Source organism: Synechococcus sp. Tobar12-5m-g, assembly GCF_024345415.1.
GTDB lineage: Bacteria > Cyanobacteriota > Cyanobacteriia > PCC-6307 > Cyanobiaceae > Regnicoccus.
Genome location: NZ_JAGQBB010000005.1, coordinates 1 through 54,788, shown reverse-complemented (window position 1 = coordinate 54,788; position 54,788 = coordinate 1). Strand labels below are relative to the sequence as shown.

Genomic DNA, 54,788 nt, shown 5'->3' with positions numbered 1-54,788 from the left:
CTGCCCCTGGCCTGGGAGCCGGGGCCCCTGGTGGCCGAGCAGGGTCCGCTCTGCTGCCGACTGGTCTGGCGCGGCCACTGCGGGGCCAGCGGGCTGCGGCTCGACCTGCAGCTCTTGGCCGGCAGCCCCTGGCTGGAGCTGACCCTGGGCGTCGACTGGCGCCAACGCCACGAACTGCTGCGGCTGGAGCTGCCCCTGGCCCAGCCGGCCCAGCGCTGGGCCGCCGACACCGCCGGAGGCGTGCTGGAGCGGCCGGCCCGGACCCACACCGCGCGGGAGGCGAGCCGGTGGGAGGTGCCGGCGATCAGCTGGGTGGCCAGCCAGGCCGCCACCGGGGGGTTGGCAGTGCTCCTTGATGGGCCCCAGGGCGTCTCGGCCAGCCCCGAGCGGCTGGGGGTGTCCCTGCTGCGGGGGCCCACCTGGCCCGATCCCGGCGCTGACAACGGCTTTCAGCGCCTGCGTCTTGCCCTCTGCCCCTGCGTGGGGGGCTGGCGGCAGGCGGCAGTGCCCGCCGGGGCGGTGCGGTTCCGGGAGCGCCACTGGCTGCGGCCCGCGGCAGGGCCGATCCCGCAGGAGACGGCCACCGGGCCCATCCAATGGCTGGAGATTCTCGATCTTGGCGACACCGATCTCCAGCTGGTCGGCCTGCGTCCTGATCCGGAGGCGGCGGTGCTCCAGCTCACCGTGCAGAACCTCACGCCTTGCCGCCGCCAGCTGGCGCTCAGCCCGCCCTGGCAGGTGATCGAACGCCTCGAGGAGGGCGCAGTTGCCAGGACAGGCGTCGAACTCACCCGTCTGGCTCCCTGGCAGCTGGCGGCCTGGCGGATCAGGCTTCAGTCGTCGTGGTCGTCGAACGGATCGGTGAGCCCCTTCGACGGTGGCCCGAAGGCGAGGTAGACACCGAAACCGGTCAGGGCCAGCAGCACGAGCAGAACGGTGATCGCGATCGACAGGGCGGGGGAGGTTTCAGTCACGGTCGATGGCGTCTGGGGAGGAAGGCGTGGTGGGGCGGGTCGTAGGTGGAATCAACCTGGATGGATGAGCTGATTGGGGTCGCGACCCGTTCCGTCACAACTCTCGGCGCGGCCAGCACGGTGGTGCAACGGGAGCTTTACAGTAACGATTCCGACAACCGCGCCAGAGAGGTTCAGCCGTCATGGCCCAACGCACCCGCCTGGGAAATCTGCTTCGCCCACTCAATTCCGAGTACGGCAAGGTCGTGCCCGGCTGGGGCACCACGCCCGTGATGGGGGTGATCATGCTGCTGTTCCTGGTCTTTCTGCTCGTGATCCTGCAGCTCTACAACAAGTCGTTGCTGCTCGATGGGATCACGGTGAACTGGAACGGCCTCGGCTGATTCACCATCGATCCGGCCAAGGCCACTGCCCATGAACGTCTTCGGGATCGGTCTGCCGGAACTGGCCGTGATTGCAGCCATCGGTCTGCTTGTCTTCGGGCCCAAGCGCCTGCCGGAGCTCGGCCGCACCCTGGGCCGCACCCTCAAGGGCTTTCAGTCCGCCTCCAGGGAGTTCGAGCAGGAGTTCCGCCAGGCCATTGACACGGAAACGGTCAACGTCACCAAAGTGGACCGCGCAATCCCTGTTGCCAGCATGCTTCCCACCCCTGGGGCTTCTGTCAACGACCCCCCAGCGGCTGGGGAGCCGGAGCTGTTGAGCGGCGATCCGGAGCAGGGGTCAGCGGCCGGCCCTCCCAACCTTCCATCCAGCTGATCGCCACAGCTCCTCCCGGGGCCCGCCATCCTCCCGGGGTCTGCCATCTTCCCAGGGCTCGCCAACCCGCTTCCACCGACCCGAATGGCCACCACGCTGCCCCCGGATGGGGATCTCCAGGTGCTGGTCGGACTTGGCAATCCCGGGACCACCTACGTCCACACCCGCCACAACGTGGGCTTCATGGCCCTGGAGCGCCTGGCGAGCCGCAAGGGTGTGGCGTTTCGCCAGAACACCAAGCTCAGGGGTTTACTGGCCGACCTTCGCCAGGGTGATCGCCGGCTGCGGCTGCTGATGCCGACCACCTTCATGAACGAAAGCGGCAGCTCGATTCGTGCCACCCTCGATTGGTTCGGCCTGCGACCCGACCAGTTGCTCGTACTCGTCGACGACATGGATCTGCCCCTGGGACGGCTGCGGCTGCGACGCGACGGCGGTGCCGGAGGCCACAACGGCCTGCGCAGCACCATCGAGCATCTCGGCACCAATCAGTTTGCGCGGCTGCGGATCGGCATCGGTGCCCCGGCCGTTGATCCCGCCCTGCGCAAGGAGCGCACCATTTCCCATGTGCTCGGCCGCTTCGCCGCTGCGGAGCAGCCCATTCTCGAGGCGGTGCTCGATGAGGTGCTCTCCGGCGTGGAGCTGATCCAGACGGTTGGCTACGGGCGTGCCGGCAACCGGATCAACGGGTTTCAGCCCATCCTTTCCTGAGCGGAGCCCCGCCCTTTGCTGTCGTGAGCCGACTCCCCGCCACCACCGCCCAGCTGCGGGTCCTGCACCAGAGCTTCAGTCAGAAGCTGCTGGCAGGCGAGGTGGCCGCGGGCGGTTTTCAGTGGACGTTCCGCTGGGCTTTCGACCGCGGCGAATTGAGCGTGGAGCCCTCCCTCGGCCGCGCCCTGATCCAGGACGCCCTGCTGCGCTTCCTGCTCAAGGCCGACTACCAGCTCGAGCCCGGCAGCGACTATGCCTTCACCGTGCGGGCCAAGTTCTAGGCGTTGGGGGCCAATCCTCCGGGCTGACAGGGGTGATCGAGGCGATAGCCGAGTGCCCGCTCCAGCAACAGCTGGGCCACCACATCGTCCCAGGGGCGGGGCGGTTGCCGCAGGCCGAGGGGCAGCAGCCGCCTCCAGCCCCGGGCAGGATGGAGCTGCCAGTAGCGCGGCCGGGCCGCCAGGGTGCTGCCCCGTTCCTCCACCAGCAGCACTGGACACAGCGGCTGAAGCCGCTCCAGCCAGGCCGTGCTGCCGGTGCCGTTGCCGAGCACCAGGGCCGAGATCCCAAAGCCCGGGATCCAGGCGTTGAGCCGCTGCCACGCCTCGTCGGGGCTGACGACCAGGGACGCTTCGATCCGGCGCCGGCTGGAATCGGTGCGGACCAGACCGCACTTGCCAAGACCCGGATCAAGGCCGGCCAGGGCACCAAGGGCTGGCAGCTGGATCATGGCCGCCGCGGTTGGAACTGGGCGGCGGCGCTGGGACCTCCCACCCGGCGCAGTTCCAGGAAAATCGGGTCGGGGGTGTCCGAATTCCGCAGGGCCACGGCTTCAAGCTTGACGCTCTGGCCGCTGGGACGCTCGCTGAGCTCCCGGCCCAGCCGGTTGAACAGATTGACGTCGAACTGAACGCCATCGGCCACCGACCCCTGGCGCTGCGCCTTGGCGAAGGAGGCGGTGAGCAGAAGATTGAGGCGGTTGCGCACCTGGGTGGCCGAGAGCTCATCCCCCTCCAGCGCCGTGGTGGCCATCACATCCCCCTGGCGAATCACGGCGCGGTTGGGCCGCAGGTCGGGAAAGCCCAGCACCTGACGCTCCCCCCGCAGCACGTTGGCCGCCGAGAGAATGCTCACCACCCAGGAACCTCCCTTGCCGAGCAGGCCCTCCAGCTTGGCGATGTCGGCGCGGGGAACCAGCAGGATCTGGCTGTCGGCGGGTTGTCCGGGCAGCACCCGCTCGAAGGCCGTCTGGTTGGCCTGGCGCAGCAGGGCTTCGATCACCGGCCTGGCCTCCCCCGGCCGCTTCAGCGCCACCTTGGCGGTGGCGAGGGCCTGGCCGCTGCTGATCACCACATCCCCCCGGCGCAAGGCGATCAGCTTGGTTTCCAGCCCCTTGAGCTCGGCCTCCCCCGCTCGGATCCGCTGCTTGACCCGAGCCAGTTCCGCCTCGGTGCTGCGGATGTCCTGATCGCGGCCCTTGATCTCGCGGCTGAGGCGATCCCGTTCCCTGGTCAGGTCCTGCCGCTGGGTCTGCAGCGGTTGCAATTCGCGGCGCAGCCGCTGGGCCTTCACCTCCACCGACGCCAGCTGCTGACGGGCCTGCTCGCGTCCCCGCTCGGCCCGCACCACCCCCTGTTCGGCCAGGTGCTGGGCGGAGGCACTGCGTTGGAGGGCCTCCTGGCTGGCCCCAAGCGCGGCGGTGCTGCGATCCAGGGCGGTGCGGCCGTCGCGCAACTTCTGCTGCAGGCCATCGAGCTCGAACAGCCCCACCCGCAGGCGTTCGCTGACCGCCAGCATCAAGCCGAGTGAAACGGCGCTGATCAGGCTGCCGGTGAGCACCGTGATCAGCACGGCGGTTTTGCGGGGCCTGAGGTTGAACAGGCTGAGCCGGGCCTTGCCGACGCTGCTTCCCAGCCGGTCCCCCAGGGTGGCCAGCACGCCACCCAGCACCAACAGGGCAAGGATCAGCAGCCAGCCGGACACGGCCCACAGCAGGGGGACCCAGTATCGATGCCCGGCCGCCGCCGGAACACAGGTCGGCGCCGGACCATGGGCCGCTCAGCTGAAACGCTTGGCCAGCGCCACCGGATCAAAAACGGTGATCTTCTTGCGATCCACCTGGACCAGGCCGGCCTGGCGCAGGTCCCCGAGCAGTCGGGTGATCGTGACCCGGGTCGAGCCGATCGCCTCGGCGATCGACTGGTGCGAGAGGCGCAGATCGATCGTGATGCCGTCGGCGCCTGGCACGCCGAAATCGCGGCAGAGCACCAGCAGAAAGCTCACCAGCCGCGAGGACATGTCGCGATGGGTGAGGGTTTCGATCATCGTTTCGGTCTGCAGGATCCGGGACGAGAGGCCCTGGAGAAGCAGCAATCCCACGCTGGCGTCCTGCTCGATCGCCCGACGCACCGAGGTGGCTGGCGCAGCCACCATCTCCACGCGGGTAAAGGCCACGGCGTGGTAGAAGCGGTCGGATCGTTGGCCGGTGAGCAGGGAGAGAACCCCGAAGAGGCTGTTCTCTCGCAGCAGGGCCACGGTGATCTCCTCTCCGGATTCGTAGACCCTTGAGAGCCGGACGGCCCCACGGCGCAGCAGGTAGACCCGTTCGGCCGGATCGCCGGGAAAGAAGATCGTTTTGCCCCTCTCCACCGTTTCGAGCGTGGAGCCGCTCAGGCCACGCATCACCTCCAGCAGGGTGGCCGGTCCGTTGGCGGTGGGGGGCAGACCGCTGGAGATCGGCGCTGGGGTGGTGCTGGTGCGGCTGAATCCGCGCATAGCGCCGACCATGACGGCGGGACAAGTGGCTGGAAGCTAGGGATGGCCCCCAGCGCTCCCTGTATCGAAAGACACGAACCACTCGCTTCCACCCTGTCACGGAGCGGAAGGGCGGGCGGGCCAGGCGAAAGCGCTCCTTGAACTAGTACATCCGTTTGCACTAGGGATGGTGGCGACCGGCTTGTTTCGGGGCCTGCAGCCGCTACATTCAGCACCGCGGTTCCGAAGGGTGTTGATGACGGCCAGCCTGATCAAACCCTCCCTGGACGCCCGCCAGCTCCGCGCCGTCCCCGCCCTGGCCCAGGCAGAAGGCCAGTTGCAGGTGCACACGGCGCCGTTCCGCGGCAGCTTCGACGGGGTGTTCAGCCAGGCCCTGCGCACCGCCGGGCTGGGCAGCCGGGTGTTGATCAGCCAGTTCCTCAAGGGCGGTGTGGAGCAGGGACCCGACCACAGCCTCTGGCTCTGTGGGCGCCTGCAGTGGTTGAGGCCGGCGGTTCCCGCCTGCCTTGCCGGGCCGGCCAGCAGCGAGGAGGAGCGCGAGGCGGTCAAGCAGGTCTGGGCCTTCAGCCGTGGCGAGTTGCTGGGCGGCAACCTTGGCCTGCTGGTGCTCGATGAGCTTGGCCTGGCAATCGGCCTCGGTTACCTGGCGGCGGCGGAGGTGGAATCCACTCTCCAGCAGCGCCCAGCCCACCTCGATGTGATCCTCACCGGGCCCTCGATTCCGGATGGGCTGCTGGCCATGGCCGACCAGGTGACCCAGTTGCGCCGTGGTGATTGCCTGCGGGCTTTGCCAGGCTGTTGAATGTGGGCCCCTGGGGGCCCGCCCAGATCCGATGCTCAAGAACGACCGCTGGATCAACGAACAGGCCACCAACGGCATGCTGGAGCCATTCCAGGCCAGCCTGGTGCGGCATCTTGATCCGGAGGCGCGCTCCGGGCCGGTGCTCAGCTTCGGCTGCTCCTCCTATGGCTACGACCTGCGGCTCTCAGCGAAGGAATTCCTGATCTTTCGCCATGTGCCCGGCACGGTGATGAACCCTAAGCGGTTCAATCCTGCCAACCTGGAGCCGGCGCCGATCCACACCGACGCCGATGGCGATTTTTTCATCCTGCCGGCCCATTCCTATGGGCTCGGCGTGGCCCTGGAGCGGCTGCGGGTGCCGCCAAACATCACCGTGATCTGCCTGGGCAAGAGCACCTACGCGCGGCTCGGCATCATCGTGAACACCACGCCCGCCGAAGCCAGCTGGGAAGGTCATCTCACCCTGGAGTTCAGCAACTCATCTGGAGCTGATTGCCGCATCTATGCCCGCGAGGGCATCTGTCAGTTGCTGTTCTTTGAAGGTGACCCCTGCGAAACAACCTACAGCGACCGAAAGGGCAAGTATCAGCACCAGCCGGAGCGGGTGACGCTAGCGAAGGTTTGAGGGGGTGGGCCGAACAGCCGCCTTCGTGTGGAATGATCAGCGTTTTTTGCTGTTCCTTCGCGATGTAACGGCAATGATCACGGGAACAAGTACAGCAGAAACAAGGCCTGCGGCCAGGCCGTTGTTGTATAGGTTGAGCCCGGCATGGATGCCGCTGGTCGCAAGGGCCGCGGACGAGTGGATGAACCCGGCAAAAATGCCCCAAGACCAGCCGAAGCGCCCTGCAATCGGCGCCAAGGTGGTACCGAACAAGGCGGCGAGAATGATGGATGGGTCGCTTGCATGCCAGGGTTTGGCCAACGACCCGAACCAGACGCCCAGCATGATCGGCAGGATGTTGGCTGGGTGCTTTCCGAACGCGCCAAACCCAACGATCGTAAGAATTCCGCCGATCGTTGGCCCGTTCACATCCGCGCCAACCAGCAGAATGTAGCCAAGTCCGAGGAATCCGCACAAACCCATGTTCACCAGCGTCGCTCCGATTCCAGCGATCGCGATGAAGTCAGTGGGTGCCTGACCAGAATGCTTGGTCATCATGGCGAGCTTGCCCATGGACTGCCGGTCAATCCAGAAGCCGCCCAAGAGCATGGTTGCCAACAGGAGCGTGAGGAACAGAGCCAATGTGTGATTGTTCTCTGATGTCCAGATCATGACTGGATCCGGGACGAATCCATAAGACTTGTAGAGCGCAACCACCAAGATGCCGATAACTCCTGCCGAGAAACCGATGTTGTAGAGGCTAAATCCTGCATGGGCCTTGAACAACTGCGCCGAGGCGGGTGGCAAGACAAAACCCATGAGCAGGCTTGTGACAATCGCGAGGGGCAGGCTGAGTCGTAAGGGAATCGCTGTACTAAAAAGGATTTCGGAGAAAACAGGAGCCAACGCACAACCGAAGAATGCACTAGGAAGAGATGCAGAAAGCGAGTCTTTAGTGAATCTGGCATAGAGCATTGCCCCGCCAATTATTGGCCAGACATTAAGCAGATTCTTGCCAAAAAGTCCAAATCCAAGCAGAAGAAAAAGGCTGGCCAGCAAAGCACCTGAAACCTGAGCCCTTAACATGAGACAGATTGCGCAAGCCACAAGCGTCAGCAATCCAGCATTGACGAATGCGGCCCCTAATCCACCTATTCCGATATAGTCAGTAAGCAGCGCATCACGGGTCAAAAGGATTCTGATCAGTCCGGTCCAGATATCCTTAGGAGACGAAGAAAAAGAACCAAAAACAATAAATGCGGTTGCATAGAAAGCAACGATGCCGAGCAGGGAAGCCCTGGATGGCCGCTGGATCTCGGCGTCATGCCTCTTGGTTGCGATGACCATCGCGTTCTCCAACCTGCGGGGCGCGATTCCGCCCAAGGCTCTCAGGGAGCCAACCTTGCCTTATGCAATCGGCTCTTCTCGTACCACTCAGCAAACTGCGGTACCCACTTCTGCAGGTGAGGCCACATCAGATCACAAAGCTCACGAATCTCCTGCTGAGCATCGAGCTTGGCGCGTAGATCCAGAAAGTGCAGGAAGGCCCTGAGGGTGAAGCTCACTACGAAGTGCTGCCGGTAGTCGAACGGCAGGATGCCGCGGGCGTGCTCCTCCGCATAACCCGCATCAAGCAGATCACGGTAACGCGCCGCAGCAGCGTGGCAGAGCTCCAAATCAATGGCCCGCTGGGTTTCGTCGTAGATGTATCTCTTACCTTGCCTATCGTTATAAGCTCCCACAGGCCTCAGATAGAACACTTCTTCCAGTTCTAAATCACCATTAGCAGCCCTGTGAATCCTGTCGCCCGTATAGCGCATCGATTGCACATCGAAGCTCACCCCCACCCGGTGGGTGCGGGCCTGCTGCATCACCGAGTGGGGAAACCATCCCACGTTGAGCACGATCTGGGCGTGCTCCAGGGGGCCGTAGTGGCCGCGCTCGCCGGCCAGCAGCCGCTTGATGCAGATCTCACCGGCCTTGGCTTCGTCGGGCCAGCCGTCCCGTTCATCGGCCACGAACCCTTCGCTGTAGTCCTGGTGCATCCCCGCGTAGACACACTGCTGGGGGTTCGGGGTGGCGGCGATCAGGCTGACCCGGAAGCGGGGATCCATGGACATCGGGGGCTGGGGATGGGTCAACGGGGGCCGTCAGCCGTGGCTGCGGGGGCCGGCCAGGGGTTCCTTGGCAGCGGCGGCTGTCTTGGCGCGATCGCCGCTGACATCGTCCAGCCGGCTGACCGTGCCGACGCCGGCCAGGCGCGGCAGGGGTTGATCGTCGATCAAGGCGGTGGCGATGCTGTCGAGTTCCGTGAAGCTGCGGCTGCCCAGGGAGCGGCCCACCGCCTGGCCACGCCGATCGAAGAACTCAAGCTGGGGGATGCCGTTCACGTCATAGCGCTCGATTTCGGGCGTCCAGCGGGGGTTGTCCACATTGAGCAGCACCACGTCGAGGGCGCCGCGATGCTTGGTTTCGATCGCTTCGAGAGCCGGTGCCATCGAGCGGCAGACCTCGCACCAGTCGGCATAGAACTCCAGGACCGTGGGGCGGCCGTTGGCCAGCGCCACGGGCAGCTCCAGGGAGCGGCGGGCCATCTGCTCCAGCGGTGCCTGGGGATGGAGGCCGCCGCGCAGCTGGAACAGGAGCAGCCCCAGGGCGGCGGCGATCGCCGCCAGCAGGATCCGCTCCCGCCTGCCCAGCAGGGCCGGCGCCGGATCGGGGCTGTTCGGCTTGGTCATGGCGCCTTCCCAGTCATGCGCTGCTGGTCTGCACTCTGGCAGCAGCGGCAGAGCCGATGTCGGGCCAAAATGGCCTCACGCACCGCCAGCCTCCGGTGAAGCACCGCCTCACCATCCACTTCCCCAGCGAGGCGGTGCACCAGCCGATCACCTACAGGCTGGCGGTTGATTTCGATGTGGCCGCCAAGATCCTCCGGGCCCAGATCGCTCCCAACCGCAGTGGAACGATGGTGGTGGAGCTCTCCGGAGACATCGACGAACTGGCCGCAGCTGAACTCTGGCTGGAGGAGCAGGGACTGGAGCTGGACCGGGCCTTAGGCGAAATCCGGATCGATCGCCAGCGCTGCATCGATTGCGGTCTCTGCACCAGCGTCTGCCCCAGTGGCGCCCTCAGCAGCGGCCAGCCCGATTGGCGGCTGAGCTTCGATGCCCAGCGCTGCCTGGTCTGCGAACAGTGCATCCCCAGCTGCCCGCTCGAGGCGATCGACCTGGTGCTGACAGGCCGATGCTGAAACCCCTTTCAGTTGGCCTGTTCAAATCGGTGCTGGGCTTCACCCTGCTGCCGCTGCGGGCTCCGCTGCTCCTGGTGCTGCTCGGGGTCAGTGTCTACCTGGGAATTCACTGGTCGTTGCATGAGGCGCCCTCCCACGCCATGCACGGGATCTTGGGAGGCGCCCGGCAGCTCTATTGGTCGGCCGAATGCTTCCAGGCCGTCACGGTGGTGGTGATCTGCACGATGCCGGATCTGCTGCTGCGCCAGCTTTCGGCGGTGATGGCCGCCAGCCGGGTGATGACTCTGGTGGTCAGCTTGTTGCTGGTGACAGTCGCCGGCCTTTACTTGCTGAAGCTGAGCGCTTTGGCCGATGTGGTGATCCTGGCGGCCGCGGTGCTGCTGGCCCGGCTGGACCTCACCCGGATCCGGGTGGTGCCGCCACCGGTGATGGCTGCCATCGGCCTGAGCACCTACGTGATGGTGGGGGTTTGGCTGGGCCGCCTCTGGCACCAGTCCGGGGGGCTGCTGGGTCTTTAGCTGCCGGGCTTCTTGCAGCCCCGCTTGTCCAGCTGCTGGTAGGTCCAGAGACTGCCCAGCACCTTCTTGGCGTAGATGCGGGTTTCGGGGAAGGGAATGGCCTCCACCCAGAGTTCCGGCTCAGCGCGGAGCGTCGGTGTCAGCCAGGTCTGCACGGCAGCGGGGCCGGCGTTGTAGCTGGCGATGGTCAGGAAGGGGTTCCCCTGCCATTGCCGCAGCAACCCCGCCAGGTAACGCGCGCTCAGCTGGGCATTGAGCTGGGGCTGGCGCAGCTGGGCGTTGGTCACGGAGCGACCGGCCAACTCGGCGGCGGTGGCCGGCATCAACTGCAGCAGCCCCACGGCGCCGGCTGGCGAGGCCACCCCGGCGCTGAAGCGTGACTCCTGCTTGGCCACGGCCAGCAGCAGGGTGGGATCCAGGCCCGCGGCTGCGGCGGCTCCGGCGAAGACCGGGCCATGGCGAACCGGATGGAGCGATCGCTCCAGGGGAAGGGCGGCCGGGCAAGGGACGCCGACCCAAAGCAGGCTGGCCTGCTCCAGCTGGGCCAGGCCCATCCAGTCATCGCCGACGCCCTGGCGCAACCGGCCCTCCAGGATCAGCCGCTCGGGCGCAACGGGGGGGCGGTTGCCCCGCTGGTGCCGCCACTCCTCCCAGGCTTCGAGGGGCTGATTGAGTCGCCAGAGGCGATCCAGACCCAGCTGGCCGCTCTGTAAGGGCTGCCAGGCGGATGGCTGCAGGGCCGTAGGCGCTGCCGGGGCCTTCAGCCGCAGTGGGCTGCCCTCCTCCCCCAGCCGCACCGTGGCGCGCCAGCCGTAGTAGCCCCAGAGTGAGCGCAGCAGTTGCTGCTGCCAGCGGCGCCGGGCCTGCTCCGCCTGACCCAGCTGCTGTTCGGCATAGCCCAACCAGAACAGCTGCCGGACCGCCAGGGGGGTCGGCAACTGCTCGGGGTTCAGCGTGCCGAGCAGCTCAGCGGCCGCGGCCCACTCCCGCTTCAGGAGCTTTTGGCGGGCCAGCTCCCAGGCCAGATCCCAACTGGCCGGATCGGCCGGCCAGCGGGTCAACACTTGCCGCCACCCCTGGCCGCTCTCCAGGGCGAGGCGGGCCTGCACCGGCGCGGACTGCCGCAGGGCTGGCGGCAGTCCGGCCAGCAAGGCCAGGGCGCCCGGGCCCGGGCGCTGGCTGAGCAGGCGGCTGGCTTCGGCAGCCTCCCCACTGGCGGGTTGCCCCTGGATCAGGGCCAGCAGCCGCTGCTCCCCCTGGGCGGACTCCGCCTCCGTTCCCTTCAGCAGCGCCCGGCCCAGGGCCAGCTCGGTGCCAGCCGTGCCCCGCCGGCGGCCGAGGCAGCTGAGGGCCGCCGGCCCATCGCCCAACTGGGCCAAGGCGCCGGCGAGCTGGCTGCGCTCGTCGGGGCTGAGGCTGGCGGAGCTGGGGCCGCAGGCCTGGCGGATCCGCTGCTCGGCCCCGGGCCAGCGAGCGCCCCAGCGGGCCAGGTGCAAGGCTCCAGCGCGTCGTTCGGCCGCGCCTGGCCCCGCCTCCACCGCCGCGGCCAGGGCAGCGGGATGGGCGGGGAAGCGCCGCCACAACGTCTGGTGGTTGCGCGGCTCCTCGCGGCCGAGGGCGTAGAGGGCGTCGGCGGTGGCCGGGGCTGAAGGGAATCGCCGCAGCAGTTGGCGCCAGAGGGCCGTGGCCCGGGAGCCCTGGGCCACGGCCTCGGCGCTCTGGGCATCGCGTTTCAGCACCAGGGCGGCCAGGGGATCCGGCCCCCAGCCCTGGCCGGCCAGCAGGCTTTGGCGACGGGCGGGGTTGGCTTCAGCCCCGGAAACCAGCAGCAGGCTGGCCTCCCGCCGCCGTTGGGGGTCGGGATCCCACTGCCGGGTTCGCTCCAGCTGGGCCATGGGGGAGGCCGGGGTGGGCAGGGGCCGCAGCAGCAGGGCTTGGCGGCCGAGCAGCAGCAGGGCGCCGCTGCCGAAGAGGGTGAGGGCAAGGGTGAGGGGCCCCCGCGCCGAAACGTTGCTCATGGCTTGGCATTCTGGGGGGGTGCCAGTTCTGACCATGGGCCTGCTTCCGTCCCTGCCGCCCCGCTTCAGCAGCCTGCCGGGAGCGTCCCAGCGCCGCCGCGCCCTGGTGGTGGCCGCGCTGGCGGCCCTGGTGTGGGTGTTGCGACCCCTCTGGCCCCTGGTCGCCCTGCCGGGCTGGGTGGTGGGCGGCCTGCTGCTTTGGGCCGTGGTCGAACTGGTGCGCTGGGCCTGGTGGCCTCGCCGCAGCGCGTAACCTGCTGGCCAGCAACGGGTGCCTGGATGACCGAGCCGGCCAGCCTTCTAGTCGGCCCACCACTGGGCCATGGCCTTGCCGGTTTCGGCACCGATGGCATCCGCGGCCGGGTTGGCAGCTTGATCACGCCGGCCCTGGCCTTGCAGGTGGGCTACTGGGCCGGTCAGGTGCTGCCGCCGGAGCGGCCGGTGCTGATCGGGATGGACTCCCGCAGCAGCAGTCCGATGCTGGCGGCGGCCCTGACGGCGGGCCTGACCGCCGCCGGCCGCGAGGTCTGGAATCTGGGCCTCTGCCCCACGCCGGCGGTGCCCGGCACGATCCGCCGGCTCGGGGCGGCCGGCGGCCTGATGGTGTCCGCCAGCCACAACCCGCCGGAGGACAACGGCATCAAGCTGTTCGGGAGCACCGGCGCCAAGCTGAGCCGGCAGGAGCAGGAGGCGATCGAGGCCGGTCTGCGCGGTGATCGGACCGGGCACGGTTCAGGTTCCCATCCTGCCGAGCCCGCAGCCGATCATTGCGGCCCGGCCCATCAACGCGAGGACCTGTTGCAGCTCTACAGCAGGTCGCTGATCGAGAGCGTGGCCGGCCGCCGCCTCGATGGTTGCGCAATCGTGCTCGACCTCTGCTGGGGATCGGCCACCGCCTGTGGTGAGGAGGTGTTTCGGGCCCTGGGCGCCGAGCTCACCGTGCTGCATGGCCAGCCCGACGGCCATCGCATCAACGTGGGCTGCGGCAGCACCCACCTGGAGCCCTTGCGCCAGGCCGTGCTGGCGGCAGGGGCCACAATGGGCTTCGCTTTCGATGGCGACGCCGACCGGATGCTGGCGGTGGACGGCCGTGGGCGGGTGGTAGACGGCGATCAGATCCTCTTCCTGTGGGGCGGCGCCCTGCAGGAGGCCGCCCAGCTGCCGGACAACCGGCTGGTGGCCACGGTGATGTCGAACCTGGGTTTCGAGCGGGCCTGGCAGGGCCGCGGCGGCGTGCTGGATCGCACCGCCGTCGGCGATCAGCATGTTCATGCGGCCATGGAGGCCAGCGGTGCCGCCCTGGGCGGGGAGCAATCCGGCCACATCCTCTCGGCCCAGCACGGCATGAGCGGCGATGGCCTGCTCACTGCCCTGCAGGTGGCCACCTTGATCCACGGCCGCGGCGGCTCTCTGGCCGACTGGCTGGAGGGCAGCTTCCGTCCCTATCCCCAACGGCTGGTCAACGTCACGGTGCCGGACCGCCAGCGGCGGCAGCAGTGGCAGCACAGCGTGCCGCTGCGGGAGGCGGTGGAGCAGGCCGAGGCGGCGATGGCCGGCTGCGGCCGGGTGCTGGTGCGGGCCAGCGGCACCGAACCCCTGCTGCGGGTGATGGTCGAAGCGGCCGAACAGGAGCTCGTGGACCACTGGGCGACGCGCCTGGCGGCTCTGGTTGAGGACCAGCTCAACGCGGCCTGAGCAGGGCATCGGCGGCAAGCCAGAGGGCTCCATCACAGGCATCGCCCCTGGCGGCAACCGGCTCGGCCCCGGGCAGAGTGTGCTGGAGTTCGGCCCCATAGGCCGCGGCGAAGCAGGGCAGATGGGTGAGGGCGCCACCAAGGCCGCAGACCCGCACCTGTTCCATGCCAAGCGCCCGAGCGACCCCCTGCACCAGATCGGCCAGGCCCCGGGCCGAGGCAGTCAGCACCGAGCGGGCCTCCGGATCCCCTGCGGCCGCCAGGGCGTCCACCGTGGGGGCGAGCCGGGCAAAACCGGCCGCGCCGAAACCGGCATCCACCACCAGGGCCTTGATCCGCTGGGCCGTGATCTCCTCGGCTGTGTTGTCTTGAACCGTGGCCGGCAGGTCCAGTTGGCTCCAGAGCGACTCCCGCAGGGGGGTCATCGGCCGGCGGCCATCGGCCATCTCCAGGGAGAGAGCCAGGGCATCGCGGCCGATGTCGCAGGCGGAGCCGGAGCGATCCAGCAGCCAGCCCCAGCCACCACAGCGGTGCTCGCGACCCGCTGGATTCCGGCCCAGGGCGATGCAGCCGGTGCCGCTGATCACCACGATGCCCACACCCGGGCCCTGCCGATCACCGAGGGCGCCGCGCAGGGCCGTGCGCTCATCGCCCGTCACCAACACTCGCTGCGCTGGAAGGCCAAGGGCGGCGGCGGCCAGGGCCGCCCCCCTCTCCTGCACCGCCGTGCCCTGCTCGATCCCGCTCGCCCCCACCGTGGCGGCGGCCAGATCAGGCCGCCAGCCAGCCTCCCCCCCGGCCCGGCGCAGGCTGGCCGAGAGGGCTTCGCTGAAGCGCGCCTTTCCGCCGCTGGCCGCCAGGTGGCTGACGCCCGGACCCTGGCCCTCCCCCAAGATTTGGAGCTGTCCGTCGCCCTGGAGCCGGGCCAGGCGGCAGGTGGTGTGGGTCTGGCCGGCATCGAAGCCCGCCAGCAGGCGCCCCTCCCCTTCCGGGCCCTCAGCCATCTCGGCCCGGCTGAACGGCCAGGGTGGCCAGGCAGAACCAGCCGATCAGCTGCACCTCCGGGCGGAAGAAGATCGTGTCGGTGAGGCCCTGCACTCCGAGACCAACGATCGCTGCCACGCAGCCGAGGGCCGGCAGGGCCAGACCGGCCTCGCTTCGCAGTTGGCCCAATCCGCAGCGCAAACTGCTCCAGAGCAGGCCAAGACCGGCCAGCAGAGCGGGGATGCCCCCCTCGACGGCCAGCTCCAGGGGGATGGAGTAGGCGCTGAGGGCGTTGAACTTGGGTTGCTGGTAGAGGGGGTAGATCAGATTGAAGGCGTTGTTGCCCGGGCCGATTCCCAGCCAGGGGCGGTCCTGGACCATCTGCAGCGCCGCCATCCAGACATTGATGCGGAAGTTGTTGGAGCTGTCTTCGCGGCCGGCCACCAGGCTCATCAACCGCACCCGCAGCGGCTCCACCTGGGTGACGAGCACAGCCAGCACGGCCGCCGCTGCCAGCAGGAGCAGCAGGGGGAACAGGCGCCGCCAGAGGGCGGGCCAGTGGCGGGTCTGACGCAGCACCAGCAGCATGCCCAGGCTGCCCAGGGCCGCCACCATGCCCAGCCAGCCGCCGCGGCTGTAGGAGAGCACCAGGGCCACGATGCCGAGCACCAGGGCGGTGAGGGCGAAGAGACGGCCCCCCAGGCCCTTCCAGCGCAGCAGGGCCACCACGGCCAGGGGCAGGATCGGCAGCAGGTAGCCGGCCAACAGGTTGGGGTTCTCCAGGGTGCTGTAGATCCGCACCGTGCCCCGGGCCACCGAATTGGGATCCGACCAGCGGGCCAGGGCGGAGGAATCCACATAGAGCTGGCGGATGCCGATCACCGCCGTGACCAGCTGGCCGCCCAGCAGGGCAGCCACGACCCGGTCCCACCAGGCCGGGGCGGTGGCCAGCAGTTGGCGCGCCAGGGCGTACACACCCAGATAGCTGAGCAGCTTGAGCAGGCCCTTGGCCGCCGCGGCGGGCACCGGCGAGAAGCCGGTGGCCAGCACCGCCAAACCGACGAACAGCAGCAGCCAGCCACTGATCGGGCTGATCCGCCCCGGTGGGGTCTGCAGGGCCCAGATCACCCAGAGCAGGCCACTGGCGAGGATCAGCAGGCTCAGGCTGGTGCGGTTGAGCATCGGCAGACCGGCCATCAGGGCGCAGAGCACCAGCCCGGCCACGCCGCCCAGATGGCGCGACAGCCAGCCGCCGGGGACATTGGCCAGCAGGCCCTGCCAGCGCAGCAACCAGGGGATCGGCGGGGCGGGAGCAGCGGGGGAGGCGGCCGGCATCAAGGGCTAACGGCGATGGCCGGATTATGGGCCGATCCGTTGCGGCAAAACAGCACCCGGTACACCGGATCCCCCCGGCCGATCACCTGCAGCTCCCGTTCGGTGGGAACGGGCAGAGGGTTGGTGGGCCGCCAGGGCCGCGGATCGGTGGCGGGGCGCTCGAAGGCGCCGCTGGCCTCGGTGAGGGCCACCATCGGCTCGATCACCTCGGGAACATCGCTCTGCAGAAACAGTTCGGCACCGGGCGCGAGGGCGGCGGCGATCGCCGCCAGCAGCGGCGGTTGGAGCACGCGCCGCTTCTGGTGCTTCCGCTTGAACCAGGGGTCGGGAAACTGGATTGTCACCCTTTGAAGCTGCCCGGCCGGCAGGGCGGCGAGCCAGTCCTCGAGGCTCACGTTGGCGTTGCAAAACAGAAAGCGCAGGTTGGCCAGATCCAGGAGATGACGGTCGTTCTCGGCGGCGTCAACCAGCACCTGGCGGATCTCCACCCCCAGGAAGTTCCAACCCGGCTGCTGGGGGGCCAGCGCCAGCAGGAAGCGGCCGCGGGCGCTGCCGATGTCGAGATGCAGTGGCTGCTGGGGGTCAGCGAACAGCTGCCGCGGGGGCGGCAGGGGCCGGGGTTGCTGGTGCAGGCTGCTGAGCGGGTTGACGTGCTGGCGCACCACCGCTCACTCCCCGGCCGCAGGCGGATCCACTGGGGTGTTGGGCACCAGAAACCCCCAGCTGGCCGTGTAGCCGTGCAGATGGGTGTTGCCGGCCACCGGGCCGATCTCGCCGTTGCAAAAGGCTCCGGCGATCGGCAACCCCGGGAACTGCTCACGGCAGATCGTCACGTCGGCATTCGGCTGGCCGTAGAGCCCCTGTCCCCGGCCCAGGCAGGCGAACAGCAGGGCGGCCAGGGGGTCGGCGGCGCGCCGGGCCTGGCGCCGCAGCAGCAGCCGCGACTCCTGGCGGGAGGCAGTTGCATCACGGAGCTGGAACTGCACCTGCTGGCCCACCCGCAGCTTCTCGGCAACCGCCACGGCGCCGTTGCGGGGATCCACCCCCAGCAGGTTGCGCACCAGGAAGGCGGTGGGTTCGGGTTCGGCGCTGAGGCCGGAGAGGCTGAAACTGCTGCGGGCCACCCCCAGGAACAGGGAGTGCCGCACCAGCTCGCGCTCGGCGGGGGTGAGCGATTGCAGGATGCCCTGCAGGCAGTTCACAGGCGTGTTGCGTTCCTGGCCGCTGCTGAGCTGCAACACCACGTTGCGCTCCGCCTGCTCGATCTCGAACACCGGACCGATCGGCCGGCACCCCTGGGCCACCACCGGGTCGAGGCGCCACTGGCCACCGACCAGGCAGCCCACCGCGCCGCTCACCACCCGGTCTTCGAACAGCAGGGAGCCGTGGCTGGCGCTGTGGTGCCCTGCGATGCCCCCCATCTTGTCGACACCGGGAAAGCCGTAATCGATGCCGCTGATCAGGTCGTTGATGGCTTCGCTGGTGGGGTCGACGAACAGCAGCATCGAGCGCGCCCGGGCCGGATCCGCACCCACCCAGTCCACCCAGTCCTGGCTGTCGCCATCGAGATCGGGCAGGGCCTTGGTGTCGACTTCGAACAGCTGCAGCTCGGCGCCCGGCAGGCGCAGCAGGGTCACGCTCAGGGCGGGTTGCTGCTCCACCTCATGGGCCGCACCGCTGGCATCGGTGCCGACCACGCCACTACCGGCGCAGCCGATCCAGTGGCGGGCGTTGAGCTTGGCCTGCAGCAAGGGCAGCAGCCGTGGCAGGTCGCTGGCATAGCTGGAGGAGCAGAACACCAGGGCGAGATCGACGCCGCGCCGGGCACCCAGGCTTCGCACCACCTCGTCGACGGCCCCTTCGAGCGAGGCGTTGCGGGAGAGGGCCGCTTGGCAGAAGGCCGGGCCGTCGCCGCGTTGGAGCCAGGAAGGCAGTGTGAGCGCAGCCATGGCTCGGACCCTACTGCCGGTGCATGACTACGGATAATGGCGTTTCCCGTACCCCGTCTGTGCCCGATCCGCTTTATCGCACCCTGGTGTGGCTCGATTACCGGATGGCGGTGGTGTTCACCGTTGGCGTGCCCCTGGTGCTGCTGATCTGGGCCGCGATCCGGCGGGAGGGGTCGATGGTGCGGCTGCTGACGATCTACTGGAAGGTGGCCAGCCTGCTGGCGATCACCGTGTTGCTGCTGATCGGCGGCAGGCCGCTCGGCTACGGGCTGGCCGTGCTGGCCCAGGTGCTGATGGTGGCGTCGGTGTGGTTCTGGGTGGACCTCAACGAGGAGCTGGCCGATCTGCCGCCCTGGCGCCCCCTGCCGCTGACGGTGCGCTGTTGGCGCTGGGCGCTCACCTTCTTCGGCCTGCTGGGCGCGGCCCTGAGCGCCTCGGGCCTGGGCTGCCTGGGCGGGCAGCTGCAGCGCCCCTTCTGCCAGGTGTGGCTGGAGGCTCCACGAGGGCTTCACCTGGGGGCGGCCCAGGTGGTCGGTTTCGTCTTCGGCGCCGACCTCACACCGCCGCTCACCGCCTTCCTCGGCTACGCGGGCCTGGTGGCCTACGTGGTGGGCCTGCTTCAGTGGCTGGTGGTGCGCCTGCCCCGGCAGGGTCGGGTGGCGGGGGGGTTCTGATGCCCCCGACCACCCTCGCCCAGCTCGAAGCCCTCAGCCGCTCGCGGCCGGACCGGGTGCTGAGGCTGCGGGGCAGGCTGCCGGCGGCTCCAGCGGACGGACAGCCCGATGAACCCAAGGCAGACGGCGAGCCGTTCGCGCTGCTGATCTTCCGCGGCTTCTCCAGCAGCATCACCCATCCCACCGCCTTCGACCCCGACCAGCCGGCCCTGCCGGCCGGGGCGGTGCTGGTCAGTGCCGAGCTGCTGAAAGGTCCCCTGGACCCCAGGGCCGAGGAGGTGCTGGCCGGGCCGCTGCCGGTGGAGACCCTGCTGGATCCGGCGGCCTGGCTATAGGGGACGGATTTCAGCAGACCCCCCTGTCCATGGCCCACCAGGCCTGGCGCAGGGTGTCGTCGGCCCCGAGGTTGCCCGGGAAGGTGAGCAGGGGCAGAGACGGGAAGCGGGGGTGATCGGCCGGCAGCCGCAGCAAGGAAAGCCCCGGCATCAGCTGGCCCTCCAGCCGCACCGAGCCCAGCGCCAGCCCTGCGCTGAGCAGCGCCTGGGTGGTGGTGCCGCCCTTGCTGATCAGGTAGCCAAGGTCGTCTGGAAGGCGCACGGCGACCCGGGCCATCAGCCCCGCCAGGGCCAGGCCCAGCTGCTGGAGCTCCTTCTTATCGCGGCAGGGATGCTCACCGCGACTGGTGAACAGCACCGGCGTCCGGCCGGCGCGGTGGTGGAGGGCCATCGCCGCCGCCAGCTCCAGCTCCAATTCCGGGCCGTGCGCGCGGCCCCTGAGCTCCGCCAGCAGCCGCGCCACCGGCAGCTCCACCCCGGCGCAGGTGGGCTCCGCCAGCAGAGCCTCCAGCTGCCGGTCGCTGAGGGGCACATGGGAGCCCACCAGCACGGCACCGGGCGCCCCACCCCGGCGCAGCGCCGCCAGGGCGCCGGGCGTGAGCGGCTGGGGTGGCAGATCCGCCAGGCCCTTCAAGAGGCTGGCGGCGGACTGAACCAGCAGTCGACGGGGGCGCGGCCCCGGCAGGACGGCCCGGTCTGGGGGCGCCACCACGGCCCGCACCGCCGCCCCCAGGACCTGGAGCTGCTCAGGCCGCTCTGCATCGACCACCAGAAACCGATTCCCCTCCAGCCCCTCCAGCCGGCTGGCCAGGTCCATCGCCCGCTGGGGCCGCAGCTCCTCCAGGCCGATCCGCCCCACCTCGCTCGCCAGGATGCGACCGCCGCTCTTCGCCTCGATCCAGTCGGGCAGAAAGCTGGTGCCGTAGCCGAAGCGGGCATCCCGACCGAAGGGGGAGCGGTGCACCGGTTCGCCATGCAGCAGGTGCACCCCCTCCACCGTGGTGCGCCCCCCCTCCACGAAGGCCGGCACCAGCAGGGTGGCATCGAAGGGACCGAGCTCCTGGTTGATCACCTCCACCTCCAGCGGAAAGTGGCCCCGCAGGGTGGAGTCCCCCCGGCTGACCAGCAGCCACCGGGACAGCTCCGCCTCCGCCAGGGCGGGCTTCAGGGCCCGGCAGATCTCCCGCACCCGCGCCGCCGCCGCCGCCGCCGCCATGGCCCTGGTGTCGGCCAGCAGAAACAGCAGGGGGGAGGGGTCCCGCAAGCCCGCCACAAGGGTGCGGTGATCCCAGCCCAGCAGCAGCGGGCAGCTGTGCACCGCCTGGGAGCCGGTGGGATCGTCATCGATCACGACGATCTTCAGCGCTGGCCCTCCAATCGCCATGGCACCATCGTGCCGTGATCACGCCCGAGCCCCACGAACTGGCCGATCTGGTGCGGCAGCTGCACGCCGCCGGCACCCCCTGGCTGCCGGCCGGCCTGGCCAGCCGGCTCAGCTGGGGACCGGCGGTGCAGGGCCCAGTCACCGTGGTGAGTTGCAGGAGCCTCAACCGCATCCTCGACCACGCCGTCGGTGATTTCACCGTGACCGTGGAGGCGGGAACCCCGTTGCGGGAGCTGCAGGACGCGCTGCGCAGCAAGCACCAGTGGTTGGCGATCGACTGGCCCTGGGGCAGCGAGGCCGATGGGGCGGGCGCCGGTTCGATCGGCGGCCTGGTAGCCCGCGGCCTGGCTGGTGGCCTCTGCCATCGCTACCTCGGTGTGCGCGATCAACTGATCGGCATTGGCCTGATGCGAGCCGATGGGGTCGCAGCCCGGGCGGGGGGCAAGGTGGTCAAGAACGTGGCCGGCTACGACCTGATGCGGCTGTTCACCGGCAGCTGGGGGTCCCTGGGGCTGATCACCGAACTCACCCTGCGCACCACACCCCAGCCTCCGCAACGGCTGGGGTTGCTGCTGCAGGGTTCCATCGAGCCGCTCGATGGGCTGCGCCGCTGGCTGCTGCGCTCAAGTCTCACCCCGGAGCTGATCGATTGGTGGAGCCCGGCCCTGAGCCGCCAGGCGGCCCGGGAGCCCCTCAATGCCCTGCTGCTGAGCCTGGCCAGCGTCAGTGCCGAGGCCCTGGCTGATCAGAGCGTCGAAATTCAGCGCCGCGCCGAAGCCCTTGCCCTCCACTGCCAACCGCTTGATCAGGAGCGGCTCGAGGCCCTGCGGGCGGTGGCCCTCGGCGAGAGAGGAGCCCTCGGCGAGACCGGCGACCAGGGATGGCTGCTGCGGCTGGGGCTGCTGCCCAGCCACGCGGCGGCTCTCTTGGCTGAACGCGGCCTCAGGGATCTGCCTCTGGTGCTTGGTTCCGGCAGCGGCCTCGGCTTCGCCTGGGCCCCGGCGGATGCCCTGCCGGCCTACCGGGTCGAAGAGCTGCGCAGGCTCTGCCAGAAACTCGGCGGCTTTCTCACCGTGCTGGAGCAACCCTCCCCCCGGGCCCTTCCCGCCTGGCAGGACGCCCCTTCCCGCCCGCTGATCGAGGCGGTGAAACGGGAGTTCGATCCCAAGCAACAGTTGGCGCGGGGCCGACTGCCGGGGGTGCAGGCGAGGCCCAGCCCGTGCGCTTAGTCCCTCAGCAGCACATAGCGGCAGCGCAGGTGTTGTTGTTCGCCGGGCGGCAGGTCCAGCCGCCGCTCGCCGCTGAGCAGTGCCCCGCGCGGCGCGGTCCAGGGCTCCAGGCAGACCATCGGCCGGGGCGGATCGGTCCAGACCACCGCCAGATCGAAGGGGGCTGTGAGCTGCAGTTCCACAGCAAAGCCTGCGGTGCGGTCCCTCAGCCTTACGGGTCCGGCGGGGTCGGCCAGCAGATCCACCCCCTGCTCCAGATGGGCCAGCTGCGCCGTGCTGTCGGCGGCGGCCATGGTGAGGTGGTTCAGGCAGCGCTCCGGGAGACCCTCCAGGGCCGTGGCCGCCAACGAGGACACGGCGAAGTAGGGGTGCAGGCCGAAGGCGAAGGGCAGCGGCCGATCCCCGCTGTTCTCCACCACCGCCGTGATCGCCAGGGCCGAGGGCTCCAGCCGCAACTCCAGGCTCAGGCGGAAGGGAAAGGGATACTGCGACCGGGTGGCGGCGCTGTCCCTGAGGATCAGGCGCACCCCGCTTTCGTCCGCCAACGCCTCCAGCGCCCAGGGCAGATCACGGGCGAAGCCGTGCTGCTTCAAGGTGAATTCCCCCTCGGGCAACGGCAGCCGATCGCCCGGCAGATTGCCGCAGATCGGGAACAGCACCGGCATCCCCCCCCGCACCGACAGGGCCGGATTGGCGAAGCGCTCCTGATCGAGATAGACAAGCTCGCGGCCGTTGCAGCGCCAACCGGTGAGCAGCCCGCCACGCTCAGGGACGACCCGCAGTTGATCGCCACTGGCTGGATCCTCGAATTCCCAGTGGGGATAGGGCGACGGGCGAAAAATCAGCGACATGGCAGGGTCAAAGGGGGGGTCGTCCGGCTCGTCCTCAGGCTGGGGCCAGTTTGTCCAGCCAGTCCAGCAGGGCGGCATTCACCTGGTCGGGCACCTCGTCGTGGGGGCAGTGGCCGGCGTCAAGCACCACCTCGGTGGCCAGCGGGGCATGGCGCTGGAAGGCCCCCCGGCGGCCGGCGGCGTTGATCCAGGGGTCGCGGATGCCCCAGAGCAGCAGCAGCGGCGCCGTGAGCTGGGCGAACAATTCGTCGAGGGGCTGGCCGCGGGGAATGTCGAACACGGTGCGGAACACGCCGAAGGCACCGGGGTCGAGGGACGGCCGGCGGATCGATTCGATCAGGGCCTCATCCACATTGGTGCGATCGATGTACACCTGGTTCAGGGTGCGGCGGATCGTCGAGCGCCGCCGCAGGTTTTCGAACAGCAGCCGCTGCAGCACTGGGCTGCCCAGCAGGGCCCCGCCGATCGTGCGACGGGTGATCGCGCCCCAGCCCTGCGGTTCGGCCTGTTCATCGCTGAACGGTCCGGCCGCGTTGATCAGCACCACCCCGGCCGCCTGGGCACCGAGGGCTGCGCCGGCGGCCAGCACGGCGAAGCCGCCGAGGGAGTTGCCCACCAGCACCGTGGGCCGGCCGATGCGCTCGTTCACGTAGGCCACGAGCTGATCCCGCCAGAGGGCACCGCCGTAGGCCAGGCCGGCCGGCTTGGAACTGCGGCCGAAGCCGAGCAGGTCGATGGCATGCACGTCGTAGCGCTCGGCCAGCACGGGAATGTTGAAGCGCCAATGGTCTGTGGAGGCGCCGAAGCCATGCACCAGCAGGATCGCGGGACCCACCGGCTCGGCCGGGCAGCGGCGGAGGGCATGCACAGCATGGCCCTGGTAGGTCCAGGCCTCCTGCAACGCCGGCAGGGGCTTGGGGACAGAGAGGGTCACCGCGGATCTGACTTGTTCATCGATGCTAGGAAGCGTTCTGCAACCTCCGCACCGTGGACGACTGGTCGAACTTGCTGCCTGGCATGGCGTTGTGGGCGCTGGCGCTCTACCTCCCCCTCTCGGTGCCGCTGGGGCGGTTCGAGGCCGCCCTGGCGGAAGGGCCCCTGGGGGAAGGCCTGCGCCAGATCGCCCTGCTGGTGAGCAGCCTGCTGCTGGCCGGGGCGGTGGGCGGTGCCACCCAGCTGGGCCTGAGCTGGGCGCTCAGCCCGAGCTGGGCGGCCAGCCTCGGCCTGATGGCCGTGCTCTCCGCCGCCTTCTGGACCCTGGCCTCACGCCGGGGGGACTGAGCGCCAGTCAAGCCAGGGCAGGCCAGGGATGATCGCAGCCGTGGCGGCCCGGTAGGCGGCGTAGCCGGGGTGCCTGGCGAGCAGGCCGCGTTCCTCACGCCTGGCCTTGCCGCCCAGCACCCCCGCCAGAGCCAGCAGCAGGGCGAGGTGGAACAGGCTGCCCAGGGCCAGGCAAATTCCCAGTGAGCCGATCAGCAGGGCCTGATAGAGGGGGTGGCGGCAGCGGCCATAGGCGCCGGTGGTCACCAGGGCCGCTCCGGGCTTCGGATCGGGCAGCGGGCTCAGGCTGTCCCCGAGGTTGAGAAAGGAGGCCGCCGCCAGGGCCAGGCCCAGGGCCAGGAGCCCCCATCCAGTGATGGCCAGAGAACGGGGCCAGGCCACCCCGAGGATGGCTGGGGTCGGCAGGACCGGCAGCAGGTGCAGCAGGATCAGCACGCCCTGGGCGGCGAGCCACCATTCCCCCTGGCGGTTGTCGGCCAGACCGGCCCAGCTCAGGCCCCAACCCCGCAGGGGCTCAGGCAGGTTGTTCGGCAACGGGGTCCTTGCGGCTCAACACCAGTCTGAGCAGCACGGGAGCCAGGAAGGTGGTGCCGATCACCATCAACAGGATGGCCGCCTCCAAGGAAGGGGTGAGCAGGCCGGCGCTGGTGCCCAAGCCGAGGAAGATCAGGCCCACCTCGCCCCGGGGCATCATGCCCAGCCCCACCACCAGCCGGTTGGTGGGCTTGTCGCTCAGGAAGCTCCAGCCCGACACCAGCTTGCCGGCAATCGCTGCCACCAGCAGGAAGGCCGCCACCACCAGGCCGGCCCGGTTGGCGGGATCGGCCGGGTTGATCACCGAGAGATCCATGCTGGTGCCGATCAGCACGAAGAAGATCGTGGCAAACAGCGACACCAGGGGAACCACGGAACCCTGAATGGCCTTGGTGTGCTTCGAGGAGCTGAGGATCAGGCCGGCTGCAAAGGCCCCCAGGGCCGCCTCCAGCCCGATGGCTGTGGCGGCGAAGCAGCAGAGGCAGAGCACCAGGAAGGAGGCCACGATCACTTCGCCGGGGGCCTTGAGTCGATCGAGCAACCAGTCGAAGCCCGGGGCGGCGGTGCGACTCAGCACCAGGGCAACTACAACGAACAGGGCGGCGGCTGCGCAGAGCTTGATGATCGGACCCGCCTCCAGATCGCCCCCGACCCCCAAGGCCACCACCACCGCCAGGATGACGATGCCGAGGATGTCATCGAGCACGGCGGCACCGATCACGATCTGCCCCTCGCGGGTCTTGAGGTACTCGAGTTCGCTGAACACGCTGGCGGTGATGCCGATGCTGGTCGCGGTCATCGAGGCGCCGGCGAACACCGCTGGAATCAGATCCACATGGAAGATGGCCATGAGACCAGCCGTGCCCAGGGCGAAGGGGAGCACCACCCCGGCCAAGGCCACGGTGGAAGCCTGGGCCCCCACGGCGATCAGCTCATCCAGTTCGCTCTCCAGCCCCGTGAGGAAGAGCAGGGCATAGAGGCCCAGGGTGGAAATGCCCTTGAGGATGGGAAACGACTCCTCATAGATGCCCTGAATCTCACTGGGCGGGATGTCTGCCAGGCCGCCCAGGAGCCTGAGCATGCCGGCATTCAGTTCAGCATGGGTTTCGGGCGGCACCACGAGATGCAGACCGGAGGCGCCGATCAGCACACCGGCGATCAGTTCGCCGAGGATGCTGGGCAGCTGGAACCGCACCAGGAGTTCCGCCAGGGTGCGGGCCGCCACGAAGATCACAACGAAGCTGCCGACGCCGATGAGGGTTTCAGCCACCTCCACCTGGTGGTGGCTCAGTTCCAGAAGGATGGTCGGGACGATCATTCAGCCAGGGGGCCCCACTCAGGGGTGCCGGAAATTCTGGCGACCCTAAGGCCAGCCCCTGTTGCAGTGAGTCCATTCCCCACCGAACAGCCGAGGGAGCCGGCAGGCCGGGCGGCACTTGATCCGTGAATCCACATCAAAACCCGCCCTGATCTGGAGGCTTTCCGCTGAATGTGTTGGGGAAGGCATCTCTGGCTGACTGAGCTGCCTACGGTCCGTTTCTGCGCCGTCTTTCGTGATGACGATCAGCCCTCCGACCTCGCCAGCCGCCAGCGTCACCTCCTCTGACTCCGTTGCGCCAATAGGCCCCCAGCCCCTGAGCAGCGAGGAGGCGCGCTTGCTCGACGCCTGGTGGCGAGCTGCCAACTACCTGGCCGTCGGGATGATCTACCTGCAGGCCAACCCCCTGCTGAAGGAACCCCTGCTGCACGAGCACATCAAGAACCGGCTGCTGGGCCACTGGGGTTCGAGCCCTGGCCAGGCCTTCATCTGGACCCACGCCAACCGGCTGATCCGCGCCCACGACCTCGACATGATCTATCTGTCGGGTCCGGGCCACGGCGCCCCAGGGGTGCTGGGCCCCGCCTACCTCGACGGCAGCTACAGCGAGGTCTATCCCGACAAGAGCCAGGACGCCGAGGGGATGCGCTCCTTCTTCAAGCAGTTCTCCTTCCCCGGCCACATCGGCAGCCACTGCACCCCGGAAACCCCCGGATCGATCCATGAAGGCGGCGAGCTCGGCTACGTGCTCTCCCACGCCTGTGGCGCGGTGTTCGACAACCCGGAGCTGATCGCCCTGGCCTGCGTGGGCGACGGCGAAGCCGAAACAGGCCCCCTGGCCACCTCCTGGCACATCAACAAGTTCCTCAACCCGATCAGCGACGGCGCCGTGCTGCCTGTGCTGCACCTCAACGGCTACAAGATCGCCAACCCCACGATTCTGGCCCGGATCAGCCGTGAGGAGCTGGAGAACCTGATGCGGGGCTATGGCTGGAACCCGCTGTTCGTTGAGGGGCACGAGCCGCAGGCCATGCACCAGGCGATGGCGGCCGCCATGGATGCGGCCGTGGAGCAAATCCTGGAAATTCGCGCCCAGGCCCGCCACAGCGGTGGCGAGGCGATCCGGCCCGCCTGGCCGATGATTGTGCTGCGTTCCCCCAAGGGCTGGACAGGCCCTGCCGAACTCAACGGCAAGAAGCTGGAGAATTTCTGGCGCTCCCACCAGGTGCCGCTGCCGGCCCCCAACAAGGATCCCGAGCAGCTCAAGATGCTGGAGAGTTGGCTGCGGAGCTACCGCCCCGAGGAACTCTTCGATGCCAACGGCACCCTGATCCCCGAACTGCGGGCGCTGTCACCCTCGGGCCCGCGGCGGATGGGCTCCAGCCCCCACGCCAACGGCGGCCTGCTGCGCCGCAAGCTGCGCCTGCCGCCGATCGAGACCTACGCGGTGACGGTGGACCGCCCCGGCCAGATCGAACACGAGAACACCTACCCGCTCGGTGAACTGCTGCGCGACACGATCGTCCGCAATCCCGACTCCATGCGGGTGTTCGGCCCGGACGAAACCGCCTCCAACCGCCTGCAGGCGGTCTACGAGGTGAGCAAGAAGGTGTGGATGGAAGACATCCTTGCCGAGGACAGCGGCGGCAGCGAACTGGCCCGCAACGGCCGGGTGGTGGAGATGCTCTCCGAGCACACCCTGGTGGGAATGATGGAGGGCTACCTGCTCACCGGCCGCAACGGCTTCTTCCACACCTACGAGGCTTTCGCCCATGTGATCGCCTCGATGTTCAACCAGCACGCCAAGTGGCTGGAATCCTGCATCCACCACGCCCCCTGGCGGGCGCCGATCGGGCCGTGGAACTGCCTGATCAGCTCCACGGTGTGGCGGCAGGACCACAACGGCTTCACCCACCAGGACCCCGGCTTCATCGACCTGGCCGGCAACAAGAGCGGTGAAGTGGTGCGGGTCTACCTCCCGGCCGACGCCAACTGCCTGCTCGCGGTGGCCGAAGAGGCCTTCCTTGAAACCAACGTCTGCAACATCATCGTTTCCGACAAGCAGAAGCATCTTCAATACCTTTCGATCAAGCAGGCTCGCCAGCACGTGGCCAAGGGCATTGGCCTCTGGAGCTGGGCCAGCAACGACGACTGCGGCACCGAATCCGATGAACCCGATGTGGTGCTGGCCTGCGCCGGCGACATTCCGACCAAGGAGGTTCTGGCCGCGGTGGAAATCCTGCGCCAGGAGATCCCGCACCTCCGGATCCGCGTGCTGAACGTCGTCAAACTCTTCGCCCTCTCCGAGCCCAGTGAACATCCCCACGGGCTCTCCGATCGCGATTTCGACGGCCTGTTCACCACCGACAAGCCGGTGATCTTCAACTTCCACGGTTATCCGTGGTTGATCCATCGCCTCACCTACAGGCGCACCAACCACGCCAACATCCATGTGCGCGGCTACAAGGAAAAGGGCAACATCAACACACCCCTGGAGCTGGCGATGAACAATCAGGTTGATCGCTTCAACCTGGTGATTGACGTGATCAACAGGGTCCCCTCCCTTGGCTCCCGCGCCGCCCATGTGAAGGAGCGCATGAAGGAGGCGATCCTGGGACACCGGAGCTATGCCCACATCCATGGGATGGACTCCCCCGAGGTCACCGATTGGCGCTGGGGTCTGTCCACCGAATCGGGCCAGGCCTGATTCGGTCCGCTTGCTCCCGCAAGGCTGCTTCTCCCTACCCCTCCACTGCCCGTTCCGCCATGACCGCCTCCGCTCTGAGCCTGCCCACCCCGGGCTGCCTGAACGATCCGGAGCGCAACGGGCTCACCGCCGAGGGGGTGTTCGACGGCATGGCCGAGCACCTCTTCTACACCCTGGGCAAGCTCGCGCCGACCGCCAACCGCCACGACCTTTACATGGCACTCAGCTACGCCGTGCGCGACCGGCTGATCACCCGCTACCTGGCCGGTATCGAAGCGATCAGCGCCACCCCCACCCGGGTGGTGGCCTACCTCTCGGCCGAATTCCTGATCGGGCCCCAGCTGGGCAACAACCTGCTGATGCTCGGCATCCAGGCGGAGGCGGCCCAAGCCCTGGAGCGCTTCGGCCTCGGCACGCTTGAGGAGATCCTCGATGTGGAAGAGGAACCCGGGCTTGGCAACGGTGGCCTGGGCCGGCTGGCGGCCTGTTATCTGGAGTCTTTGGCCAGCCTGGAGATCCCCGCCACCGGCTATGGCATCCGCTATGAATTCGGCATCTTCGACCAGCTGATCCGCGACGGCTGGCAGGTGGAGGTCACCGACAAGTGGCTCAAGGGCGGCTGGCCCTGGGAGCTGCCCCACCCGGATCAGGCCTGCTACGTGGGCTTCGGTGGCCACACCGAGAAGTACCGCGACGACAGCGGCCAGTACCGGGTGCGCTGGATTCACGGTGAGCAGGCGATCGGCATTCCCCATGACGTCCCCGTGCTGGGCTACCGGGTCAACACCTGCGACCGGCTGAGGTTGTGGCGGGCTGAAGCGAACGAAAGCTTCGACTTCTACGCCTTCAACGTCGGCGATTACTACGGCGCCGTTCAGGAGAAGGTGAGCATGGAGAACCTCTCCAAGGTGCTCTATCCCAACGACGGCACCGATGAGGGCCGGCGGCTGAGGCTGAAGCAACAGCACTTCTTCGTGAGCTGCAGCCTCCAGGACATGCTGCGCAGCCTGGACCTGCGCGGCCTGCCCGTGAGCGAGTTTCCCGAGCACTGGGCCGTGCAGCTCAACGACACCCACCCATCGATCGCCGTGGCGGAGCTGATGCGGCTGTTGATCGACGAGAAGCACCTGGAGTGGGATCAGGCCTGGGCGATCACCACCAGTTCGCTGGCCTACACCAACCACACCCTGCTGCCGGAGGCCCTGGAGAAATGGGGCCTCGATCTGTTCGGCAGCCTGCTGCCTCGCCATCTGGAGTTGATCTACGAAATCAACCGCCGCTTCCTGCAGCAGGTGCGCCTGAAGTATCCCGGCAACGATCAGCTGCTGCGGAAGGTATCGATCATCGATGAAGCCGGCGGCAAGGCGGTGCGGATGGCCAATCTCGCCACGGTGGGCTCCCATCACGTCAACGGGGTGGCGGCCCTGCACAGCGAACTGGTACGCACCCAGCTGTTCCCCGAGTATGCGGCCCTCTGGCCCGACAAGTTCACCAACGTCACCAACGGGGTGACACCCAGGCGCTGGATTGCCCTGGCCAACCCCCGGCTGCGCCAGCTGCTCGATGAAGCGATCGGCCAGGACTGGGTGCGCGACCTCGACGGACTGCAGCAGTTGGAGCGCTTCGCCGACGACAGCGCCTTCCTAGAGCGCTGGGGGGCCACCAAGCTGGCCGTCAAGACCGATCTGGCCCATTACATTCACCGCCGCAACGGCCTGGTGGTGGATCCGGCTTCTCTTTTTGATGTGCAGGTGAAACGCATCCATGAATACAAGCGTCAGCACCTCAATGCCCTGCAGGTAATCGCCGAGTACCTGCGCATCAAGAACGGCACGGCGGGTGCCATGGCGCCCCGAACGGTGATCTTCGGAGGCAAGGCTGCTCCCGGCTATTACCTGGCCAAGCTCATCATCCGTTTCATCAACGCCATTGCCGAAACGGTGAATGCCGATCCCGATATGGACGGCAGGTTGCGGGTGGTTTTCCTGGCTGATTACAACGTCAAACTGGGTGAGCGGGTCTATCCGGCCTCCGATCTCTCCGAGCAGATCTCCACCGCCGGCAAGGAGGCCTCCGGCACCGGAAACATGAAATTCGCCATGAATGGCTCCCTCACGATCGGCACCCTCGATGGCGCCAACGTGGAGATCCGGGAGCGGGTGGGGGAGGAGAACTTCTTTCTGTTCGGCAACACGGCCTCCCAGATCGATGCCCTGGCCGAGGAGGGGTACTGCCCCTGGGAACTGGCCACCACCGTGCCGGAGCTGCCGGAGGTGTTGCACCTGGTGGAGCAGGGCCACTTCAGCAATGGCGATGTGGAGCTGTTCAAGCCGCTGCTCGAGAACCTCACCGGCCGCGACCCGTTCTTCGTGCTCGCCGATTTTGCCGATTACCTGCGCGCCCAGGCTGTCGTCAGCACGGCCTGGGCTGACCGCCAGCAGTGGAATCGCATGTCGCTGCTCAACACCTCCCGCAGCGGTTTCTTCTCGTCCGACCGCTCGATCCGCGAGTATGCCAGCCGGATCTGGAAAGCCGAGGCCTTCCCGGTCACGATCAGCTGTTCCATCGATGGCCAGGCGAATGGCACCAGCCCGGCAGCACCCTGAACCCGACCAGCTGGTGCTGGTGCTCAACGTTGGCAGCTCCAGCCTCAAGGCCTGCCTGATCGACAGCGGTGGCAGCCGCCTCTGGCAAGGGCAATCCGACTGGGCCCCCGGCACCGGCGGTGAGGGTCCGGCGGATGCCCTGGAAGCCTGGCTGCCGGAGGCCCTGGCCCCCTGGCTGGAGAGGATCGCGCTGGTAGGTCACCGGGTGGTCCATGGCGGCGAGCGCTTCACGGCGCCCACCCCGATCACCCCGGCACTGGAGGGGGCGCTCGAAGCCCTCGTGCCCCTGGCCCCCCTCCACAATGGCGCCGCCCTGGCAGTGATCCGCTGGATGCGTTCCTGGCGGCCGGCCCTTGCCCAGTGGGCCTGCTTCGACACCGCCTTCCACAGCACCCTGGAGGCGGCGGCCTTCACCTACGCGATTCCAGCCAGCTGGCGCGCCGCCGGCCTGCGCCGCTTCGGCTTCCACGGCCTGAACCACCAACACATCAGTGAGGTGGTGATGGCCCAACGGGGCCAGCCGGCCGGCCTGCGCCTGATCAGCTGCCACCTGGGGGCCGGCTGTTCCCTGGCGGCGATCCGGGATGGTCGCAGCATCGACACCACCATGGGCTACACGCCGCTGGAGGGCCTGGTGATGGCCAGCCGAAGCGGTTCGGTGGACCCGGGGCTGCTGCTGCATCAACTCAGACAGGGGCATGGTGCCGACCGGCTAGAGCGCGAACTGCAGCAGGAGAGCGGCCTGCGCGGCCTCTCCGGCGTGAGCGGCGACATGCGAGAACTGCGCCAGGCCGCCGCCGGGGGCCATGCCGGAGCTCTCCTCGCTCTGGAGGTGTTCCTGCATCGGCTGTTGCAGGGGATCGGGGCGATGGCGGCCAGCCTTGGCGGGGTGGAGGTGATCGCCCTCAGCGGCGGCATCGGCCAGAACGATCGGCAGCTGCTGGCCGATCTCGATGCGCGGCTCAACTGGCTCCAACCCATCGAGCTGCTTCAGGTGCCCGCCGATGAGGAGGGGATGATCGCCCGGCAATGCCGGCTGGCTACCCGCGATCGGGCAGATCGGGGGTCTGGTGGAGGAGACGGTTGAGGCGCAGGCGATCGGCGTTGAGGGGGTCGGGGGCCAGTTCTCCGGCCACCTCGCGAAACTTCTGCTCCACCTCTTCGGGCACGCGCACATCGAAGATGCGCTCCATCAAGGCTTCAATCGAGAACAGATGGGCGTTGATGTTCTCCAGATCGCCGATCGCCTGCTGCAGGGAGTCGGTGTCACCGGGATCGGTGGTGGCCCCGGGGGCCGTGGTCGGTCCGCTGGGGCCTGAAGCCTGTGCTCCGGGGGGGGGGGTGGCCCCTGAGGGCTCGCCTTCCCCATCGCCATGCTCCTTCTGCAACTCCTCCAGCACCCGGCCAGCAAGGGTGCGGAAGGCCTGCAGGGCAGCCCAGTTGAGCTCCTGCTGCTGGCGCAGGGTGGCGTGCTCGCGGATCAATCGGTCATGCTCCCGATAGAAACGCTGACAATCAGGGCATTGGCAGGCCTCTTCTGGCACCGAGCTCCCTTTTTCCTTCTGCCCCCATCATGGCATTGCGAGCCGGACCACGCCTTCAGGCCACTCCGGGGAAGGGTTCAATGTCACCGTCTCCGTCTTCGAGACGGATGGCGGCCTCCTCCTGCGCGACCGGCAGAGGGATCTCGATTGAACTGACCACCTGGATCACGTCCCGCAACCGCATCGAATCGGCAAACCAGCCCATCGCCTGCTCCATGTCGCCGTGGCGCTCGGCCTCGCCCGCCTGATCCTCATGGGCTTCCGATAACAAGGCCAGCCAGCAGAGGCAACGGGCCTGAACCACGGAGAGGTCAAGTTCGGCTGGCTGGCTGCTGGCGATGCGCTCGCTTTCCTGTTGCACCAGCAGCCGCAGCCGCAGATCGTGAAGCTGGGTCATCGGATGGGGACGACTGGGGCAACACTAGCTGCAGTGGCCGTAAAGAAAAGTGCACCACCTGTAGCGCATGCTACGGCGCTGACAACGGGGCTGGCGGGACTCGAACCCACGACCTACGGTTTAGGAAACCGTCGCTCTATCCGGCTGAGCTACAGCCCCTTGCTCGCCCATTATCTGCCTGGGCCGCCCGCAGGTGGCTCCCTACAGTCGATACCGAAAGCAGGCGAGGTGGTCGCAATCGGAGCGGGACATCGACCTTCGGGTTGGCGGGCCGGGTCCGGTTGAGGAAAGTCCGGGCTCCCCAATGGCCAGGCCTGCTGGGTAACGCCCAGTGCGGGCGACCGTGAGGACAGTGCCACAGAAACACACCGCCGATGGCCCCCTTGGGGCACAGGCAAGGGTGCAAGGGTGCGGTAAGAGCGCACCAGCAGCATCGAGAGGTGCTGGCTCGGTAAACCCCGGCTGGGAGCAAGGCCCAGGGACAACGGTTGGCCATGGCACCCGTCCCGACACAAGCGCGCCGCTCGAGGCCGCCGGTAACGGCGGTCCCAGATAGATGATCGCCCCGGCCCGCTTCGGCGAGCCGGAACAGAACCCGGCTTACGTCCTGCTTTCACCCCTTTGCTTTCAGCCTTTTCCGTGCCCTGCAGCAGCGCATGACGCCCCGGAGCCCCCACCCAGCCGCGCTCGGCCCGGATCGGCGGCCTCAGCTGCTGGCCTTTCTCGAAGCGATCGGCGTCATCCAGCCGCTCGGCCCGGGAGCGGCGGAGCGGATCGATCCCGATCTGGAGCCGATCGATGAGGCCCTCACCCACAGCTCGGCCGGCCTGCCCCGCAACCACGAACGGCTCGAGTTCCTCGGCGACGCGGTGCTGCGCCTGGCGGCTGCCGACCATCTGCAGCGGAACCATCCCGAGCTCAGCGTCGGGGCATGCTCGGAGCTGCGGGCCCAGATCGTCAGCGACCGCTGGCTGGCCGACCTGGGTGAGCGTTGCCGCATCGATTCGGTCGTGCGGCTGGGGCCCCTGGCGATCGGTGACCTGGCCGGGCGCCGCACGATCCGGGCGGAGGCCTGCGAAGCCCTGGTGGGTGCCCTGTACGAGGCCTGGGGCAATCTCAGCCCGGTGCACCGCTGGCTGGCCCCCCACTGGCAGCGCAGCATCGCCGAGCTGCTCGCCGATCCCCATCGCCACAACTGGAAATCCTCCCTACAGGAATGGAGCCAGGCGGAGGGAAAGGGACTGCCCCGCTACCGGGCCGAGGAGCGCAGCCAGGTCCACGGCGATCCCCGCCGCTTCGTCTGCCGGGTGGAGCTCCAGGGCAAGCCCCTGGGCGAGGGGTGGGGAGGCTCCCGCCGGGAGGCGGAGCAGCAGGCGGCGCGGGCAGCCCTGGCAGCCCGACCGTTCAGCCCTGCTCCAGAGCACTGAGCGGGATCGTCACCAGCTTGTCCCAGTTGCCCCCTTCGAACAGCACCGCGGCCCGCACGCCACTGATCCGCTGCACGAAACCGCGGTAGCCGTTGTAGATGGAGCGAACGTCGCGCACGGTGACGGTGCTCCCCGGCAGGATCGGCAGGTCGGCGGTGGCCATCGAAGTCGGTCCAGCGGGTGGGTCCATTATCGAGGCCGATGGCTGGAAATGGGCAATGGGCAGCGGCGGCGAACCGGCGGGGAACAGGGCGGCTGAGGAGTGGCTAGTGGTGGGTCGCGTCGTCGGAGCCCAGGGGTTGCAGGGGGAGCTGAGAATGCTCCCCCGCACCGACTTCCCCGAGCGTTTCACCCGTCCTGGCCGCCGCTGGCTGCGCCTGAAGCAGGAGGAGCCGCGGCCGGTCCAACTGTTGAGCGGCCGTCAGTTGCCCGGCCGGGAGCTGTTCATCGTCCGGCTGGAGGGAGTCCGGAGCCGCGAGGCGGCCGAGGCCCTGGTGGCCCATGACCTGCTGGTGTCGGCCGAGGACCGCCCCAGGTTGGCCGAGGGGGAGTTCCACCTGCTCGAACTTCAGGGTCTGGAGGTGCGGCTGGCGCCGAGCGGCAGGCCGATCGGCACCGTGGTGGACCTGATCCATGGAGGCAACGACCTGCTGGAGGTCGAATTGAGTGAGGGGAAGGGGCGGCGGGTGCTGATTCCGTTCGTCGAGCCGATCGTGCCGCGGGTGGAGGTCAGCGAGGGCTGGCTGGAGATCACGCCGCCCCCGGGCTTGCTCGACCCCTGACATGCGGGAGAAGCGGTTCCCGCCAGCGGAGATCCTCCATACGATGCTTCCCAGTACGGACCTCTCCTCAATGGGATCAGCCGTTTCGCTGGTGCCGGTGATCCTCTGCGGTGGCACCGGCACCCGCCTCTGGCCGCTCTCGCGCGCCTCCTACCCCAAGCAGTACTGGCCCCTGGCCGGGGATGCCGACGACACCCTGCTGCAGCAGACCCAGCAACGGCTCGAAGGCCTCGCCAACCTGGGGGCGCCGCTGCTGATCTGCAATGAAGACCACCGCTTCATCGTCGCCGAGCAGATGCGCCAGATCGGCGTGGATCCGGCCGCCATCCTGCTGGAGCCAATCGGCCGCAACACGGCTCCGGCCATCGCCGTGGCGGCCCTCCATGCCAGCGCCCGTGGCGAAGACCCCCTGCTGCTGATCCTGGCCGCTGACCACGTGATCCGCGATGCCGCCCGGTTTCGCGCCACCGTCGAGGCTGGCCGCACCGCGGCGGAATCCGGCCAGCTGGTTACCTTCGGGATCGTGCCGACGGCACCGGAAACCGGCTATGGCTACATCGAGGCGGTCCAGCCCCTCCAGGTCGGCACCGATGCCGGCAACCTCCCCGTGCCGGTGCCGATCGCCCGCTTCGTCGAGAAGCCCGATCCCGCCACGGCCGAGACGTTCATCGCCTCGGGGCGCTTCACCTGGAACAGCGGCATGTTCCTGTTCCGCGCCAGCGCCATCCTGGCCGAGCTGGAACGGCTGGCGCCGGAGCTGGTGAGCTGTTGCCGCTCCGCCCTCGATCAGGACAGCGCCGACCTCGAATTCCTGCGGCTGGAGCGGGAGTCGTTCGCCAACTGCGCCAACGTGGCGATCGATGTGGCCGTGATGGAGCGCACCGCGCTGGGCGCGGTGCTGCCCCTGGAGGCCGGCTGGAGCGATGTCGGGAGCTGGAATGCCCTGTGGGAAACCGCCGACCAGGATGCCGCCGGCAACGTGCTCCGCGGCAGGGTGATCAGCGAGGGGTCCCGCAACTGCTATCTGCGCAGCGAGCACCGGCTGGTGGTGGGGCTGGGGGTGGACGACCTGGTGGTGATCGAAACCGATGACGCCGTGCTGGTGGCCCATCGCGACCGCGCCCAGGACGTCAAGACCATCGTGAAGCAATTGGAGGCGGCCGGCGCCTCCGAGGGCAAGGCCCATCGCCGCATCTACCGCCCCTGGGGCCACTACGACGGCGTGGTGGAAGGGGAGCGCTGGCAGGTCAAGAAGATCCAGGTCAAGCCGGGCGCCTGCCTGTCGTTGCAGATGCACCACCACCGCGCCGAGCACTGGGTGGTGGTCAAGGGCACCGCGGTGGTCGAGAAAGACGGGGTCCAGGAACTGGTGGGGGAGAACGAGAGCACCTACATCCCCCTCGGTGCCAAACACCGCCTCTCCAACCCCGGCAAGATTCCGGTGGAGTTGATCGAAGTGCAGAGCGGTCCCTATCTCGGCGAAGACGACATCGTCCGCTTCGAGGACCGCTACGGCCGCACGGATGCGGGGACGCCCCCCGCCCCCGCAGCGGTGCCGTTGTCCTGACCATGGCCTGAGGCGATCACCCGGCCGATCAGGCTGGCGTGGGTGAAGCCGCAGGTGCGCGCCGCCGCCAGGGCTGACTCCGCCCGCTCCGCCGGCACCGCTGCCAGAAGGGGGCCGCAGGTCTGGGGATCGATCAACAGTTCCTGCAGCAAGTCTTTGGGTGGCTGCGGCTGTGGGTGCCGTGAACCTGGAGCCGCGATCCGCACGGCTCCGGCCTGGATCAGCCCCAGGGCGCGGCGGTTGGCCGGCGCCAGGCTGCTGGCGAACCCCTGGGTCAATAACTCCCATACTCCCGTCAGGGCCGGGATGGCTGCGGGCTGCAGCGCCACCTGGAGCCCTGGCGCCGCCTCCAGCATTTCCGCCAGGTGGCCCAGCAGGCCAAAACCGGTGATGTCCGTGCAGGCGTGGCAGCCGTGGGCGGCCAGCGGCTCCACCAGGGGCGCCTGGCTCTGCTGCATCCGCTCCAGGGCGGCGTCGATCCAGGCCGGCCGGGCTGCCCCGGCCATGGCGGCGGCGAACAGCACGCCGGTGCCGATCGGGCGGGTGAGCAGCAGGGCATCGCCAGGCCGCAAGCCACCTTTGCTCCAGAACCGCCCCGGTGGAGCCTCCCCGTTCACCGTCAGCGCCAGGCTCAGGCCCTCGCCAGCCTCAAGCTGCTCCAGGGTATGGCCTCCCAGCAGTTCGGCGCCGAGGGGCTCCAGCACCGAGCGCACCCCGGCCAGGGTCTGCAGGAGCAGCTCCTCCTGCAGCCGTTCATCCGCCCTGGGCAGGGTCACCAGGGCCTGGGCACCCGTGACCCTGCCGCCACAGGCCCAGAGATCGCTGCAGGCGTGCAGGGTGGTCAGCCGGCCGTTGAGCCAGGGGTCTGCCACCAGGGCAGGAAAGCCGTCGAGGCTCTGCAGCAGGGATGCACCCGTGACTGTGGTTCCCAGCACCTGGGCATCCTCCGCACCCCTGGCTGGGAAGGAGCCGCCCCCAAGGGCCGCCAGCCGTGCCAGAGCCCGCACCAGGGGATCCGCCGGCAACTTGGCGGCGCAGCCCCGGCAGGGCATGGCGGCGGCTGGCTGCAGACCGCTGCCCATCGGTGCCAGGGAGGTGAAACCTGCCATGAAGCGGCAATCAATGGCGGTTTTCCAGCGCCAGAGCCAGGGACTGGGGCCCAGAGCCAGCGGTCCCCAGACAGCAACTGCCCGGGGTGGGGAGCCTTTGGTGGCATCGCCCAGCAACTGCAAGGCCCTTTGCTGGGGCCTCCAGCGGCGCAGGCGAGGGCCATCAGGGCCAAGGCTGCGCCCCAGGTTCTCCGCCAGCACCGGCGCCGCCCGGACCGCCCACACCCCACTGGGGGGCCGCGGCTCCGCGCGGATCTGGCCGCAGTCGCCACTGGCGAAGATGGCAGGATGCCCCTCCACCTGAAGGGTGGCCGTGGTGAGAACCCGGCCCGTGGCTGGATCTGCCGGCAGGCCGGCGGCGGCCAGCCAGGCCGGCGCCCTGCTGCCCGTGCAGCGGATCGAGAGGGCGCCAGCACCAGCGTCCGGGGCTGAATCCGCGCCGAGGTGGGACGCCGGCCACATCGGGATGCCGGCGGCCGCCAGCAACCGCTGGCCGCAACGGTTGGCGGCGGGGGAGCCCAGCCGCAGGCCCTCGGCTGCCAGCGCAAGCATCACCCGGCGGCGATGGCCGAGGCGGGCCCGCAGGGCGAGGGCCACTTCCACGCCGGCGGCGCCCCCACCCCGCACGACCAGGGGGCCGAGGTCGCCCGATTCGGCTGCCGCGGTCTGGGCCTGGCACCAGTCCAGAAAGGGCTCCAACGGTTTGATCGGCAGATCGAAGGCAAAACCGGCGGCGTCGGCAGGGGTCGTCACGGCACCGACATCGAGGCTGAGCCGGTCCCAGCGGATCGGGGGGCGACCCGCGAGCTGCAGGTCGCGGGTCACCAGGTCGAGGCCGGTGATCTCGGCGCGCACGAACGTGACCCCCGCCAGCTCGCAGAGCCGCCGCAGGTCGATGCAGCACTCCTGGCGACCGTAGAGGCCGGCGATCAGCCCCGGCACCATGCCGCTGTAGAGGAGGGTGCTGGCCCGGCTGACCAGGGTGACGATGGCGGCCGCTGGTGCTCCCCGCATCGCCCAGGCCTTCAACAGCAGGGCATGGCTGTGACCCCCACCGGCCAACACGAGGTGGTGGGTCGGGGGTGAGGGCATGGGTCAGTATCCGGTGGGATTGGCCTGCTGCCAGGCCCAGCCATCCCGACAGATCTCTTTGAGGCCCCGGCTGGTGCGCCATCCCAGCCGCTCGGCGGCCAGGGCCGGATCCGCCACGGTGATCGCCACGTCACCGGCCCGGCGCTCCACCAGCTGGTGGGGAATCGGATGGCCGCAGGCTCGCTCGAAGGCCTGCACCACCTCCAGGACCGAATGGCCCCGGCCACTGCCGAGGTTGAGGGTGAGCTGCTGGGGCGGCTCAGCGAGCAGGACATCCAGGGCGGCGCGATGCCCCTCGGCCAGGTCCATCACGTGGATGTAGTCCCGCACGCCGGTGCCATCGGGCGTGGGCCAGTCGTGGCCGAACACCTGTAGGTGGGGCCGCCGGCCCACCGCCACCTGGGTGAGAAAGGGAAACAGATTGTTGGGGATGCCACCCGGATCCTCACCGATGCGGCCGCTGGGGTGGGAGCCCACCGGATTGAAGTAGCGCAGGCTGGCGATGCGCCAGCCGGGTTCACTGGCGGCCACATCGGCCAGCATCCGCTCCACCGCCGCTTTGGTGAAGCCATAGGGATTGACCGGCGCCAGGGGAGCGGTTTCGGCGATCGGCACCGTTTCAGGCAGGCCATAGAGGGTGGCGCTGCTGCTGAACACGATCGTGCGGCAGCCGGCCGCCCGCATCGCCGCCAGCAACAGGCGGCTGCCACAGACGTTGATGTCCCAGTAGCGGAGTGGATCCGCCACCGATTCCGCCACCGCCTTGAGGCCGGCGAAGTGAACCACCGCGTCGATCGGCCCGCGCTGGCCGAAGACTCGCTCCAGAACCTCGGGGTTGCGGAGATCCCCTTCGATCACCTCCAGCCGTTCGGCGGCTGAGGGCCCAGCGAGCTCGACGACGCGGCGCAGGGCTTCCGGCGAGCTGTTCGAAAAATCGTCGAGGACCACCAGGTGGTGGCCAGCCTCCAGAAGCACGAGGCAGGTGTGGCTGCCGATGAAACCCGCGCCCCCTGTGATCAGCAAAGCTGGCATGAGCGTCGACAGTGCTGAAAAAACGAAATCCTATCAACCGACCGCTGCCTATTCTTTGGTAGATCGCAACAACAACGTCAGGTGATCGAAGCAAGAACTTCCATTCATTCCGGTCAAAATGGGGAATCGATCTGTTGAGGGCAATAGATCTGGTGGGAAGATGAATCTGGCGAGTGGACTGCCGATGTCATCGTCTCCCGCTGGCCCGTGGACGGGTGGCAGGGGAGTCGTGCCATCCAGGCGGATGGCTTCTTACCGACCAGGTTTTCTCAACCCAGCCGCAGGTCCACGGTTCTGCCGCCATCCGCCGGTGCTCGCCAGTCGGCTCTTCCTGGGCCGGGGGCCTCGCCGGGAGCCTCGATGGAGGGGGCCACGGGCATGAAGACCTCATCGCCAGCATCGAATCGGAAGGCAGCGATCGGCTCTGGCCCGCCTTGAAGGTCGGCCTCCCCCTTGGCTTCGATCTCCAGCCGCAAAGGCAGATGGGGCTCGATGCAGGGATGGAGGGAGGGGTAGAGGCTGCTCTGGCGATAGCGCAAACCCAGCCAGCCATCTCCGAGCGGCACTAGGCCACCGTTGAGCCGCAGGCGGTGGCTGCCTAGAAAGGCATGGTTGGCCCTGATCTCGAGGCGCTGCAGGGAACTGTCCACGAAACGGCTGGTGCTGCCGCCCTCCACCGGGGTGTCACAGAGCAGGGGCCAGGGCTCCAGAGCCTGGCGGATCTCGAGGGAGGCGTCGTCCCGTTGCCAGTCGAGCAGGAGCGGGAAGCGCCACTCCCAGAGTTGCCGGAACGGCTCCGCCTCAATGTCGAGGCCATCGGCCTGTAGCAGGCCGATCAGCCGCTCCAGATCGCTCCAGAGGGCGGCAGGAAGTTGTAGCTCATCCTGAAGCCGCTCACCGAAGGCTGCCAGGCCAGTGGGGCGATGGGCGGGCTCCAGAAGATGGGCGGCGATGGCACTCCAGAGCAGGGCGATCGCTGCGGTCCACTCCGGCCGAGGCAGGCTCTCGATCGCCCGGAATTCGATCAGCCCCTGGCAGCCGCCGCCCCAGGCGGGGTTCCAGAACTTGTCGAAGCTGATTTCGCTGCGGTGGGTGTTGCCGCTGCGGTCGGCATGGATGTGGCGGAGCGTTTCGCTGATCAACAAACGCTGGTCGCCCTCCGGCAGGGCCTCGATCGCGGCATGGGCCAGGTTCAGATCGAGGCGGCTGGCGCTGCCCTCATCCAGCCGCGGTGACTGGGAGGCGGGACCCACCGAGCGGTTGCCGAACAGATAGGAGAGGCTGGGGTGATGCTGCCAGAAGCGCAGAATCCCGACCAGCCAGGCCGGCCGGCTGAAGAAGGGATTGGCCTCCAGGCTCGGACCACCCCAGAGCAGATGGTTGCCACCGCCGGTGCCCTCCACCCTGGTGCCGTTCTGTTTCCAGGAGCGCAACCCCACCACTTCCCCCACTTCATCGAGGGTGTGGATCCAGCCAGCGTAGGCGATCCAGCTGTGGCAGACCGGCAGGTTCACCTCCAGCACGCCGGGATCGGCGGTCAGGCCCAGCACCTGCCAGTGGCCATCGACGTCGATCGGCAGCACCCCGCTCAGGTCGGGGCGGCTCCAACCGGTGGTGGCGGCGGCGATCAGCTCGAGCAGTTCTTGCAGGGGCTGCCGGGCCAGGGGAGGAAGGAACAAGCTCCAGCCATCGGGCTTGATCTCCAGGGTGAGCACCTGGCGCAGCACCCCAGGCGGGAAGTGCTGAAGGGGCAGGCGCAGGCCGGCCGGGCCGGCGGCGGGAAGGAGCTCGCGCAGGGGCTTGGCCAGGGGCCATTCGGCGGCCAGCCAGCCACACGGACCATCGGCCTGCTCGGGCTCGGCGATGTGGCAGAGCGGCACGGCCCAGACCCGGTGATCCGGGTCGAGGGGATCGCGCAGCTTGAGCGGATGCAGGGGACAGCCAAGGGCCTCACCGATCGCCTCGAGGAACTCCCGGGCCTTCTTGCCGGGCAGGGGTTTGGCCTTCTTGAGCGTCCTGGGCCGGGTGAGGGTCGGGAAGGAGGCGGGATCGCCGTCCTGGGGCCAGCGCACCACGGGGAGGCCATCGGGGCCGGTGATCAGCCGCAGGGCCCAGCGGGGATTCACCTCGCCGTCGTAGCGCTTGCCGGGGCAGTACATCAAGGTGCTGCCTGGCCACACCCGGCGCTGCAGCTCCAGGGCCAATGCCCTGGCGTAGGTGAGTTTGGTGGGCCCGTCGGCGGCCACGGTCCACTCGGCACCCACCGGCTCGAAGGGCACATAGGTGGGCTCGCCGCCGAGGGTGAGGCTGATTCCGGCGGCCTGCAGCCGGGCTTCCACCTCGGCCGCGGTGGCCATCATCCAGTCGCTTGTCTGGGGCATCAGGGGAGCCAGGTCCGCAACCACCATGTCAGGCTTCACCCATGGGGGCTGAGGGGATCAGGGTGCAGGCGGTGATCGGCATCGGCTTCACCTTCCAGATCCTCTCCGCGTACTCACCGATCGAGCGATCGGAGGAGAAGAAGCCGCAACGGGCGCAGTTCAGCAGCGACATCCGGCTCCAGCTGGCACTGTTCTGCCAGGCTTCATCCACCGCGTTCTGGGCCCGCCGGTAGTCACCGATGTCGGCCATCACCCGGAACGGATCCTGGGTGCAGAGGTTGGCGAGCAAGGGGTGAAAGAGGTCGCGGTCGCCCTCACTGAAGTGGCCGGAGCCGATCAGATCGATAGCTTCCCGCACGATCGGATCACTTTCCAGCCAGGGCATCGGGTGGTAGCCGTTGCGGTTGAGCGCGTCGATCTGCTCGGCGGTATGGCCGAACAGGAAGAAATTCTCGTGGCCCACCAGATCGCGGATCTCCACGTTGGCCCCATCCAGGGTGCCGATCGTGACAGCGCCATTGAGGGCCATCTTCATGTTGCCGGTGCCGGAGGCCTCCTTGCCGGCGGTGGAGATCTGCTCGGAGAGGTCGACGGCCGGGTACACCGTCTGGCCGAGGCTGACGCTGAAGTTGGGCAGGAACACCACCCGCATCCGTCCGTCCATGGCCGGATCCATGTTGACGATCTCGGCGATGCCGTTGATCAACCGAATGATGAGTTTCGCCATGGCATACCCGGGGGCTGCCTTGCCGCCGAAGATGAAGGTGCGGGAGGGCAGGTCCTCGCCATTGCGCAGGCGCAGATAGCGCTCGACGATCTGCAGGGCGGCCAGATGCTGGCGCTTGTATTCGTGGATCCGCTTCACCTGCACATCGAACAGGGAGGCGGGATCCACCAGCACGCCCAGCTGCTGATGGATGACCGTGGCCAGGCGCTGCTTGCCCTGGTCACGCACCGATCGCCAGCCCTCCAGGAAGGAGGCGTCATTGGCAAAGGACTCCAGCCGCTTCAGTTCGGCCAGATCACGGCGCCAGGTGCTGCCGATCGCCCCATCCAGGTAGCCCGCCAGGGGAGGGTTGGCCACGGCGATCCAGCGCCTGGGTGTCACCCCGTTGGTGACGTTGGTGAACTTGTCGGGCCAGAGAGCGGCGAACTCGGGGAACAGCTGGGTGCGAACCAGCTCGCTGTGCAGCTCGGCGACGCCATTGACCCGCTGGCTGCCGACCACGGCCAGGTTGGCCATGCGCACCCGGCGGTGGGGCCCCTCCTCGATCAGCGACATCCGCTCGAGCAGGTCGGGTTGACCCGGATAGCGGATGCGCACCATGCGCAGAAAGCGGGAATTGATCTCGTAGATGATCTCCAGCTGGCGGGGCAGCAGCCGGGCGAACAGATCCACCCCCCAGGTTTCCAGGGCTTCGGGCAACAGGGTGTGGTTGGTGTAGCTGATCGACGCGGTGGTGATCGACCAGGCGATGTCCCAGTCGACGCCATGGTCGTCGATCAGCAGCCGCATCAGCTCCGCCACGGCGATCGCCGGATGGGTGTCGTTGAGCTGAACGGCGAACTTGGTGTGGAACTCGGTGACCGCGAACCCCTGACCTTTGAGGATGCGGAACATGTCCTGCAGGCTGCAGCTCACGAAGAAGATCTGCTGGCTGAGGCGAAGCTGCTTGCCCTGCTCCATCTCATCGTTGGGATAGAGCACCTTCGAGAGCGTTTCCGACTGCATCTTCTGCAGCACGGCGCGGGTGTAGTCGCCCGCGTTGAAGGAGGCGAAATCAAATGACTCAGGCGCCTGGGCCGACCAGAGCCGCAGGGTGTTGGCGGTGTGCACCCCGTAGCCAAGGATCGGGGTGTCGTAGGCCACGCCCATCACCGTGGTGTCGCCGATCCTGACCGGGTAGGTCCATTCCGGGCGAATCACCTCCCATGGGTTGCCCTGCGCCAGCCAGGGGTCGGTGCTCTCCACCTGGTTGCCGCAGCGGATCTGCTGGCGGAAGATGCCGAATTCGTAGCGGATGCCATAGCCGATCGCCGGCAGCTCGAGGCTGGCCATCGACTCCTGGAAGCAGGCCGCCAGGCGGCCAAGTCCCCCGTTGCCCAGGCCGGGTTCCGGCTCTTCCTCGATCAGCTCCTGCAGGTCGAGGCCCAGTTCGGCGCAGGCGGCATGGGCGGCGTCCCGCAGCCCGAGGTTGACCAGGTTGTTCTCCAGGTGGGGGCCGAGCAGGTATTCGGCGGAGAGATAGCTGACGGTGCGGACATGGGCCTGGGTGTAGGCCTCGGCCGTATCGACCCAGTTATGGAGCAGTTGGTCGCGAACCGCCAGGGCCAGACAGCGGTAGTAATCGTGGGGGGTGGCCAGGGAGGGCGACTTGGCCTGGCTGGAGAAGAGGTGGTGGCGCATCCCCTCGGCCAGGGCATGCCCATCGGAGGCGCCGCGGGCGGCGCGGTCGGTGGGAGGGGCACTGGTCGTGGCCATGGAGCGGTATCGGACGTCTGGATCCTTCATGCTGCGGGAGGCGCCCTCGACGCTGCTCCAACGGTTACCGATTCCTGTTCATCCTGAGGTTCGCGAACACTTTTCGATCTGGAGCAGCACCCTCCTCAAAGGGTCTGAACGGCACCGATCACCTCGATGGCTCAGAGGTGAAGAAGGTCGGGCAAGCTGGGAATCTCGCTGAGCACCTCGGCATCGATCGCCCAGCTCAGCTCGCTCTCCACCCCCGGCGGACCACTGAACGAGCCGGAGACGGCGGCGGTGAGGGACGACTTCGAGGAGGTGGCCAGGGGGATGTAGCGGTCATCGATGGCGCCAAGACCACTGGGATCGAAGCCCCGCCAGCCAGCCCCCGGCAGATAGACCTCGGCCCAGGCATGGAGGTCGTAGCGCTCGGGCCTGGGCTCCACCAGGTGGTAGCCACTCACAAACCGCGCCGGCAGGCCGACGCAGCGACAGGCCTCGATCATCAGCACCGCCAGATCCCGGCAGGAACCCACCCGCTCCCTCAGGGTGCGGCCCGCCGGCCAGGCGGGTCCGGCATGGCGCTGGGTGTACTTGACCCGGTCCTGAATCATCTCCACCAGGTTCTGAAGGAACATCAGGGCGCGCTGGTCACTTCCCATCAGGGCTTCCTGGGCCAGTTCCACGGCGGCGGGCTCGTGCTGACCATTGGGCAGCCATCCCTCCAGGCTTCCCATCAGATCCCCGTTCAGGTGCCCCACCGGGTAGGGCAGTTCCGGTTCGTTCTGGGCCAGGCAGACCTCAAGCAAAGGCGCCACCTGGGTCTCCACGTTGCTGATCGCCCGAATCTCCAGAGCATCGGTGTAGCCGAGAAAATGGGCCCGCAGGATGTCGTCGCCGCTGGCGGCGATCAGCGGGTGGAGGCGATGGGGATCGGGAGAAAAGGAGAGATCAAAGCTCAGCAGCCGCTGAAAGCCGTGGGCACGGGGTTTGAGGCAAAGGCGATGGGCCCCCAGCTGGACGGGTTCGCTGTAGCGATAGGTGAGGGTATGCGTTATGCGGGCGCGCATGCCTGGGACGTCGGGGCGATGGGATGGGTGGCGTCAAGGCTGGTGGGTTCCTCATTCGCGGAGCCGGGCTGGATGCAGGCGGTGGGCCCCGGCGCTGGTTGGGTGGTGACGAAGTACCGCTCCTCGATCTGCTCGTGCAGGGTGTTGAGCTCGGTCTGGAGCTGATCGATCGCCTCGTGCAGGCCCCGGGCGATCAGCTCGTCGATGCGCACATAGCTCCAGTGGGCCAGCATCAGCCCCGACAGACATTCGAGATCGTCAGGGGGTCCAGGCACCGGATTGCCGCGAATCACCCGCAGGGTTTTGTTGATCCCCTCCAGGCAGTAGCGAACGGAGCGAGGAAAGATCGGATCAAGCAGGAGGAAGGCCGCGACGGCCTTGGGGGCGATGGCCTGCTGCCGCGACTGCCGGAACATCTGGTAAGCCCCGGCGGAGCGCAGCAGGGAGATCCACTGCAGTTCATCCAGAACCCCTCCCACCTCCTCCGGACTGGGCAGCAACAGGAAGTACTTCACATCGAGGATGCGGCTCGTTTTTTCGGCCCGCTCCACCAGCCGCCCCAGCTTGCTGAAATGCCAGGAGAGATCACGGCTGAGGGTGGCATCGGTGATGCCATAGAAGAGCTGGCAGGCGTAACGGATCTCATGGAGCCGTTCCTGCGTCGGCTGCTGCCAGAACCGGTCGCTCTCCTGGGTGGTGAGATAGATGTCGTTGAGCTGCTCCCACATTTCCGTGGTGATCACCTCCCGGATCTGGCGGGCATTCTCCCTGGCCGTGGCGATGCAGTTGAGGATGCTGCTGGGGTTGTCGGGATGGTTGACCAGGAACCGCACCACATCGGTGGGACGCCCCTCAGGGCAGAGCACATCAAAGAGCTCGCGATCACCGCTGGCATCGATCAAGGGAAGCCAGGGCTCAGCGCTGCCCGGTGGGCAGTCGAGCGCCATCGCATCGCTCACCTCCAGGAAGCGGGAGAGATTCTCCGCCCGTTCGATGTACCGGTTGATCCAGTAGAGCGAATCGGCGACGCGGCTCAGCATGGGGCTTCATCCACGATCCAGGTGTCCTTGCAGCCGCCCCCCTGGGAGGAGTTCACCACCAGGGAGCCCCGCCGCAGGGCCACCCGGGTGAGGCCGCCGGGGCTCACCCAGGTGCCTTGGCCCCGCAGGACGTAGGGCCTCAAATCGACGTGGCAGGGGTAGAGCTCACCTTCGCTCAGGGAGGGCACCGTTGAGAGCTCCAGGGTGGGTTGGGCAATGAAGTTGCGGGGATCCGCCTTGATCTTCTCGGCAAAGTCCAGGATCTCCCCGGGCTGGGCGTGGGGACCAATCAGCATGCCGTAGCCGCCCGCCTCCCCCACCGATTTCACCACCAGATCCTTGAGGTGGGCCAGCACGTAGGCCTGGTCCTCGGGCCGGGCGCAGATGTAGGTGGGAACGTTTTCAATGATCGGCTCCTCGGCCAGGTAATAGCGGATCATGTCCGGCACGTAGGCGTAAATCAGTTTGTCATCGGCCACCCCCGTGCCCGGGGCATTGGCGATCGCCACCCGGCCGGTGCGGTAGGCCTCCATCAGGCCGCGCACCCCCAGCATCGAATCGCTCCGGAACACGGCCGGATCGAGGAAGTCGTCGTCGATGCGGCGGTAGATCACATCCACGGCCTGCAGGCCTGCCGTGCTGCGCATCCACACCCGGTTGCCCTCGCAGACCAGGTCACGGCCTTCCACCAGCTGGATGCCCATCTGCTGGGCCAGGAAGCTGTGCTCGAAGTAGGCGCTGTTGAACACCCCGGGGGTGAGCAGCACCACGGTGGGGCTGTCGGTCCAGGGGGCCAGCTCCCGCAGGGCCTGGAGCAGGTGGGAGGGGTAATCGTCGATCGGATGGACGGTGCGCCCGGCGAAGAGGCTCGGGAACATCCGTTTCATCACCCGGCGGTTTTCGAGGAAGTAGGCCACCCCGGACGGGCAGCGCAGGTTGTCCTCCAGCACCCGCCAGGTGCCCTGGCCATCGCGGATCAGGTCGAGGCCGGACACGTGGCACCAGCGACCCAGGGGTGGCTTGAAGCCCCGCATCTGGGGACGCCAGCCATGGGAGCTTTCCACGTCCGCGCGGGGCACCACCCCGTCGTCGAGGATCTTCTGATCGCCATAGACATCGGCCAGGAAGTGGTCGATCGCTTCCAGGCGCTGGATCAGGCCGGTCTCGAGCAGATCCCAATCGCCGGAGCGGATCAGCCGGGGCAGCGGGTCGAAGGGGAGGATGCGTTCGCCGCCCTCCTCACCAGAGCCGTTGAGGCGAAAGGTGGCGCCGAGGCGCTTGAGCAGCAGGCCGGCGGCCGCGTGGTTGCGGTTGATCTCCTCGATGCCCAGCTGGCCCAGGGAGGAGAGCAGGGGGCGCAGGGCGGCGCGGGGCTCGGCGGCGGCGTTGAAGTACTCGTCGTAACCCTTGCGCGGCTGGTAATCAGTGAACATCGCGACAAGCTCAGGCAAGGATCGATCATGAAGAGCGTGGTTGACAGCTCCGGTGATGGTTGCTACCAATTCAATGGGGTTGGGTGGCTCCCCTGAGCCTCTGTCTTCAGAGCAAGAAATAAAGCTGGGCCATCGGCAGCACCTCGGCAGGCTCGCAGGTGAGCAGCTTGCCGTCAGCGAACACCTCGTAGGTCTGGGGGTCCACCTCCACCCTAGGCAGGGCGCTGTTGTTGCGCATGTCGGCCTTGCCGATGGAACGGGTGTTCACCACCGGCACGCAGGGCCGCTCCAGGCCGAGTTTGCGGGGCAGGTCGTCATCGAGGGCGGCCTGGGAGAGGAAGGTGAGGCAGCTGGGGGCCAGGGCCTTGCCGTAGGCGGCGAACATGGGCCGGCCGTGGACGGGGCCGGGGGTGGGGATGGAGGCGTTGGCATCGCCCATCTGGGACCAGACGATCGAGCCGCCCTTGATCACCAGCTCCGGCTTGACCCCGAAGAAGCCCGGTTTCCAGAGCACCAGATCGGCCAGCTTGCCCACCTCCACCGAACCGATCTGGGAATCCAGGCCGTGGGCGATCGCCGGGTTGATCGAGAGCTTGGCGATGTAGCGCTTGATGCGGGTGTTGTCGTTGCGGCCGCCGGAGGCGGCATCTTCCGGCAGGGGGCCCCGCTGCACCTTCATCTTGTGGGCGGTCTGGAAGGTGCGGGTGATCACTTCGCCCCCGCGGCCCATGGCCTGGGAATCGCTGGCGATGATCGAGAAGGCGCCGAGGTCGTGGAGGATGTCTTCGGCAGCGATCGTTTCGCGGCGGATGCGCGATTCGGCGAAGGCCACGTCTTCCGGGATCGAGGGATCCAGGTGGTGGCACACCATCAGCATGTCGAGGTGCTCCTCGAGGGTGTTGCGCGTGTAAGGGCGCGTGGGGTTGGTGGAACTCGGGAGAACGTTCGTTTCGCCGCAGATCTTGATGATGTCGGGGGCGTGGCCGCCGCCGGCCCCCTCGGTGTGGAAGGTGTGGATCGTGCGGCCGCCGATGGCGCGGATCGTGTCCTCAACGAAGCCGGCTTCGTTGAGGGTGTCGGAGTGCAGGCAGACCTGCACATCGAACGTGTCGGCCACCGTCAGGCAGCAGTCGATGGCGGCGGGGGTGGTGCCCCAGTCTTCGTGCAGCTTGAGGCCGCAGGCACCGGCGCGGATCTGTTCTTCAAGGGCCTCGGGGGTGCTGGCGTTGCCCTTGCCGTAGAAGCCCAGGTTCACCGGTAGGCCCTCGGCCGCCTGCAGCATGCGCGCCAGGTGGAAGGACCCGGGGGTGCAGGTGGTGGCGTTGGTGCCGGTGGCGGGGCCGGTGCCGCCGCCCAGCAGGGTGGTGACGCCGGAGGCGAGGGCGGTTTCGATCTGCTGGGGGCAGATGAAGTGGATGTGGGTGTCGATGCCACCGGCGGTGAGGATGTGGCCCTCGCCGGCGATCGCCTCGGTGCCCGGGCCCACCACGATCGTCACCCCCTCCTGGGTGTCGGGGTTGCCGGCCTTGCCGATCGCCACGATGCGGCCATCGCGCAGGCCGATGTCGGCCTTGACGATCCCCCACCAATCGACGATCAGGGCGTTGGTGATCACGGTGTCCACGGCCCCGGCGGAGCGGGGGGTCTGGGCCTGGCCCATGCCATCGCGGATCACCTTGCCGCCGCCGAATTTCACTTCATCGCCGTAGACGGTGAAGTCGCGCTCCACCTCGAGGATCAGCTCGGTGTCGGCGAGGCGCAGTCGATCGCCGGTGGTGGGACCGTAGGTCTCGGCGTAGGCGCGGCGGGAGATCCAATAGGGCATGGCAGGAGGGGTGGCGGGGCCTAATCGAGGGGGCCGTTGATCAGGCCGTTGAAGCCGAAGATGCAGCGCTCGCCGGCGAAGGGCACCAGGTTCACGTCGCGCTGGTCGCCCGGTTCGAAGCGCACGGCGGTGCCAGCGGGGATGTCGAGCCGCAGACCGCGGGATGCGTCGCGGTCAAACACCAGGGCGCCGTTGGCCTCGTGGAAGTGGAAGTGGGAGCCCACCTGCACGGGCCGATCGCCGGTGTTGGCCACCGACAGGGTGGTGACGGGCCGGCCGGCGTTGAGCTCCAGCTCACCGGGCTCGGGGATTAACTCACCAGGGATGAGGGGGCTCATGGGCTCTTACCTAATGGGGTCATGGAGGGTGACGAGCTTGGTGCCATCGGGGAAAGTGGCCTCCATCTGCACCTCGCCGACCAGCTCCGGAACCCCCTCCATCACCTGGTCGCGCTTGAGCCAGGTGCTGCCATCGCGCATCAGCTCGGCCACGGAGCGGCCGTCGCGGGCGCCCTCGAGGATCTGAAAACTGAGCCAGGCCACGGCTTCCGGGTGGTTGAGCTTGAGGCCCCGCTTCAGCCGCCGTTCCGCCAGCAGGGCAGCGGTGACGACCAGCAGCTTGTCTTTCTCCTGGGGGGTGAGGTGCATGGAGGGGGGTGTGCCGACAGCACTCTGGCAGTGGCGGGACGGGGGGACTGGTTCAGGGGTAACGGTTCGGGAGCAGGCACCCGAGCTGCGGGTCTGTGGCCTTAAGGATGGCCAAGAAGATAGATAGAGAACAAGCTCCGGGTGTGAGGAGGGATGCTGCCTCTAAGCTGAATCAGATACGAAGAATGCGATTTTGGTCCAGGCGAATTTGAGTTAGACCTCAGATGCGAAACACTCCACTCCTTGGCTGCCTCAAACACTGTGCTTAAGAATCCAAGATGACTGGCAACTGGAGATCACTGGAAGATCATGTGCGCGGTATCGCACAACTTAGATGGAACATTGCCTGCATTCCTGAGCATATCGACGGCGTCGACTTTGATGGTGTAGCAAGAGTCTCTCCGGATGAACTCATTTTAATCGAGATTACTAAAGATCGCACGCTTGAGAAGGCGCGAAATGACCTAAACAAGATCATGCCGACGAAGATGCGCCTCGCTTCGGAAGGCATGATTTGCCGAGCCTTTGTTGTATTGGATCAAGAGCCCACCAATAGCATGGTCGAGCTGGGCAGAAAAGTGCATGTTTCAGTCCTTTCTTCTGTACAATTTGAACGCGATTTTTTCGACTTTTCAGCGTATAATGGATTGCGAATGCAGCTTCCGTTTGGCAGTGCGGTTGATGCGAAGACTGGCGCAAATGACACCAGAGAATTTCTCCAGGTAAGTTACGTAGAACCAGATGATGAGTCTCCTGTTTCTATGGGTGAGGTGGTTTCTCGACTCGTAAAAGGTAGTCGTATAGCACTTACTGGTGATTTTGGAACAGGCAAGAGTCGATGTGTACGTGAGGCCTACACTAGCTTGTCGACAAAGATTCGAGAGGCCGGAGCCTTTCCAGTTTCAATCAATTTGCGCGATCACTGGAGCAGTTCAAATGCGCTTGAGGTGCTCGCCGGTCATCTTGGAAACGTGGGCTTGTCAAGTTCTATCGATAACTTGGTAAGACTTCTAAATACCGGTAGGCTTATTCTTCTTCTCGATGGGTTTGATGAGATTGGAGCCCAGTCTCATGACACGAATGTAGATGATCGTAAGGCATTAAGACGTCATGCAGTGCGTGGTGTTCGTGATCTTCTTCAGAAGTCGAAGGCAGGGGCTCTTGTAACTGGGCGATCACACTTCTTCGATAGTGACGAAGAGATGCTTCAGTCGCTAGGACTTTTAGGAGTGCACTCGGATACAACATTTGTCCTACGTACGCCAGATTCGTTCTCTCAGGCAGAAGGCCAGAGTTATTTAAGTGCAATGGGAATTGCAGTCACTCTTCCAGAGTGGCTGCCACGCAAGCCACTGGTATTTCAAATACTGGCTGAGCTTGATGCAGTTGACGTTGAGCGTATTCTATGCAAGGAGCATGGCCAATTCACATTTTGGGGAACATTTATCAGTGCAGTTTGCTCGCGCGAGTCTAGGGGCGTAGCTGACTCAATTGCGCCTTTAACGATTAGGGCAATTCTTCTTGAGTTGGCATCGAAGACTCGATACTCGACTACGTTTCTTGGCAGGCTCAGCCCGCGTGATATTGACGAAGCATATGAAGTTGCTGTTGGTAGCGCTCCAGATCAAACTGGCATACAACTTCTAGCTCGAATGTGCACCCTTGGTCGCATCGAGCCAGAATCGCCGGATCGTCAATTTATTGACCATAATGTTATCGACATTCTTCGAGGTGAGCGGCTAGTAAATGATGTGGTCGCGCTTAATGAGTCTGATACTAAGATTCAGTGGAAGCAATCACTAAGGATTTTAGGTGTTGCCCATGTGGGATCAATCATCAGTGCATACGATCTGGGTCAATCGTGTTTTACATACTTACGCAAGTATGGCAATACCGCCAACGCCACACTTCTTGGTGAGATTATTGCTGCCTTGAGCATGTTTGGCAAAGATATGCTCGACTTTCAGGGCCTTCAGCTCTCGCACGCTGAACTACCATTTCTTAATGTTTCAACTCGAGCGATCTCAAACCTTTGCCTCCGCGACTCCATTATCAACTGCTTAGCGATTGAGGCTTGTCCAGTGAAAGAAACTGATTATTTGGTTATTGAGAATTCTCTAATTGCAACTGTCGCCGGCGTCTCAAGCTTAGTGGGACTGCCTCTATGGATCAAAGGTACCGAAGTTATTGCGTTCGACAGTCTTTCCAACTCTGCGCGAATCAAGGAGAGTCCGCTAATGCCTCAGCAGAAACTCTTTTTGGCAATAATTCACAAAATATTCTTCCAGCCTGGTGCTGGGCGAGAGGAAGGTTCTCTGCTCAAGGGCGGTTACGGACAGAAATACGATCCTAAGCTTGTTGATTCAATTCTGAAGATGCTGCTTCGTGAGAAGTTAATCGAACGCTTCAAAGGCCGTGACAAGTGGGTCTATAAGCCAGTCAGGAGGCATTCCGAGAGGCTGAATCGAATTCGCTCCGAGCTAACTTTGTCTGAGGATGCCTTGTGGGAAGAAGCTACGAATCTAAAATAGCTTAACATCGCAGCTATATGTTTTCGTGTAATTTGCTTTAGTGAAATGCGGGACTCATTAATTTGTGCGGCCCCACGGTTAATGCCTGGCAGCTAGTATCTTGTACTTACGCGAATGACCTCCTGTAGTTGGCAGCATTTACGGGTTGATTTGTTCAGGCTGGTGGTTGTTTTCTGGTACCCCAACCCCGCTGCCATCCTTAACTCCAACACCCTCACCCCTCCTTGACCACCGTCCCAGCTCTTGAAACCAATATCTCAGGGGCAGGCGACGACCTCACCGACGAGTTCCTCGGCACCGCCCAGCTGGATCGCTACGCCGCCCTCGCCGCATGCGTCATTCGCTGCTAAGTGACAAGCGTGCCCAATACGATCGAAGGGTCCTCGGGCCGAAGCGCCAAGACACGGTTTCCGCCATCAGACTCAGCCAGACGTCCTAGGTGTTGGCCCTCCCGCCGTGATCATCTACCTGGCCACCCGAGAGGTGTTTCTGCAGCACGTGCTGGAGCAGCGCATCGAGGAGGAGGTGCGCAAGTGCTATCTGGAGCGCACCGGCCACAAGGTGGCCCCGAAGGAATTCAGCGCCTGGAAGAACTCCTTGCAGTGCGTCGGCAACGTGCTGCAGCTGCCGTCCATCCCGAGGGAACTGGGGGTGGCGATCGAGTACCGCATCCACAACACCTCCAAGCGCATCGACCTGCTGCTCTCCGGGCAGAACGCCTCGGGCCAGAGCGCTGCGGTGATCGTGGAGCTCAAGCAGTGGGAAACGGTGGAGACCACCGAACTGGATGGGCTGGTGCGCACGTTCCTGGGTCGAGGGATCCACGAGACCACCCACCCCTCGTACCAGGCCATGAGTTACGGGGCGCTGCTGCGGGGCTTCAACACAGCCGTGGTGGAGCACGCCATCCAGCTGCAGCCCTGCGCGTATCTGCACAACTGCACCGAGGGCGATGCCATCAACGATGCGCGCTACCAGCCCTATCTCGATCAGGCGCCGGTGTTCCTGCGCCGCGAGAACGCGGAGATGGCTGTCCGGCGACAATCAGGTTGACCGGTTGGCGACAAGCTCGTTGGCCGGTTGGGAGCGGGGCTGCTGACCCTGGGGCCGATGCGCATGGCCCTGGTGATGCCGGCACCACTGACGAGCCAACAGATC

Annotated in this window: 54 protein-coding genes, 1 tRNA gene and 1 other RNA gene (1 of these 56 running past the window's edge); 25 read left to right on the top strand and 31 right to left on the bottom strand. The window is 67.1% G+C overall.

The genetic code is table 11. From position 1 onward, the window contains the following. Positions 1–897, top strand: partial view of an alpha-mannosidase gene (locus KBY66_RS04790; RefSeq protein ID WP_255088075.1) — the 3' end only. It extends 2,226 nt beyond the left edge of the window; the window shows 897 of its 3,123 coding nt (coding positions 2,227–3,123); its start codon lies beyond the left edge, outside the window; the stop codon is at positions 895–897. Here KBY66_RS04790 and psbN read toward each other — a convergent pair. Next, entirely contained in the window at positions 834–974 is a 141-nt protein-coding gene (gene psbN, locus KBY66_RS04785; RefSeq protein WP_255088074.1) for a photosystem II reaction center protein PsbN, read from the bottom strand. The genes KBY66_RS04790 and psbN overlap by 64 nt on opposite strands. A gap of 182 nt (positions 975–1,156) precedes the next feature. Here psbN and psbH point away from each other — a divergent pair, with 182 nt between their 5' ends. From psbH to KBY66_RS04765, 4 genes are all read left to right on the top strand, one after another. Beyond that, positions 1,157–1,357: a photosystem II reaction center phosphoprotein PsbH gene (gene psbH, locus KBY66_RS04780; RefSeq protein ID WP_255088073.1), complete on the top strand. Its 201-nt coding sequence runs from the start codon at positions 1,157–1,159 to the stop codon at positions 1,355–1,357. A gap of 31 nt (positions 1,358–1,388) precedes the next feature. Continuing rightward, complete coding sequence (locus KBY66_RS04775) at positions 1,389–1,730, top strand: TatA/E family twin arginine-targeting protein translocase (protein ID WP_255088072.1); 342 nt, start codon at positions 1,389–1,391, stop codon at positions 1,728–1,730. Between the two features lie 84 nt (positions 1,731–1,814). Then, positions 1,815–2,441 (top strand): aminoacyl-tRNA hydrolase, encoded by a 627-nt coding sequence (gene pth / locus KBY66_RS04770; protein ID WP_255088071.1) that lies wholly within the window; start codon positions 1,815–1,817, stop codon positions 2,439–2,441. 23 nt (positions 2,442–2,464) lie between these two features. Further along, a complete protein-coding gene (locus tag KBY66_RS04765; protein ID WP_255088070.1) occupies positions 2,465–2,722 on the top strand; it encodes a DUF3146 family protein in 258 nt (85 codons plus the stop codon). On the opposite strand, the gene KBY66_RS04760 is transcribed toward KBY66_RS04765, so the two are convergent. The 3 genes from KBY66_RS04760 to ntcA form a co-directional block, all read right to left on the bottom strand. Next, positions 2,719–3,171, bottom strand: coding sequence for a resolvase (locus KBY66_RS04760; RefSeq protein WP_255088068.1), 453 nt, complete (start codon positions 3,169–3,171; stop codon positions 2,719–2,721). The genes KBY66_RS04765 and KBY66_RS04760 overlap by 4 nt on opposite strands. Then, complete coding sequence (locus tag KBY66_RS04755; protein ID WP_255088067.1) at positions 3,168–4,424, bottom strand: DUF3084 domain-containing protein; 1,257 nt, start codon at positions 4,422–4,424, stop codon at positions 3,168–3,170. The genes KBY66_RS04760 and KBY66_RS04755 overlap by 4 nt, the downstream gene beginning before the upstream one ends. A gap of 75 nt (positions 4,425–4,499) precedes the next feature. After that, on the bottom strand, positions 4,500–5,228 hold the full coding sequence (gene ntcA, locus KBY66_RS04750) for a global nitrogen regulator NtcA (protein WP_255088066.1): 729 nt from the start codon (positions 5,226–5,228) through the stop codon (positions 4,500–4,502). 223 nt (positions 5,229–5,451) lie between these two features. Between ntcA and KBY66_RS04745 the strand changes: the two genes are divergently transcribed. Both KBY66_RS04745 and dcd read left to right on the top strand, forming a co-directional pair. Continuing rightward, complete coding sequence (locus KBY66_RS04745; protein WP_255088065.1) at positions 5,452–6,018, top strand: cob(I)yrinic acid a,c-diamide adenosyltransferase; 567 nt, start codon at positions 5,452–5,454, stop codon at positions 6,016–6,018. A gap of 31 nt (positions 6,019–6,049) precedes the next feature. Next, positions 6,050–6,643, top strand: coding sequence for a dCTP deaminase (dcd, locus tag KBY66_RS04740; protein WP_255088063.1), 594 nt, complete (start codon positions 6,050–6,052; stop codon positions 6,641–6,643). 36 nt (positions 6,644–6,679) lie between these two features. Here the strand turns inward: dcd and KBY66_RS04735 are convergent, their stop codons facing one another. Genes KBY66_RS04735 through KBY66_RS04725 form a run of 3 tightly spaced genes read right to left on the bottom strand, consistent with a single transcriptional unit; the run spans position 6,680 to position 9,360 of the window. Next, positions 6,680–7,969 (bottom strand): DUF1576 domain-containing protein, encoded by a 1,290-nt coding sequence (locus tag KBY66_RS04735; RefSeq protein ID WP_255088062.1) that lies wholly within the window; start codon positions 7,967–7,969, stop codon positions 6,680–6,682. A gap of 41 nt (positions 7,970–8,010) precedes the next feature. After that, positions 8,011–8,736 (bottom strand): FAD-dependent thymidylate synthase, encoded by a 726-nt coding sequence (gene thyX, locus KBY66_RS04730; protein WP_255088157.1) that lies wholly within the window; start codon positions 8,734–8,736, stop codon positions 8,011–8,013. A gap of 36 nt (positions 8,737–8,772) precedes the next feature. Continuing rightward, the gene (locus tag KBY66_RS04725) at positions 8,773–9,360 is read right to left on the bottom strand and encodes a thioredoxin domain-containing protein (RefSeq protein WP_255088061.1); all 588 of its coding nucleotides are present in this window, start codon (positions 9,358–9,360) and stop codon (positions 8,773–8,775) included. 95 nt (positions 9,361–9,455) lie between these two features. On the opposite strand from KBY66_RS04725, the gene KBY66_RS04720 reads away from it, so the two are divergent. Then, the gene (locus KBY66_RS04720; protein WP_255088156.1) at positions 9,456–9,872 is read left to right on the top strand and encodes an NIL domain-containing protein; all 417 of its coding nucleotides are present in this window, start codon (positions 9,456–9,458) and stop codon (positions 9,870–9,872) included. Continuing rightward, positions 9,866–10,390: a hypothetical protein gene (locus KBY66_RS04715; protein WP_255088060.1), complete on the top strand. Its 525-nt coding sequence runs from the start codon at positions 9,866–9,868 to the stop codon at positions 10,388–10,390. The genes KBY66_RS04720 and KBY66_RS04715 overlap by 7 nt, the downstream gene beginning before the upstream one ends. Here the strand turns inward: KBY66_RS04715 and KBY66_RS04710 are convergent. Continuing rightward, a complete protein-coding gene (locus tag KBY66_RS04710) occupies positions 10,387–12,408 on the bottom strand; it encodes a lytic transglycosylase domain-containing protein (protein WP_255088059.1) in 2,022 nt (673 codons plus the stop codon). The genes KBY66_RS04715 and KBY66_RS04710 overlap by 4 nt on opposite strands. 34 nt (positions 12,409–12,442) lie before the next feature. On the opposite strand from KBY66_RS04710, the gene KBY66_RS04705 reads away from it, so the two are divergent. Together KBY66_RS04705 and glmM are read left to right on the top strand one after the other, a co-directional pair. After that, the gene (locus KBY66_RS04705) at positions 12,443–12,661 is read left to right on the top strand and encodes a hypothetical protein (protein ID WP_255088058.1); all 219 of its coding nucleotides are present in this window, start codon (positions 12,443–12,445) and stop codon (positions 12,659–12,661) included. A 26-nt stretch (positions 12,662–12,687) separates the two neighbouring features. Beyond that, positions 12,688–14,103 (top strand): phosphoglucosamine mutase, encoded by a 1,416-nt coding sequence (gene glmM / locus KBY66_RS04700; RefSeq protein WP_255088057.1) that lies wholly within the window; start codon positions 12,688–12,690, stop codon positions 14,101–14,103. On the opposite strand, the gene KBY66_RS04695 is transcribed toward glmM, so the two are convergent. Genes KBY66_RS04695 through KBY66_RS04680 form a run of 4 tightly spaced genes read right to left on the bottom strand, consistent with a single transcriptional unit; the run spans position 14,090 to position 18,370 of the window. Next, on the bottom strand, positions 14,090–15,106 hold the full coding sequence (locus tag KBY66_RS04695) for an N-acetylglucosamine kinase (protein WP_255088056.1): 1,017 nt from the start codon (positions 15,104–15,106) through the stop codon (positions 14,090–14,092). The two genes, glmM and KBY66_RS04695, sit on opposite strands and share 14 nt — an antisense overlap. After that, on the bottom strand, positions 15,099–16,421 hold the full coding sequence (locus tag KBY66_RS04690; RefSeq protein ID WP_255088055.1) for an IctB family putative bicarbonate transporter: 1,323 nt from the start codon (positions 16,419–16,421) through the stop codon (positions 15,099–15,101). Before KBY66_RS04690 ends, KBY66_RS04695 begins: the two co-directional genes overlap by 8 nt. Next, on the bottom strand, positions 16,421–17,083 hold the full coding sequence (gene trmB / locus KBY66_RS04685; protein ID WP_255088054.1) for a tRNA (guanosine(46)-N7)-methyltransferase TrmB: 663 nt from the start codon (positions 17,081–17,083) through the stop codon (positions 16,421–16,423). Before trmB ends, KBY66_RS04690 begins: the two co-directional genes overlap by 1 nt. A gap of 6 nt (positions 17,084–17,089) precedes the next feature. After that, positions 17,090–18,370 (bottom strand): FIST N-terminal domain-containing protein, encoded by a 1,281-nt coding sequence (locus KBY66_RS04680; protein ID WP_255088053.1) that lies wholly within the window; start codon positions 18,368–18,370, stop codon positions 17,090–17,092. Between the two features lie 59 nt (positions 18,371–18,429). Here KBY66_RS04680 and KBY66_RS04675 point away from each other — a divergent pair, with 59 nt between their 5' ends. Further along, on the top strand, positions 18,430–19,044 hold the full coding sequence (locus tag KBY66_RS04675) for a DUF3177 family protein (protein WP_255088052.1): 615 nt from the start codon (positions 18,430–18,432) through the stop codon (positions 19,042–19,044). Next, on the top strand, positions 19,044–19,379 hold the full coding sequence (locus KBY66_RS04670) for a hypothetical protein (protein ID WP_255088051.1): 336 nt from the start codon (positions 19,044–19,046) through the stop codon (positions 19,377–19,379). The genes KBY66_RS04675 and KBY66_RS04670 overlap by 1 nt, the downstream gene beginning before the upstream one ends. A gap of 10 nt (positions 19,380–19,389) precedes the next feature. Here KBY66_RS04670 and KBY66_RS04665 read toward each other — a convergent pair whose 3' ends face one another. Then, on the bottom strand, positions 19,390–20,763 hold the full coding sequence (locus KBY66_RS04665) for a four-carbon acid sugar kinase family protein (protein WP_255088050.1): 1,374 nt from the start codon (positions 20,761–20,763) through the stop codon (positions 19,390–19,392). A 14-nt stretch (positions 20,764–20,777) separates the two neighbouring features. On the opposite strand from KBY66_RS04665, the gene KBY66_RS04660 reads away from it, so the two are divergent. Beyond that, complete coding sequence (locus KBY66_RS04660; protein ID WP_255088049.1) at positions 20,778–21,992, top strand: FAD-binding oxidoreductase; 1,215 nt, start codon at positions 20,778–20,780, stop codon at positions 21,990–21,992. Here the strand turns inward: KBY66_RS04660 and KBY66_RS04655 are convergent. Continuing rightward, complete coding sequence (locus KBY66_RS04655; RefSeq protein WP_255088048.1) at positions 21,989–22,843, bottom strand: galactose mutarotase; 855 nt, start codon at positions 22,841–22,843, stop codon at positions 21,989–21,991. The two genes, KBY66_RS04660 and KBY66_RS04655, sit on opposite strands and share 4 nt — an antisense overlap. Before the next feature lie 34 nt (positions 22,844–22,877). After that, positions 22,878–23,777, bottom strand: a complete 900-nt coding sequence (locus tag KBY66_RS04650) for an alpha/beta fold hydrolase (protein ID WP_255088047.1) — start codon at positions 23,775–23,777, stop codon at positions 22,878–22,880. Positions 23,778–23,860: 83 nt separating this feature from the next. Here KBY66_RS04650 and KBY66_RS04645 point away from each other — a divergent pair, with 83 nt between their 5' ends. Then, positions 23,861–24,124: a hypothetical protein gene (locus KBY66_RS04645; RefSeq protein ID WP_255088046.1), complete on the top strand. Its 264-nt coding sequence runs from the start codon at positions 23,861–23,863 to the stop codon at positions 24,122–24,124. Here the strand turns inward: KBY66_RS04645 and KBY66_RS04640 are convergent. Together KBY66_RS04640 and KBY66_RS04635 are read right to left on the bottom strand one after the other, a co-directional pair. Continuing rightward, the gene (locus KBY66_RS04640; RefSeq protein ID WP_255088045.1) at positions 24,107–24,658 is read right to left on the bottom strand and encodes a methyltransferase family protein; all 552 of its coding nucleotides are present in this window, start codon (positions 24,656–24,658) and stop codon (positions 24,107–24,109) included. The genes KBY66_RS04645 and KBY66_RS04640 overlap by 18 nt on opposite strands. Further along, positions 24,639–25,976, bottom strand: a complete 1,338-nt coding sequence (locus tag KBY66_RS04635) for a cation:proton antiporter (protein ID WP_255088044.1) — start codon at positions 25,974–25,976, stop codon at positions 24,639–24,641. The genes KBY66_RS04640 and KBY66_RS04635 overlap by 20 nt, the downstream gene beginning before the upstream one ends. Positions 25,977–26,214: 238 nt before the next feature. On the opposite strand from KBY66_RS04635, the gene KBY66_RS04630 reads away from it, so the two are divergent. From KBY66_RS04630 to KBY66_RS04620, 3 genes are read left to right on the top strand one after another with little or no spacing between them, the layout of a single operon-like run. After that, positions 26,215–28,683 (top strand): phosphoketolase, encoded by a 2,469-nt coding sequence (locus tag KBY66_RS04630; protein ID WP_255088043.1) that lies wholly within the window; start codon positions 26,215–26,217, stop codon positions 28,681–28,683. A 59-nt stretch (positions 28,684–28,742) separates the two neighbouring features. Further along, on the top strand, positions 28,743–31,289 hold the full coding sequence (locus KBY66_RS04625) for a glycogen/starch/alpha-glucan phosphorylase (RefSeq protein ID WP_255088042.1): 2,547 nt from the start codon (positions 28,743–28,745) through the stop codon (positions 31,287–31,289). After that, complete coding sequence (locus KBY66_RS04620; protein WP_255088041.1) at positions 31,264–32,376, top strand: acetate/propionate family kinase; 1,113 nt, start codon at positions 31,264–31,266, stop codon at positions 32,374–32,376. Before KBY66_RS04625 ends, KBY66_RS04620 begins: the two co-directional genes overlap by 26 nt. On the opposite strand, the gene KBY66_RS04615 is transcribed toward KBY66_RS04620, so the two are convergent. From KBY66_RS04615 to KBY66_RS04605, 3 genes are all read right to left on the bottom strand, one after another. After that, on the bottom strand, positions 32,330–32,833 hold the full coding sequence (locus KBY66_RS04615) for a hypothetical protein (RefSeq protein ID WP_255088040.1): 504 nt from the start codon (positions 32,831–32,833) through the stop codon (positions 32,330–32,332). The two genes, KBY66_RS04620 and KBY66_RS04615, sit on opposite strands and share 47 nt — an antisense overlap. A 55-nt stretch (positions 32,834–32,888) precedes the next feature. Beyond that, on the bottom strand, positions 32,889–33,230 hold the full coding sequence (locus KBY66_RS04610; RefSeq protein ID WP_255088039.1) for a hypothetical protein: 342 nt from the start codon (positions 33,228–33,230) through the stop codon (positions 32,889–32,891). An 85-nt stretch (positions 33,231–33,315) separates the two neighbouring features. Further along, positions 33,316–33,389, bottom strand: a tRNA-Arg gene (locus tag KBY66_RS04605). A gap of 56 nt (positions 33,390–33,445) precedes the next feature. On the opposite strand from KBY66_RS04605, the gene rnpB reads away from it, so the two are divergent. Together rnpB and rnc are read left to right on the top strand one after the other, a co-directional pair. Further along, positions 33,446–33,849: RNase P RNA component class A (gene rnpB, locus KBY66_RS04600), an RNA gene on the top strand. 37 nt (positions 33,850–33,886) lie between these two features. Beyond that, positions 33,887–34,657 carry a ribonuclease III gene (gene rnc, locus KBY66_RS04595; protein WP_255088038.1) on the top strand — a complete coding sequence of 257 codons (771 nt, stop codon included), beginning with the start codon at positions 33,887–33,889 and terminating at the stop codon, positions 34,655–34,657. Here rnc and KBY66_RS04590 read toward each other — a convergent pair. After that, positions 34,635–34,820 carry an NAD(P)H dehydrogenase subunit NdhS gene (locus KBY66_RS04590; protein ID WP_255088037.1) on the bottom strand — a complete coding sequence of 62 codons (186 nt, stop codon included), beginning with the start codon at positions 34,818–34,820 and terminating at the stop codon, positions 34,635–34,637. The genes rnc and KBY66_RS04590 overlap by 23 nt on opposite strands. Before the next feature lie 55 nt (positions 34,821–34,875). Here KBY66_RS04590 and rimM point away from each other — a divergent pair, with 55 nt between their 5' ends. Both rimM and KBY66_RS04580 read left to right on the top strand, forming a co-directional pair. Then, positions 34,876–35,439, top strand: a complete 564-nt coding sequence (gene rimM / locus KBY66_RS04585; RefSeq protein WP_255088155.1) for a ribosome maturation factor RimM — start codon at positions 34,876–34,878, stop codon at positions 35,437–35,439. Positions 35,440–35,509: 70 nt separating this feature from the next. Further along, positions 35,510–37,006, top strand: coding sequence for a mannose-1-phosphate guanylyltransferase/mannose-6-phosphate isomerase (locus tag KBY66_RS04580; RefSeq protein ID WP_255088036.1), 1,497 nt, complete (start codon positions 35,510–35,512; stop codon positions 37,004–37,006). Here KBY66_RS04580 and selD read toward each other — a convergent pair. The 10 genes from selD to KBY66_RS04530 all read right to left on the bottom strand — a co-directional run bounded on the left by selD (position 36,949) and on the right by KBY66_RS04530 (position 51,099). After that, complete coding sequence (selD, locus tag KBY66_RS04575; protein ID WP_255088035.1) at positions 36,949–39,207, bottom strand: selenide, water dikinase SelD; 2,259 nt, start codon at positions 39,205–39,207, stop codon at positions 36,949–36,951. The two genes, KBY66_RS04580 and selD, sit on opposite strands and share 58 nt — an antisense overlap. A 3-nt stretch (positions 39,208–39,210) precedes the next feature. Continuing rightward, positions 39,211–40,239, bottom strand: a complete 1,029-nt coding sequence (gene galE / locus KBY66_RS04570; RefSeq protein WP_255088034.1) for a UDP-glucose 4-epimerase GalE — start codon at positions 40,237–40,239, stop codon at positions 39,211–39,213. 269 nt (positions 40,240–40,508) lie between these two features. Continuing rightward, complete coding sequence (locus KBY66_RS04565; RefSeq protein ID WP_255088033.1) at positions 40,509–42,647, bottom strand: transglutaminase family protein; 2,139 nt, start codon at positions 42,645–42,647, stop codon at positions 40,509–40,511. Between the two features lies 1 nt (position 42,648). Next, positions 42,649–45,102, bottom strand: a complete 2,454-nt coding sequence (locus KBY66_RS04560) for a glycogen/starch/alpha-glucan phosphorylase (protein ID WP_255088032.1) — start codon at positions 45,100–45,102, stop codon at positions 42,649–42,651. A 161-nt stretch (positions 45,103–45,263) separates the two neighbouring features. Next, entirely contained in the window at positions 45,264–46,154 is an 891-nt protein-coding gene (locus KBY66_RS04555) for a transglutaminase family protein (protein ID WP_255088031.1), read from the bottom strand. Next, positions 46,139–47,194 carry an alpha-E domain-containing protein gene (locus KBY66_RS04550; RefSeq protein ID WP_255088030.1) on the bottom strand — a complete coding sequence of 352 codons (1,056 nt, stop codon included), beginning with the start codon at positions 47,192–47,194 and terminating at the stop codon, positions 46,139–46,141. The genes KBY66_RS04555 and KBY66_RS04550 overlap by 16 nt, the downstream gene beginning before the upstream one ends. After that, positions 47,188–48,627 (bottom strand): circularly permuted type 2 ATP-grasp protein, encoded by a 1,440-nt coding sequence (locus tag KBY66_RS04545; protein WP_255088154.1) that lies wholly within the window; start codon positions 48,625–48,627, stop codon positions 47,188–47,190. The genes KBY66_RS04550 and KBY66_RS04545 overlap by 7 nt, the downstream gene beginning before the upstream one ends. A gap of 106 nt (positions 48,628–48,733) precedes the next feature. After that, positions 48,734–50,452 (bottom strand): urease subunit alpha, encoded by a 1,719-nt coding sequence (ureC, locus tag KBY66_RS04540; RefSeq protein ID WP_255088029.1) that lies wholly within the window; start codon positions 50,450–50,452, stop codon positions 48,734–48,736. 20 nt (positions 50,453–50,472) lie between these two features. Continuing rightward, positions 50,473–50,790: an urease subunit beta gene (locus tag KBY66_RS04535; RefSeq protein WP_255088027.1), complete on the bottom strand. Its 318-nt coding sequence runs from the start codon at positions 50,788–50,790 to the stop codon at positions 50,473–50,475. Between the two features lie 6 nt (positions 50,791–50,796). Beyond that, on the bottom strand, positions 50,797–51,099 hold the full coding sequence (locus tag KBY66_RS04530; protein ID WP_255088024.1) for an urease subunit gamma: 303 nt from the start codon (positions 51,097–51,099) through the stop codon (positions 50,797–50,799). A 278-nt stretch (positions 51,100–51,377) separates the two neighbouring features. Between KBY66_RS04530 and KBY66_RS04525 the strand changes: the two genes are divergently transcribed. From KBY66_RS04525 to KBY66_RS04515, 3 genes are all read left to right on the top strand, one after another. Continuing rightward, positions 51,378–53,630, top strand: a complete 2,253-nt coding sequence (locus KBY66_RS04525) for an NACHT domain-containing protein (protein ID WP_255088023.1) — start codon at positions 51,378–51,380, stop codon at positions 53,628–53,630. A 224-nt stretch (positions 53,631–53,854) separates the two neighbouring features. Then, complete coding sequence (locus KBY66_RS04520; protein ID WP_255088022.1) at positions 53,855–53,980, top strand: hypothetical protein; 126 nt, start codon at positions 53,855–53,857, stop codon at positions 53,978–53,980. A 106-nt stretch (positions 53,981–54,086) separates the two neighbouring features. Next, a complete protein-coding gene (locus KBY66_RS04515; RefSeq protein WP_255088021.1) occupies positions 54,087–54,683 on the top strand; it encodes a hypothetical protein in 597 nt (198 codons plus the stop codon). Positions 54,684–54,788: the final 105 nt, after the last annotated feature.

What these genes read in the sequence shown, in the direction of transcription:
- rimM (WP_255088155.1), top strand. Translation starts at nt 34,876, where the DNA reads ATGGGCAGCGGCGGCGAACCGGCGGGGAACAGGGCGGCTGAGGAGTGG.
- dcd (WP_255088063.1), top strand. Translation starts at nt 6,050, where the DNA reads ATGCTCAAGAACGACCGCTGGATCAACGAACAGGCCACCAACGGCATG.
- KBY66_RS04555 (WP_255088031.1), bottom strand. Translation starts at nt 46,154, where the DNA reads ATGCGCGCCCGCATAACGCATACCCTCACCTATCGCTACAGCGAACCC.
- KBY66_RS04710 (WP_255088059.1), bottom strand. Translation starts at nt 12,408, where the DNA reads ATGAGCAACGTTTCGGCGCGGGGGCCCCTCACCCTTGCCCTCACCCTC.
- KBY66_RS04735 (WP_255088062.1), bottom strand. Translation starts at nt 7,969, where the DNA reads ATGGTCATCGCAACCAAGAGGCATGACGCCGAGATCCAGCGGCCATCC.
- thyX (WP_255088157.1), bottom strand. Translation starts at nt 8,736, where the DNA reads ATGGATCCCCGCTTCCGGGTCAGCCTGATCGCCGCCACCCCGAACCCC.
- KBY66_RS04560 (WP_255088032.1), bottom strand. Translation starts at nt 45,102, where the DNA reads ATGGCCACGACCAGTGCCCCTCCCACCGACCGCGCCGCCCGCGGCGCC.
- KBY66_RS04645 (WP_255088046.1), top strand. Translation starts at nt 23,861, where the DNA reads ATGGCGTTGTGGGCGCTGGCGCTCTACCTCCCCCTCTCGGTGCCGCTG.
- KBY66_RS04655 (WP_255088048.1), bottom strand. Translation starts at nt 22,843, where the DNA reads ATGTCGCTGATTTTTCGCCCGTCGCCCTATCCCCACTGGGAATTCGAG.
- KBY66_RS04610 (WP_255088039.1), bottom strand. Translation starts at nt 33,230, where the DNA reads ATGACCCAGCTTCACGATCTGCGGCTGCGGCTGCTGGTGCAACAGGAA.
- KBY66_RS04775 (WP_255088072.1), top strand. Translation starts at nt 1,389, where the DNA reads ATGAACGTCTTCGGGATCGGTCTGCCGGAACTGGCCGTGATTGCAGCC.
- glmM (WP_255088057.1), top strand. Translation starts at nt 12,688, where the DNA reads ATGACCGAGCCGGCCAGCCTTCTAGTCGGCCCACCACTGGGCCATGGC.
- KBY66_RS04670 (WP_255088051.1), top strand. Translation starts at nt 19,044, where the DNA reads ATGCCCCCGACCACCCTCGCCCAGCTCGAAGCCCTCAGCCGCTCGCGG.
- KBY66_RS04535 (WP_255088027.1), bottom strand. Translation starts at nt 50,790, where the DNA reads ATGAGCCCCCTCATCCCTGGTGAGTTAATCCCCGAGCCCGGTGAGCTG.
- KBY66_RS04550 (WP_255088030.1), bottom strand. Translation starts at nt 47,194, where the DNA reads ATGCTGAGCCGCGTCGCCGATTCGCTCTACTGGATCAACCGGTACATC.
- ntcA (WP_255088066.1), bottom strand. Translation starts at nt 5,228, where the DNA reads ATGGTCGGCGCTATGCGCGGATTCAGCCGCACCAGCACCACCCCAGCG.
- KBY66_RS04545 (WP_255088154.1), bottom strand. Translation starts at nt 48,627, where the DNA reads ATGTTCACTGATTACCAGCCGCGCAAGGGTTACGACGAGTACTTCAAC.
- psbH (WP_255088073.1), top strand. Translation starts at nt 1,157, where the DNA reads ATGGCCCAACGCACCCGCCTGGGAAATCTGCTTCGCCCACTCAATTCC.
- KBY66_RS04715 (WP_255088060.1), top strand. Translation starts at nt 9,866, where the DNA reads ATGCTGAAACCCCTTTCAGTTGGCCTGTTCAAATCGGTGCTGGGCTTC.
- KBY66_RS04665 (WP_255088050.1), bottom strand. Translation starts at nt 20,763, where the DNA reads ATGGCGATTGGAGGGCCAGCGCTGAAGATCGTCGTGATCGATGACGAT.
- KBY66_RS04705 (WP_255088058.1), top strand. Translation starts at nt 12,443, where the DNA reads ATGGGCCTGCTTCCGTCCCTGCCGCCCCGCTTCAGCAGCCTGCCGGGA.
- KBY66_RS04725 (WP_255088061.1), bottom strand. Translation starts at nt 9,360, where the DNA reads ATGACCAAGCCGAACAGCCCCGATCCGGCGCCGGCCCTGCTGGGCAGG.
- KBY66_RS04620 (WP_255088041.1), top strand. Translation starts at nt 31,264, where the DNA reads ATGGCACCAGCCCGGCAGCACCCTGAACCCGACCAGCTGGTGCTGGTG.
- KBY66_RS04745 (WP_255088065.1), top strand. Translation starts at nt 5,452, where the DNA reads ATGACGGCCAGCCTGATCAAACCCTCCCTGGACGCCCGCCAGCTCCGC.
- KBY66_RS04690 (WP_255088055.1), bottom strand. Translation starts at nt 16,421, where the DNA reads ATGCCGGCCGCCTCCCCCGCTGCTCCCGCCCCGCCGATCCCCTGGTTG.
- ureC (WP_255088029.1), bottom strand. Translation starts at nt 50,452, where the DNA reads ATGCCCTATTGGATCTCCCGCCGCGCCTACGCCGAGACCTACGGTCCC.
- KBY66_RS04630 (WP_255088043.1), top strand. Translation starts at nt 26,215, where the DNA reads ATGACGATCAGCCCTCCGACCTCGCCAGCCGCCAGCGTCACCTCCTCT.
- KBY66_RS04625 (WP_255088042.1), top strand. Translation starts at nt 28,743, where the DNA reads ATGACCGCCTCCGCTCTGAGCCTGCCCACCCCGGGCTGCCTGAACGAT.
- KBY66_RS04760 (WP_255088068.1), bottom strand. Translation starts at nt 3,171, where the DNA reads ATGATCCAGCTGCCAGCCCTTGGTGCCCTGGCCGGCCTTGATCCGGGT.
- KBY66_RS04530 (WP_255088024.1), bottom strand. Translation starts at nt 51,099, where the DNA reads ATGCACCTCACCCCCCAGGAGAAAGACAAGCTGCTGGTCGTCACCGCT.
- KBY66_RS04525 (WP_255088023.1), top strand. Translation starts at nt 51,378, where the DNA reads ATGACTGGCAACTGGAGATCACTGGAAGATCATGTGCGCGGTATCGCA.
- KBY66_RS04580 (WP_255088036.1), top strand. Translation starts at nt 35,510, where the DNA reads ATGGGATCAGCCGTTTCGCTGGTGCCGGTGATCCTCTGCGGTGGCACC.
- KBY66_RS04590 (WP_255088037.1), bottom strand. Translation starts at nt 34,820, where the DNA reads ATGGCCACCGCCGACCTGCCGATCCTGCCGGGGAGCACCGTCACCGTG.
- galE (WP_255088034.1), bottom strand. Translation starts at nt 40,239, where the DNA reads ATGCCAGCTTTGCTGATCACAGGGGGCGCGGGTTTCATCGGCAGCCAC.
- KBY66_RS04680 (WP_255088053.1), bottom strand. Translation starts at nt 18,370, where the DNA reads ATGGCTGCGCTCACACTGCCTTCCTGGCTCCAACGCGGCGACGGCCCG.
- KBY66_RS04565 (WP_255088033.1), bottom strand. Translation starts at nt 42,647, where the DNA reads ATGGTGGTTGCGGACCTGGCTCCCCTGATGCCCCAGACAAGCGACTGG.
- selD (WP_255088035.1), bottom strand. Translation starts at nt 39,207, where the DNA reads ATGCCCTCACCCCCGACCCACCACCTCGTGTTGGCCGGTGGGGGTCAC.
- rnc (WP_255088038.1), top strand. Translation starts at nt 33,887, where the DNA reads ATGACGCCCCGGAGCCCCCACCCAGCCGCGCTCGGCCCGGATCGGCGG.
- KBY66_RS04695 (WP_255088056.1), bottom strand. Translation starts at nt 15,106, where the DNA reads ATGGCTGAGGGCCCGGAAGGGGAGGGGCGCCTGCTGGCGGGCTTCGAT.
- pth (WP_255088071.1), top strand. Translation starts at nt 1,815, where the DNA reads ATGGCCACCACGCTGCCCCCGGATGGGGATCTCCAGGTGCTGGTCGGA.
- KBY66_RS04635 (WP_255088044.1), bottom strand. Translation starts at nt 25,976, where the DNA reads ATGATCGTCCCGACCATCCTTCTGGAACTGAGCCACCACCAGGTGGAG.